Raw genomic sequence first — 56758 nt, 5'->3', positions numbered from 1 at the left:
GTCGGCTTCCCGGCTGGGGTCGCTTTCAGTCTCGGCGTGGGCCGCCTCCATTGTCAGGAAATGGGCGTGCACCATTTCGCGGTCCATGTCGCTGGCGCGCAGTGCGGCGAAATAGGCGGCGGTTCCCTCGACGGCGCCACGGAATTCGAGGTAGTCATATGTGGAACTGGGCTCGTTGGTTTCGAGCATCTCAAGCAAGGGGGTGCTGAAGCCGTCGCCCAGCAGGCCTGAAACATAGGTTCCGCCGCGTCCGCTCTGCAAAAGGCCGCGCTGTTCCAGAAGATCGAGCGCCTCGCGCAAGGAGGGGCGCGAAACATCCAGTTTGTTCGCCAGGTCGCGTTCGGCCAGCAACCGGTCGCCAGGTCTCAGCGAGCCTTCCAAAATCAGCGATTCCAGATGTTCCGCGACGGCTTCGGCCAGTTTCGCCGGCCGGATTCGATCTCTTGCCACAATATCTTCCATCGTGTTGTTTCGCAGTACCTCCCCCATATGGTGGTATGCCCGGTTGAACGAAAGTGGGCTATTCTTCATATTTTACCATAACAAACGGTATGGTAAATGATCTTTACCAAATTAGTTGGGCGGGGACTTCCCTGGAATTCCTACTTCCCAACACCGGAAGTGAGGGGAAGTGCCTCGATCACCGGAGGGCCGCCTTCCCAGATCATCGAGAGCGAGACATAGAGGATGATCACCAAGCCAACATAGGCGATCCAACGGTAACGGTGGATCAGGCGGGCGATGACATTCGCCGCGAAGGCCATCAGGACGACGGAAAAGCCCAGTCCGATGATCAAAACCCACACATTGTCGCGTGCGGCTCCGGCGACGGCGAGGACATTGTCGAGCGACATGGAAAGGTCGGCCAGAAAAATCTGGATGATGGCTTGTCGCAAGGTTTTTGTCGCTTTTCCGACCTTCGGGCCGGTGGAGCCGTCATTCAGTGCCTCCGCCGCTTGGTTTTCGCCCTGTTGCGAGCGGATCTCGCGCCACAGCTTCCATGAAACCCAAAGTAGGAGAAGTCCGCCGGCGGCGGTCATGCCGACGATCTGCATCAGATGCACGGCGATACCGGCGAAAATGATGCGCAACGCCGCCGCCGCGGCGATGCCAAGAAGTATCGCGCGATTACGCAGAGCCTTGGGGAGACCCGCCGCCGCCATTCCGACGACCAAGGCGTTATCTCCGGCGAGGGCCACGTCGATGGCCACCACCGTGAGCAGTGCCGCGATGTCGGGCCAGGAAATCATAAGTTCCAAAAGTGTGCTCTATATTCTACTTGTGTCGGGGGGAATCGTGGGATGCGTCCAATGGAGCCGGTTTTCGGATACCGGTTGGAGCGGGAGAGTTTTCCGTATTTTGATGAAGATCAAAAGGAAAAACTCTCAAAGCCGAGCGAGGCCCAGAGCCTTGAAAAAAGCGTGGGAGCCGTTCTAGCTGCCGAGCAGAACTACTTTTCCGGGGCCTGAGTGATCTTCGCTCTTGTCCGACGTGGCTGTATCGGATTCGGGCTGGCTGGTCAATAAAGCCTGTTGTCCGGCGGAGGAGCGGGCCAATTCCCTTTCCGCGAGGGAGGCGGCGATGGAACTGGTCGTTTCGGAGGGAAGGCGATTGAACCGGCCTTCCACATAGGCGCCCACTTCGACCGACAGGCTGTCGTGAGTGATATCGCCCAGGATGCGGGCCGTTCGGGCCAGCGCGACGGTTTGCGCGGTGATCTGGCCGGTAACCGTTCCCAACACGTTGACGGCCTCGGCACTGATTTCACCGGTCACCGAGCCTTGTTCTCCGATGACCAGATTGCGGCAGCGGACGTCGCCTTCCAGGCGTCCGTCTATCTGCACTTCCCCTTCGCTTAAGATGTCACCCGTAAAGGTGCAATCTCCCCCGATGATCGAAGGGGTGGAACGCCGCGAGGCGGTCTTATTGCCCTTTGAGAACATTTTGCCCTGCCATAATGAATTTCATTGGATTGGTCGCCTGATCGCCCATGCGCACTTCATAATGCAAATGAGGCCCGGTGGTCCGACCGGTCTCGCCGACGAGGCCCAAGGGCGCTCCGCGCGATACGTGCTGGCCGACATTGACCAGAACTTTCGACAAATGGGCGTAACGGGTACGCAGGCCAGCTCCATGTTCGATCTCCACCAGGAGACCATAGCGGTCGCGCCAGGAAGCCCAAACCACCTGCCCATCGCCCGTCGCCATGACGGGGGTTCCCGTCACCGCGCCAAGGTCGACGCCTTCATGAATGCCGGTCATCGCGTTGATCGGATCGTTGCGAGCGCCAAAAGGGCTGGTGACCTCGTAGTCGGCGAGGGGTTCACCCAATGGCAGCGTCTTGATCGCGGCTGTCAGATTGTCCAGGCGATCTGCGTGAGTATTGAACAGGGCTACCGGATTGAAGCCATCGGAGGGGATGCCCGCGCCGCGCTTCGCCGCGATGAACGGCCCGCCGCGTCCGAAGATGCTGTTTTTCTCATCCTCGATCTTGCGGCCGCGGCGATTTGCGTCTCCATTCAGGACTTTGGCGTCGACTCCCACGGAGGACAGCGCCTTTTCCAATTCCCCGATCCGCACCGCGGCGACGCCTGCCGTTTGTTCGAGGAAGGCGCCATGGCTGGCTTTCAATTTGGCCAGTTCCTCTTCGAGATGGGCGGCGCGCCGACGCAGGGCTTCCTGATCGATGGGGGCGCCGTCCTTAGCGGTGGCGTCCTTGCCCGGCAAGGCGCCATCCTTTCCGGCGCCTTCCTTTAAGGATCCAATGATGCGTTTGGTATCCTTCAAGGAACCGCCGTCGGATGTCGCGGCCTTCGGATCGGTGTCGGCGGCGACGACCCGGCATCCGCTGGCGTCGGGGTCCAGGCGGGGCATGGCGGCCACGGCCTGCCCGCGCTTGGCGGAGCTTACGCTTCGCTCGGCGATGCGCAGCAAGCTGTCTTGGATATCCGAAATTTCGCAGGTGATGCCCGAAAAGATGCCTTGGAATTCGTCGAGCCGTCCGAACGCGGCTTGATAGTTGGCCTTGACCCCGTCCAGTTCGGCCGTCCGGTGGGCGATTTCGTCTTCTTTCGAGGCCAATGTGGCGACACCGTCCAGATAGGCCGCGGTGGCCAGCAGGGCCCATAACACACATCCCGCAATGACCCCGGTGATCAGCATTTGGTGCAAGGTACCCAGGCTGAAGCAACGGATGCGCCCATGATCCCGCACAAGGATTTGGCGTTCGGGAAAGGTGTGGCGAAGGAAGCGCCACATTCCTTCCTGGGGTCTCATGAGTGATCGCCGATCCGCCAAGCGTCTTTCCCCCGTGACCAACACCGGATACAGAGACGGGATCGCCTTGTGAACCGGCGTCCATCCCGCGGGGGGGATACAGATGTGGAACCGAAAGTTGCCTCGATGCGCAAATTGACCTTACGATCCGCAGCCATCGCCGACAAAATTTCCGATCCAATTTCCCCGAGCCAGCGACGGTCAGCACCGCGTGGCGTATTTGCTCGACAACCCGGTCGGTGATGTCTCCGCCCCCTGGACGGATGTTCTAACCGGAGTGCCCCCGCGCGATCAAGGTAGCCCGTTCGGGGGGGGATTTTGAAGCCTAAATTTACCGATTCTTCAGAATCAGAGCCTTTGCGCCTGTTCGTGGGGGGGCTTGTTCCGGAAATTCTATCGGGGGTAATGGGGCGGGTGATCGCCATTCGACATGAAACCGTAACTATTCCCTTTTGGGCTTCGAGGAGCGAAGTTTTTCTCGCGGGCGGATCATGGGCTGAACCGGTTGCGAACCGTAGGGAGCTTTTCTTAATTTTTGTCCCAGGCCGTTTATACAAAAAGGCGCGCTATCCGACCTGCGTGGCATGTTCACCCAAAACGTCATCGACTATCGGAGACGGTTGTGGTTCGATCCTTGCCGATCGGGCCCCGACCTGCCACGGGAGAGAGCCCTTGGAGCCGTTTATTAAGAATCACCAGGCCATGCGATCGCTTTTTTCCTCTATCGACCCCTTTGCCCTGCCGACTCATGGCGGAGACTTGGCCGCGGCCGATGCTCGTTTCGGCCGGCCTGCCGCGGGATGGCTCGACCTGTCTACCGGTATCAGCCCGTTTCCCTATCCCTTGCCGGCCCTGGATCTGAGTTACTGCCAGCGGTTGCCCGATGCGACCATGGAAGGGGCCCTGCGCGAGGCCGCCGCCGCCGCCTACGGCGTTGCCGCCGCCGAACAGATCGTGGTGGCCGCCGGAAGTCAGGCCGTCATTCAGACGCTGCCGCGGTTGCGCCCGTTTTCCCGGGTCGCGGTGATCGGGCCGACCTATGCCGAACACACGGCGGCCTGGACGAACTCCGGACATCAGATCCTGCCTTGCGAAACCATCGAACGGATCGGGGACGTCGATGTCGTGGTGGTGGTCAATCCGAACAATCCCGATGGGCGCCGGCACGATCCGAAGCGGTTGCTCGAAGTCGCCGCCACTCTTGCCAAGAAAGGCGGGTTGCTCGTGGTTGACGAGGCATTCGGCGATATCGATCCCGACCAGTCCCTGGCACCGCATGTTCATCCCGGGCTTGTGGTTTTGCGTAGTTTTGGAAAGTTCTTCGGTCTGGCTGGATTGCGCCTGGGTTTCGTCATTTGCGATCCCGCCATGGCGCGGCTTTTGCGCACCACATTGGGGCCATGGCCGGTCAGTGGTCCGGCGTTGCATATCGGGCGGATCGCCCTGGCTGACCAGGAGTGGATGGAAAAGGCCCGTGTCCGGCTGGTTCGCGAAGCCGGATTGCTCGATACGCTGCTCGCCAAGGCCGAACTGTCCATTGCCGGCGGTACGGCATTGTTTCGGCTGATCAACGCACCCAGAGCCTGGGCGCTTTACGAGCATCTCGGGCAGCGGGGAATCCTGGTCCGGCCGTTTGCCGCATCCCCGCGCTGGCTGAGGGTCGGTTTGCCGCCGGGCGAAGAGGGCCGGCGGCGTCTGGAAATGGCATTGACGGATTGGCGAAACTAATACCAAGTTGTCTTATCGAGACTTAGTCTGGCCCATTGAGGGCCCGCGCCATCGTTGGCGCGAAGCCTAGGGTTTCAGAGAAACCCGCCCGGCGATTGAGGGCTCGGTGATCGGTTTCGATTGCCGAGACTTGGCATAAGGCCCCAGGCCGCATCCCCGATCAGCGCAGCGGCATCATGTCCTCGAAATAAAAATAGGCGTCCAGGTCGTTCAACAGAACGCCATCGACGCCGATGTCGATCAGCCCTTGCATATATTGGCCGATGACGCTCTTCCAGCCCTCATCCCAATAGCGGACCATCGTCTGTCCGGGCTGATCGGGGGCGGGCGCGACCAGCCAATCGGGGGAGCCGACCGTCCAGTCCTTTTTCCAATAGAATTTGGTGTCCATCGCCCGGCCCAGCGACAGTTCGGCCAGCACAAGGCGCCGGCTGCCAAGTTGCTTCATCTGCAGCGCCTTGATGTCGATGGCCGTCAGCGGTTCCACGCCCCGCCAGAAGGGGTCGAGCAGCAGCATGTCGTAATTCGTCCGCGCCAGTGCCGAAACCCAGTCGTCCTTGCTGCCGAACGCTGTCGAATGCAACAAGGGCAGGAAATTGCGGACATGGTCGAGGTCGGTGACATGCTCGGCGTTTTCAGAAGGCGGTCTGCCTGCGGGGATCTGTCCGAATTGTCGCGCGTCGTCCTGGGTGACATAGTCCAGGACCTTGACCTGCGCGGCCTTCTTCGTCGCCGCCGCGACTTGCGTCTTGTCCTTGGCATATTCGAGGGAAAATACCCGGCGTCCTTCCTTCTGCAAGGTGGAGACGGCGCTCAGCGCCACCTTGGCGGAGGTCGGATCGGTCGGTTGGTCGAAGCCGTCCATGCCGCAGAAAAGACCATCGAACAGGATGCCGTCGATCGCTTTCAGATAGGGCCGCACGACGCTGCCCACGGGCGTGTATTTGCCGGCTGCGGCGCCGTCGACGTCCCGCCCGCTTTCCCAGTCCCACTCCCGCTGGTCCTTGACGAGCAATTCCGGCGCATCGCGCCCCAGCATGATGAAGTTCGATTTGCGCCCCTTGGCGTAGGACGAAAGCGCGATCACGATGTCGCGCATGTACTGGCGATGGTTGGGGATCTGTTCGAAAGGCGTGTAGGGAATATCGCGCAGCTTGCGATCCTTGTCGGGGAAGAGGCGGCCGTTGATCCGCAATGCCGCGGCGGCGTCTCGCGGCCATCCCAGTCCCAGGCCCGCCAGTCCCATGGCGCCCAGCCCCAATCCGAAAGTCCGTCTGCCGATCATTGCAACAACTCCGCGACATGCGCGCCAATGGCCAGCGATGCCGTCAATCCGGGCGATTCCATGCCGTAAAGATTGACCAGGCCATCGACGCCATGATCGGCCGGCCCCTGGATCAGAAAATCGCTTGCCGTCTGCCCCTGTGGTTTCAGTTTGGTCCGAATGCCGGCGAAGCCCGGACGCAGAGCGTCATCCTTGAGATCCGGCCAATATCGGCGGATCGCCGCGTAGAAGCCGTCGCCGCGGCGGGCATCGACCTCGTAATGGGCCTCGTCGACCCATTCGACGTCCGGACCGAAACGGCCCTGTCCCGCCAGATCGAGCGTGAAATGCACGCCGAGGCCGGCGCTTTGCGGGGTCGGATAAACCAACCGTGAGAACGGGACCCGTCCACCGAGCAGAAAATAGTTGCCCTTGCACAAATAAAGCGGCGGCACGGTTTCCGGGGAAAGGCCGGCGAAAGAGGCGCCGATCGCCTGGGCTCCCAACCCGCCGGCATTGACGACGCGGCCGCAGAGAACCTGGCTGGGCTCGTCGCCTCCCACCGAAAGCAGGATGCCCTTGTCGGAGATTTCGCCCCTCAGGACCGGGCTTTTCAAGGCGACGATGCCTCCTGCCGCCTCGATATCGCCCTGCAGCACCAGCATGTAGCCATGGGTGTCGATAATGCCGGTCAGGGGGGAATGCAAGGCCGCCGTGCATCTTACGGCCGGTTCCAGCGCGTGAGCCTGCGCCGCGCTGAGGCGGTTCAGCCGTTCGACCCCGTTGGTCTGGCCTTTGGCCAAAATGGCGTCGAGTTGGGCCTCTTCCTCGGTGTCGGTGGCGACGATCAATTTGCCCAGCATCTTATGATCGACCCGACGTTCGGCGAGATAGCCCCGCAGCATGGCGTTGCCCTTCACGCAGAGGCGCGCCTTGAGACTTCCGGCCGGATAGTACATGCCGGCGTGCAGGACTTCGCTGTTTCGGGAACTGGTGCCGGTGCCGATGGCGTCTTCGGCCTCCAGCACGATTACCTCGTGGCCGGCCAAGGCCAAGGCACGGGCGATGGCCAGGCCAATCACTCCGGCTCCGATGACGGCGCAATCCAAACGTTCGGTCATGATGAAGTGGAATCCCCGAAATACAAGATGTGACCGCCGGAGCATAGCATTAGACAAGGAAACACGAAAGCCGGTGGCAGATGGAGAAGAATTGGCGCCCCCCTTGCGCCCCCTCCCATCAAACGACGACGAGAAGATTCGCGTAGATCGACAGGCGGAAAGCGCAATGGCGACTTGACCCGTGGTCGACATCTCCCCTAATTGTCCTCAAATCCAGGCGACAAAAAGGGGCCTTGAATTCATGGTGAACCCAACTCCCGAAAGCCGGTATCGCAGCAATCTGCAGGGAGAGGTCGACAGCAGCGCCCTTTATCGTGCCCTCGCCGAGGTGGAAGGCGATTCGCGGCTTGCCAAGATTTTCGCCAGACTGGCCGCCATAGAGGATGCCCATGTCGCGTTCTGGCAGGCCAAGCTCGCCAAGGCGGGGTTGCCCGTCTCGATTCCGAAGCCCAGTCCGCGTACCCGTTTGTTGACGTGGCTGGCTCGCCGGATGGGCGTTTCCTTCGTTTTACCGACGGTCAACGCGCTGGAGCAGGCCGACATCGGCAGCTACGACAATCAGCCGGAGGCCGTCGCCGGCCGTTTGCCGGCCGCCGAACGGTCCCATGCCCGCATCGTGCAGGCCATCGCCCAGCAATCATCGGGGAGCGCCGGGTTGTCCGGCAGCGCGCTCGCCAATCTCGAAGGCCGGCACCGCGCCATGGGGGGAAATGCCCTGCGCGCCGCCGTGCTGGGGGCCAACGATGGATTGGTTTCCAATCTCAGCTTGGTGATGGCCATCGCCGGAGCGATGGCGGATCGCCACGTCATCCTCCTGACCGGCGCCGCCGGATTGGTGGCGGGTGCCTGCTCGATGGCGATGGGCGAATGGCTCTCGGTCAATAGCTCGCGCGAACTCTACCAACGTCAGATCGCCACCGAAGCCGAGGAGTTGAGCCAATCTCCCGATGAGGAACGCGAGGAGTTGATCCTGATCTACCAGGCCAAGGGGCTGGGGGAGGCGGAGGCGCGCGAACTGGCCGGGCGGATGATGGCCAACACGCAGACCGCTCTCGATACCCTGGTGCGCGAGGAACTGGGTATCGATCCGGAATCGCTGGGCGGTTCGGCCTGGTCGGCGGCGATTACGTCTTTCGGTCTGTTCGGCCTGGGGGCGATCTTTCCCATCCTGCCATACTGCTTCCTTGATGGCGTTCCCGCCCTGCTCGGCAGCCTGGGCGCGAGCGGCGCGGCCTTGTGTGGAATTGGAGCTGGAACCGCCTTGTTCACCGGGCGAAGCTTTCTGTTTTCGGCCACCCGCCAATTGCTCATCGGCTTCGCCGCGGCGGGATTGACGTTTGGAATTGGTCGTCTGGTCGGGGTGAGTTTGGGCGGGTGAGATAGCCGGGGCGCGCGGGCGTTTTTGCCAGGGGCGAACGGTGGAACGCGACCGCCCTTCGTGGGCATGGGGGAGATTGAAAAGCATGAGCGGCTCGTCGCAGTTCATTGTCATCGGCGCCAGCGCCGGTGACGGGGGAACGGAGGTAAAACGTATGAGCGGTCCGGCTCATGTCATCGTCATCGGCAACGAGAAGGGGGGAACCGGCAAGTCGACGGTGGCCATGCATCTGGCGGTATCGCTGCTCGCTTTGGGCGCCTCGGTCGGAACCATCGATCTCGATGCGCGGCAGGCGACGTTGAGCCGCTATGTGGAAAACCGTCGGCGCAAGGCCGCCAGCGGCCGTGCGTTGACCATGCCCGATCACGAGGCGGTGCCGCCGACTTCCGACGTTTCGTCCGACGAGGCGCGGTTTCTGGCGGCGTTGGAACGGATGCGGGCGGCTCACGATGTGGTGGTGGTCGATACTCCGGGCAGCGATCATCCGCTGTCCCGCCTCGGCCATTCCTATGCCGATACCCTGGTCACGCCACTGAACGACAGCTTCATCGACCTCGACGTGCTGGCCAAGGTCGATCCCGAAAATATGAAAATCAGCCGGCCCAGCCATTACAGCGAGATGGTATGGGAAACCAAGAAGCTTCGCGCCTTGCGTGGGGAAAAGGCCGTGGTCGACTGGTTCGTCCTGCGCAACCGGTTGTCGACGCTCGACGCCCGCAACAAACGCGAGATGGAGCGTCTGTTGGGCGAACTGGCGAAACGGATCGGTTTTCGGTTGATCGGCGGCCTCGGCGAACGGGTGATCTACCGTGAGCTTTTCCTGGAAGGGCTGACGCTCTTCGATCTGGGTGAGGGGTCGGGGATCGAAATGAGCCTGTCGCACGTCGCCGCCCGCCAGGAATTGCGTCGATTGGTCGATGCGCTGGGATTATCCCGTTTCGCTCCGGGCGGGCGATCCTGACGCGGGTGGCGGGTGAGACTATTGAGGGTTCGGTGACCGGTTCCGGTGCGTTCCGGCTTTTGATGAACCACCAAGGCACCAAGACACCAAGGCGTTTCCCGATATATCCGGCCGCGTGGCGGATCCAAGAAGAATGCGCGCCGCAGGCATTACTTTCCCATCCCACGGATATCGATCCGATGAACGGGTGAATGCCTGCGGCGCACTCCATCACCTTGGTGTCTTGGTGCCTTGGTGGTTCAAAATATCCGGGGTTGCCTTTCAAGCCGTTGAGTAACCGGAGACAACGGGAGATGCCCAAAGGCCTCCCCCATCAAAGGGGAGCATGGCCGTCTTGATTGTTCGCCGTGTCCCCGCCCAAAGCCTGAAACAGCGTCACCTGGGTCACCAGCCGGTTCAGTCGGTTTTCCAGCAAGGTTTCCTCCAGTGCGCGCCGCTTGTTCTGGGCGTCCAGCCATACCTGCAGGGTCGATCCTCCGGCCCGGTAACGAATCTCGTAGAGTCGTTCGGCGCCTCGCGCCGCCTCGACCGCGGCAGTCAGTTTGACGGCCTGGTCGGTGTAACGCCGGCGGGCCGAAAGGGCGTTTTCGACGTCGCGCAAGGCCGCGTAAAGCGTTTGGCGGAAATTGACCACGGCCTTCTCATAGTCGGCCTGCGAGGACTTCACCGTGAGCTGCATCTCGTTCCATTGCAGGAAGGGCAGGGTCAGTCCGGCTCCCAGGGTGCCGACGGGATTTTGCAGGACTTGCGTCAGGGCGGTGCTGGAACTGCCCATGCTGCCGGTCAGGCTCAGCGTCGGCAGGTAACTGGCCCGCGTCGCGTCGACGGTGGCGAGGCTTTCGCGCAGCCGCAGTTCGGCGGCGCGCAGATCGGGGCGTCTGGCCAGCAGTTTCACCGGCAACCCTGCCTCCACGGCCGGTAACTCGCCGGTAGGCAATCCGGGCCGTTCGATCGCGATCGAGCGCGGCGGGCCGTCGAACAGAATGGCCAGCGCGTTGTTGTTCTCGGTCTGGCTCCGCAGATAGTCATCGAGATCGGCCTCCTGGCTTCGCAGGTTTTCTTCGGCCTCCAGGACCTCGAGGGCGGAGGCCGCTCCCGATTTTTTCTGGACGCGGACGAGATCGAGGGTTTTCCCGGCATAGGCGATATCCTGCCGGCTCATCTCGATCCGCTGTTTCAGATAAAGCGCCTTCCAATAAAGCGTGGCGGTGGTTCCGACCAACGAGAGGGCTGTGTCCTCCCGGTCTTCCCGGGTCGCTTCCGCCTCCCAGCGGGCGGCGTCGAGGGTGCGGGACAACCGGCCCCACAGGTCGACTTCGTAGCTGAGCGATCCGCTCAACGCGGCGGTGCTCGTCGTCGAAGAGGTCAGTGCCTGTGGGCGGTCGGACCAATCCTTGCTGCCCGCGACACTGGCATCGGCGCTGAGCGCGGGAACGAGTTTGTCGGCGGCCAGTCCGGCCTGCAACCGGGCCTTGCGGACTTTGATGGTGGCTGCCGCCAGATCGTTGTTGCGCGCCAAAGCCTCTTCGATCAACAAGTCGAGGTCGGCGTCGTCGAAGCGCCGCCACCAGGGCGACGGCGGGGTCGGTGGGATCGCGTCGGCCTCGCTCCATTGGGCGGGCACCGCGATTTCGGGCGGCGCGTAAGGCGTTTCGATCAGAGGACCGCACGCGACGGGAAACAGGACCAGGAGTCCGCCAAACAAACGCCGGCTTATCGTCATGAAAGAGGTCATTCCCGGGCCAAGGCCTCCACCGGATCAAGCCGCGCGGCGTTGCGGGCCGGCAGATATCCGAAAACCACGCCGATCAGAGTCGAACAGGCGAAGGCCGCGACGATCGAGAGCGGCGAAAACACCATGCGGACCGTCCCGCCGAATTCGCTGAAGATGAAATGGATGGCCATCGCCAGGCTGACCCCCAGGATGCCGCCGAACAGGCAGACCAGGATCGCTTCGATGAGGAATTGTCGCAGGATGTCGTTGCGCCGTGCGCCCACCGCGACCCGCACGCCGATTTCGCGGGTCCGTTCGGTGACCGACACCAGCATGATGTTCATCACGCCGATACCGCCGACGATGAGGGAAATCAACGCGATCAGAGAAATCAGCAGCGTCATCGTCTGAGTGGTCTTTTCGATGGTTTTCCGGATGGTGTCGGTGTTCTGCACATAAAAATCTTCCGCGCCATGGCGTTTGGTCAGAAGCCTGGTGATGCCGTTTTCCGCCATGTCGGGGGGGAAGGCGTCGCTGACCCGGATGGTGATGCTGCGTAGGTAGGACTGCCCCAGCATGCGGCTCATGGCGGTGGTGTAGGGAATCCATACATTGAGATTTTCGGAGTTACCGAAAGGCGAGGCCTTGGGCTTGGTGACGCCGATGACGCGGCACGGAACCGCCCCCAGAAAGATCACTTCGCCGAGGGCCGGGCGGTTGGCGCCGAAGAGCTTCTTTCGCGTGTTGTCGTCGATTACCACCTCTTGGGCGTGGCGTTGGACGCCGATGACGTTGAAGGCCATCCCTTCGGCGATCTCGTAGCCGCGGACGCGAAAATATTGCTCGCTGACGCCGGTGATCTGGCCGCTGACCGAGACGTTCCGGTAGCGCAGGCTGGCATTGGTCGAGACGCTTGGCGTGACGCTATCGACATATGCCTGTTGGGCGAGCGCCTCGACGTCGCTGGGCACCAGCGTCCGGATGGCGCCCGAACGTTCGTCGCCGAAGCCGCGGCCGGAAAAGATGTCGATGGTATTGGTGCCGATGGAATTGATGTCTTCGAGGATCCGCTGCCGGGACCCCTCGCCCAGGGCGACGACGGAAACCACCGAGGCGATGCCGATGATGATGCCCAGCATGGTAAGGAACGTCCTCAGCCGATGCGAGGCCATGGCCAACAAGGCCATGCGGAAGGCCTCGAGATAGCGTTCGGCATCGTTGAGCCATGTTGGCTTCCCGAAACCGTCGATGGCCGACCCATCGGAGGCCGCATGCCGGTCCGGAGCCTTCCCGCGGGGGGAGGTCCGGCGGTCCGAGACGATTTCGCCGTCGCTGATTTCGATGACGCGGTCGGCATGGGCGGCAATGTCGGGGCTGTGCGTCACGATGATGATGGTGTGACCTTCGGCGTGCAGCTCTTCGAGCAGGGCCATCATCTCTTCGCCGCTGCGACGATCGAGCGCTCCGGTGGGTTCGTCGGCCAGGATCACCTGGCCGCCGTTCATCAGGGCGCGCGCGATGCTGACGCGCTGCTGCTGGCCGCCGGACAACTGTTCCGGCCGGTGATGCCGGCGATCCGCCAGGCCGAGGCGTGAAAGCAGCCGGGTCGCCCCGGCTCGGCGCTGCGACCTGTTCCGTCCGGCATAGACGGCGGGGATTTCCACGTTGCCCTGGGCCGTCAGGTTGCCGAGGAGATGATAGCGCTGGAAAATAAACCCGAAATGTTCACGCCGCAGTTCGGCCAGATCGTCGGCGCCGAGCCGGCTGACGTCGCGTCCGGCGATATGGTAAGTGCCGGCCGTGGGGCGATCGAGGCATCCCAGGATGTTCATCAGGGTCGATTTTCCGGACCCCGAGGCGCCGATGATGGCGACCATTTCGCCGGACTCGATGACGAGATCGACGTCCTTCAAGGCGGTGATGGTCTGGTCCCCCGACGGATATTCCCGGCGCAGGCCTTTCAGTTCAAGCAAGGCCGGCATGGGTCAGAATCCCATCGGCGGCGGAGGAGGTCGCATGGTGTTCGACTGGCTGGAGGCCGGTTTGCTCATGTCTCCGGCCACCACCCGCTCGCCGGCGGAAAGACCGGCGAGAACCTCGGCGTTGACATTGTTGTCGATGCCGATCCGGACCCGGCGGGGCGCGATCCGGCCCGGCCCTCCGGCCACCATAAGCATATAGCTGCCGTCGGGATTGGGGTGGCCCAGAACCGTCGAGGGAACCGTCAGCGCCCCCTTCACGCTTTTCAAGACGATGGTGACCTTGGCGGTCATCGAAATGCGCAGTTTTCCTTCTGGATTGGCCACGTCGAACAGGCCGTCGTAATAGATGGCCGAACTGGAACTGCTCGAACTGGAACTGCTGGAGCTTCCGCTCGATCCGCTGGAACTGCTCGATGTCGTCGAATCCTCGTCGGCGATGCTGTCGGGGGCCGGTTTGACGGCGCGCAAGACCGCCTCGTAGCGCCGGTCCGGCTCGCCGAGGACGGTGAAATAGACCTGCTGACCCGGCTTCACCCGGATGACGTCGGCTTCCGACAGTTCGGCCTTCACCGTCATCTTGTCCAACTGGGCGATCTTGATCAGGGTTGGGGTGGTTTGGCTGGCGTTGACGGTTTGGCCCTCCTTCACCACCACGCCGACCACGGTGCCGTCGATGGGAGCCGTGATGCGGGTGTAGCCGAGATTGACCCTGGCCGTGTCCACCGCGATGACCGCCTGTTGTATCTGGGCGTCGAGGGCGGCGATGTCCGCCTTCGTTTCATTCGCCGTCGCCTCGGCGCTTTCGTAGCTTTCCCGCGTGCTGGCGTCCTCGGCCAGCATCTGCTGTTGACGTTTGAACGCGAGTTCCGCCTGTTTGAGCACGGCTTCCTTGGCGCGGCGCTGGGCGCGGCTGGTTTCAAGGGAGGCTTGAGCGGTTTGCAGCGCATTCTGTTGGGTCAGGGAATCGATCTCGGCGACCAGTTGCCCTTTCTTCACCATGTCGCCCAGGCCCACCTTCAGGCTTTTGATCTGGCCGGATGCCTGGGCGCCCACGCTGACCATCTTCAGGGCTTCGATCTTGCCGGTCGCCAGGACGGTATCTTCGATATCGGCGAGGGTGACCGGCACCGTCGGCGGAGGTGGCGGTGCCGAGGGGGCGAAAATGAACCAGAGGGCGCCGCCGCAGAGAGCGAACGCCAGAAAAAATATGACGACTGAGCGGCGGACGCGACTTTTCGTCGTCGCATGTGGCTGGTGTGGCAAGGAAGGATCGTCTCTTGGAAATTGATGTGGCGAAAAAGAGGGGAGAAACGAGCATTCTCCACCGCAGGAAGGAAGATAATGGATAATTAAACGGAATTGCTGGAAAATTTGTAACGCAATGGTTTCAGATTATTTCAATTCATCATGCTTTCCGGCTGGCCATTTGAGTTGACGAAAATCCAAGGCGACGTGATGATCGATTGATATTTTATATTCATGCGTTAAGGATTGTTTTGTTTTTTGTTTTCGAATCGTCTCCGGCGTATAGCATGGGGTCCCTCATTCGGGGGTTTCGTTCGGGACCATTTTGCCCTATCTGCTGATGACCATGAGCAAGAATGATCGTTCCCTTGAGCGGCCCTCGTCGGCTTCCGACGTCGACGCCTTCCTGAACCGGCTTTCGCGGATGCCGGTCCCTGCCGGACAAGGGCGCGGGCGTCTGATGTTCGCCATGGACGCCACGGCCAGCCGGGAACCCACCTGGCGGGAGGCCGCCCATATTCAGGAACAGATGTTCCGCGAGGCGTCGGCGCTGGGCGGGCTGGACGTGCAACTCGTCTATTACCGGGGGCTCGACGAATGCCGGGCCAGCCGCTGGTTGTCGGAGCCGGCGGCATTGTCCGCCGCCATGGGCCGGGTCGATTGCGCCGCCGGACGGACGCAGATCGGCCGGATCCTGCGCCATGCCATCGCCCAGACGGCGAAGATGCGCCTCAATGCCCTGGTGTTCGTCGGCGACTGCATGGAGGAGTCCCTCGACGATCTGTTGTCCGGCGCCGGGGAACTGGGACTGCTCGGCGTGCCCGCGTTTCTGTTTCACGAGGGAGGAGACGGAGGGGCGGCCGATGCCTTCGCGGCGATCGCCAGACTGACCAAGGGGGCATGCTGCCGTTTCGACGCCGCCAGCCCGTCCCAATTGCGGGCCCTTCTGGGGGCCGTCGCCGTCTACGCGGCCGGTGGACGCAAGGCGCTTGCCGACTATGCCGAGCGGCAAGGGGGCGAGGTGCTGCTGTTGACCCGGCAGTTGAGCGGTCACTGACCATGATGGTTCTGTTCGCCGGCCTGTTGGTGCTTCTGGCGGTCATGGCGGCCAGCCGGTGGTTCGCCGCCACGCCGCCGGCCATGGTCCTGAAGACCGCGCGTTGGACGGGCGCGCTGCTTTTGGGCGGCGCCATCCTGGTGCTGGCCGTCACCGGCCGGCTCGGTTGGGCCCTGGCCGGACTGGCGGCGCTGATCCCCTGGTTGATGCGGCTGATCCAGGCACGCCACGCCTATCGCGCCTTTCGCGCCTGGAGCGGCCGCGGGGGCGGCGTCAAAACCGCTTCCAGCAACCAATCGCGGGTCGAGACCCGGTTCCTGCGGATGAGCTTGGATCACGACAGCGGCGTTCTCTCGGGCGAGGTGCGGGACGGCCCTTTTGCCGGACGGCCGCTTTCGCAACTGTCGTTCGCGGAAGCTTTCGATCTCTATCGGTTTTGCGGGGCCGATCCGCAGTCGGTTCAGTTACTGGAGTCCTGGTTGGACCGGACCTGGCCGGATTGGCGAGCCGCTTCCGGAGCCGGGGAGGCCGACGACGGCAGAATGACTCGCGAGGAGGCCTGCCGGATCCTTGGCCTATCCCCGGATGCCGACCGGGACGCGATCAAGGAGGCTCATCACCGGCTGATGGTCAAGCTGCATCCGGATCACGGCGGCTCGACCTATCTGGCGGCGAAGATCAATCAGGCGAAGGATTTTTTGCTGAAGTAGGAGGGCTCACCCGCCCCATTCACGCAGCAGTACGGCCGCCAGGCTTCGCCAGCTCCGCGCCAGCAAGCTTTGCCGTTCGCCCTCGATGAAGGCTTCACCCCGCCGGCTGACCGGTACCGCCAGGGGAGGGAAGACGGTCAGACGCACCCGATAGACGGCTTCGTCGGGAATCAGCGTCTGTTTGGCCACGCGCGTTCCGAGGCGTCCGCCGAATGTCGAGGCCAGCGCCGGATCGGCGAGTGTCGGCACCGCCGTGCGGTCGATGGCGGTGACGGTGGCGGCGATGCTCGTAAATGCGCCTTCGGGCAGGAAGCGCGCCCCGGCGCCGACGGCGATCCGGGGCAGATCCTCCTCGGCCACATAGGCCTCCACCAGGGCGCCTTTTTCCGAGCGGATGGCCAGCAGCGGCTCCTTGACGCCGATCCACTGGCCCGGCGCCATTTCGTGCGACAGATCGACCACCACCCCGGCAAAGGGGGCCGTCAGCCGCCGGCGATCGCGGTCGGCGGTGAAAGCCGTGCGCCGGGCGGTCGCCGTTTCGAGCCGTCTGGCGATGACGGGGCTATGGTCGCGGAACTGCTGATCGAAATCGACCGAGGCCAACTGGTAGCGGCCGATGGCGATGTCCCGTTCGGACTGGGCCAGCTGATAATCGAGATCGGGAGTGTCGAACTGGGCCAGTGTCTGCCCGGCCTCGACATGCTGGCCGTCGGTGACGGCGATGGATGCCACCCGGGCCGGGGCCGGGGCGTAGATGGCCGCGTGTTCCGAGGCCTTCAGCATGGCGGGAGCCTGCACCCGGTTGTTCCAGGGAATGATCGCGGCCAGGAACAGCCCGGCCAGTATGCCGGAGCTGATCAGGCCGCGCCGCCGAGCCACCAGCCGCAGGCCCAGACGGCGCCATTCGCGCAGTTCGAGGACGATCGGTCGCAGCACGAACCAGCCGACTTCCACGCCGAAAAGCAGGATCCCGACGGCCTTGATGAAAAAATGATAGACCAGCACCGCGATGCCCAGGAACACCACCAGTCGATAGATCCAGACGACGAAAGAGAAGGCGATCAGGAAGGCTTGCCGGCCCGATGAGTGCCGTTCGGGGGGCGGCTCTCCCAGATCGAACAGCCGTTCCCTCAGCCACCAGCGGGCCAGGGCGAAGGCGCGGCCGTGCAGGTTGGGCAGATCGAGGGTGTCCATCAGCAGGAAATATCCGTCGAACCGCATGAAGGGCGACAGATTGATGGTCAGCGAACTGATCCAGGTGGTGGCCGCCAGGGTGAAGGCGATCGCCCGGGGGGAGCCTTCGGGCAGAAGTCCCCAGGCCAGGGTGGCCCAGGCGGCGAGCGTCAGCTCGGCCAGGATGCCGGCGCCGCCGACCAGAAGCCGGCGGCGGCGATCGGGCAGGGTCCAGGCGTCGTTGACGTCCGTGTAGAAGAAGGGCCACATCACCAGGAAGGCCACCCCCATGGTGGGCACCCGGCATCCGAAATTCCTGGCGGTGAAGGCGTGCCCCAGCTCATGAATGACCTTCGCCACCGTCAGCGTGAGGCCGAAGGCCGCTAGTCCGGGAAGGCTTAAGCGGTCGACGAAGGTGGTGGCGAAGGCGTCCCATTGGCGGCCGGCCAGGAACAGGCCGATGGCCAGGGCGGCCAGGGTGGACAGCCGGAAACTCCATCCGCCCAGCCAGGCGACCCGGGGCAGGTATCTGGAGAGCAGGCGGTCGGGGTGGACGAGCGGAATGCGGAAGAACAGATAGTGGTGCATCAGCCAGGACCACCAGGGCAGATGATGGGCCCGATTGATCGCCAGCAGACGGCCCGTCTGGGCCGGCCCGTGGTCCTTGAGCAGTTGGCTTCTGGCCAGGAAGGTGGCCATCTCGGCAATGTCCTCGGGCGTGACCTCCAGCGTCGTCTCGGAGGAAACCGCCCGGGCGATGGTGGAAGCGTCGGCCAGATGCCAGCGGCTCAGCATCTCGAACGCCGGCCAGGTCAGGCGGAAGAACTGGTTGCGCAGGGGATCGTGCATGGTCCAACTGGGAGCCCCGTCGGCGCCCACCGGTCCCGGATGCAGGGCCAGATCCTCGCGCAGCGGCGGCAGGGTCGGCTCGGCGCGGAGCATCAGATCCCCAGCATCTGGCGGACGGCGGTCACCGGACGGCGGAACAGCCACCAGGCCAGCGCCACCCGATCGCCGTCGATGCGCGCCGTGCCCTTGAGACCCAGGCGGGGTTTATGCCCGGCATCCGACAGTCCGGCTCTGACCCGATAGGCCAGCGTGCCGTCCGGCCGCGTCGTCGTCTCGTAGGCCACCGTTCGCACGGCGGCGCGCACCGGCGACAAAGGGGCGGTGTTGAGGAACAGGGTCAGCTTGGCGCCGGGCGTGGCCTGGCCGGCGTCCGAAACCGGCAGCCAGGCCTCGACCTCGGTGTCGGTCTCGTCGGCGACCAGCATCACCCGCTCTCCCACCGCGACCGGGCGTCCCGGCCAGTCGGAAGGATCGTCGAGCACCACCACGCCGTCGCGCGGCGAGCGCACGCGGATGCGGTCGAGCTGGCCTTGCAGCCAATCGACCTCGGCCTGTTTTTCCTCATTGCGTCCGAGCAGGATGGCCACTTGGCTCTTCGCCTTGGGGTCGAAGACCTGGGCTTGCGCGGCCTGTCGGTATTCGGCCTGAGCGGTGGCCAGCTCCCGCCTGGCAACCTCAAGCTTGCCGGAGAGCGTCGTCGGATCCAGCGAGAACAACGGTTGCCCTTCCGCGACATGCTGATTGGGGCTGACCTCGATCTTGTCGACCACGCCCTCCAAAGGCGCCCTTACCACTGCCGGCTGGGCCGGGACCATCTCGGCCGGGGCGAGCACCGAATCGGTCACCGGGACGGCCCCGGCGATGATCGCCGCGGCGGCGGCGGTCACCAGGGCGCGCTGGCCGGACCAGCCCCGCCGGCGCAGCCGGGCCCAGGGCGACGGGCGATCGAAATTCCGCCAGGCGACGGCCACGGCCCGGACCAGACGCGCCGTCAGTTGCCGTTCGGGCTCGGACCATGAGTCCTCGCGGGCCAGCAGCAGGACGGCGCCCGGCCAGGGCAGGACCAATCCTTGCGACGGCAGCCATTCGGACCATTGCCCGGCGAGCTCCGCCGGCAGGTCCGCGGCGGTCACCGCCGACGGTTCGGCATGGGCTCCGGCCAGTATCGGGAAGACCCGCTCCAGCCATTGCACGAAGGGTGCGTTGGGATCGGCCTGGGCCAGCCCGGACACGGCCTCGACCCCCTTGCCGGCACTCCACAGGATCGCCAGACGATAAGGCGAGAGCGCGTGCGTCTCATTGACCGTGATGAAGGCCAGTTCGGTCCGGGAGGCGGCATTGAGAACACGGGTCTCGACATCGATCAGCGAAACCAGCCGGACCGCGCTCAAGGTGGCGTCGGCACTCATTTCGGCTCCGTCAATGGGCAAGTCCGGGCGGAGGGGTGATCAAGATCCGTCCGCTCATTCCGGCCAGAAGGTCGGCATGCGGTCCGCTGATCACACCGACCACCTTGACCGTCTGCGTCACCGGGTCGATGCGCGCTCCGATTCGGCTCAAATTGGCGGCGTAGGTGCGTCCGGTCTCGTCGATCGCCGCCTGGAAGGCGTAGCCCGGCTTCAACCAGGCCAGCCAACGCGATGGGACGACGAATTCCAGCTCGAGCACCGAATCGTCCAGGATGTCCATCAGAGGCTGGCCCAACTGGACGAATTGCTGGGGATGCACCTTCTGCTCGGCGACGCGGCCGTCGAAGGGGGCGAAGATGGTGCATTTGGCCAGTACCGCCATTCCTTCGGCCACCTTGGCGCGGGCTTTTTCCTCTTCCGCCGCGGCGAGGTCCTTCTCCAGGCCGCCGATGCTCTTGAGTTCGAACAGCCGGCGGTCGACCGCCACCGTCCGCTCGGCCGCCGTCAGCGCGGCGCGGGCCTCGGTGACCTGGGATTTCTGTACCGAACAGTCGAAGGCGGCGAGGATCTGTCCCTTGCGGAACCGCTCGCCTTCCCGGGCGCCCAGGCGTTCCACCTTGGCGCCGATCTCGGCGGCCAGCGTCGTCGATTCGCGCGGAGTCAACTGGGCGCGGATTTCCTGGGGGGCATCCTGGGCCGAGGCCGGTTCGGCGAGCGGAAGGAACAGGACCGCGAGCGCGGCGCCGAAACCTGTGAGGCGGGCCATCTGTCAGGCTGCTCCCCGCGATGTGTCGGAAACGGCGCTGAACAGCGGACGCAGATAGGCCCGGTAGAGATGTTCCAGATAGTCGACCGAACGATCGCCGACGCCGCGCCCATCCTCCTTGCCCGCGTCCTGGTCCGTCTGGGGGCCGGCGGCGGCCGGATCGGGTTTGTGGCCGTCCCCGTTTTCCAGTCTGCTCGAGATGGCCTGGCTCAGGCTCGAAAGATCGCCATTGGTGGTCTCGGGCGGGATCACGTCCTCGCCCAGGGTGGACAGGATTTTCGCGTAGGCGTCCTGGACCTGGGCATAGGTCTGGAACAGCCTCAGATGGGAGGTGATGGCGGAGGTGTCGTTCCAGACCCGTTCCAGAACGCCTTGCGCGTCGTTGGACGCCCTGTCCTTCGAGAGCTTGGCCAGCTTGGAGTCGACGACCCACAGGTCGCCGGCCTGGTGGTATTGGCTTTCGGCGTTGTGGAACTGCCGCTCGGCCAGATGGACCTGGGCGAGGACCGCCATGCGTAGCGCCAGCCGGCGGGCCTGGGCGACCTCCTCGTTGGTTTCGGCGAAATCGATCTGGGCCGGGGCCGAGACCAAGTTGATCAGGTTCCACGACATCATGGCACCGGTTTCGTACCAGCGCTTGTCGACGAGGTAGGAGTTGCTGTCGTAACGCCCGGAGGCGGACAGGGAAATGCCCGGCAGGATGCGTAGGATGGCCTTGCGAGTGTCATCCACCGCGATCCGGGCCAGATAGGCCTGTTCATGCAGGTCGGGATTGTTGAGGAAGGCGACCTCCTCCATTTTCTCTATCGGCATGGTCACTTGAGGCGTCGGCATCTGGTCGGGCACCGCCAGGGTGATCTCGCTGCCCGGCGGCAGGTTGATCAGGGCGGCCAACTGGATCTGCGCGGTGGACAGTTCCTCCTCGATGCTTGTCAACTGGCGCAGGGTTTCCAACAGCGTCTTCTGATAGCGCAATGCCTCGGCCGGGGCCTTGAGGTTCTCCTGCTCCACCGTGCGCGAGGTTTCGAGAGCCTCCCTGGCCTCGGTCACCGCCCTCTCGACGGACGGTTTGAGAACCTGATAGGCGGCGGCGCGCCAGAAGGCGTAACGGACCTCCTGAACCAGGATGTTGACCGTCTTGCGCCGCCGTTCACCGGCGATCAGCGCCCGGTCGGCATCCTGATGGGCGGTGTAATAGGAGACGCCGAAGTCGAGAATGTTCCAGGAGATGCTCAGATCGCCGACCCGGCGGTCGCGATCCTGCGAGACGGTGGGATTGGCGTTGGACGGCAGGCCGGTGACCACGTCGGTCGAACGGGCGATGTAGGGGACGTTGCGCCCCGCGTAGCCGGCTTGCGCGGCCACATGCGGTAGCAACTCGAACTTATCGAGGTCGGTCTGGCCCAGCGCCAGGGCTTCTTCCATCATCTTCGCCCGCTTGTCGAGATTGTATTTGAGCGCGCGGGCGATGGCGTCGGCCATGGTGAGCGGCGCCGCCGGGGCCGGTTCGGTGGCGAACATCGCCTGACGGTCTTCCGCGGCCTGCCGGGCCAGATCGGCTGGCTGGAGCGGTTCGGGCTTCACCGCGCAGGCCGAAAGCAACGCCACCAAGGACACAGACATCGCCAGACGGCGACGATCCCCACCGAATCCCCACATCCTCAAGTCCCCCATATCTTGTCTGTCCTATGTGCTATGTCTCGATTTCTCTCAGGCCGCCCGGCCGCCGATCAGCGCGAGGATTTTCGCCATGCGTCCATCCCGCCCCATCGTCCGCAACTGATCCGACAGGCCGGCCCGGCCGGTCGCGGCGGCCTGTCTGACGGCCTTCCCCGTCTCTCCGGCGTCGGCGTTATTGGCCGTAACATTGAGCCGGAAGATCTGCACCGCCTGGTGCCCCTGGCCATCCCTGGCCGTCACCCTGATCTCCACCGAGCGGGCACCCGGCGGCGCGGTCCCTTCGAACTTGCCGGTGGCCGGATTGAAGCTCAGCCAGGAGGGGAGCGGGCGACCGTCGGCTTGGACCGCGGTCAACGTCACCGACATACTGGCCTGGGTTACCGCGAAGGCGTCGGTGGGTACGGTGAAGTCGACCCGGCCGCCGGTCGCCGTCACCTGGCCGATCGGCCTGGCGACCACCACTTCCGAAAGACCGAGATGCTGCGGATCGCTGATCACCATCACCGAAAGTCCGCCCGAGACCGGCGACGATGTCGCGACGAGCGGCGTCAAGGTGACGGGGGGCGTGGATTGGACCGTCACGCCCGTACCGGAGGAGACGACCGTCTGCATGCCGGACGGGCGGGCGCCCAGACTGCTCGTCGTGACGACGGTTTCCAGCCCGGCGGAAAAGGTGTCTTGAGCAATCGTCACCAGCGGAGCGGATGTCTGGACGGCCTGGGCCGTGCTGGTGGTGGTCGTGACGCTGCTCATGATCGTCTCGACCGGCGTCGGCGGAGTGATCGTCGGCGCCACGACGGTGACGGCGATGCTGCCGCTGGCCGTTTGGGCGGGACCGCCGCTGTTCCCCTGGTCGTTGACCGTCACCGTCAGCGTATCCGACCCTTGGGCGGTGCTGAGCGCCTGGTAGGTGAGGCCCGTCAGCGCGCCGTTGAGGGCGGAGAGCGATCCCGACAGGGTGATCGCCGAACTTCCGTTTCCGCTGACCGTGAGCCCCGCGCCGGTGGCGCCTATGCGCAGGATGCCGCCTTGAGCGGCGGTGATGGTGATGGTTTCGGTTCCGCCTCGCGCATCGGCGTCGCTGATCTGGATGGCCGTCGGCAGCGCGTGCGCCTGGGTATCGCTGACCGAGAGGCTGCCCGGCAGGCTGATGGCCGGGGCATCGTTGACGGCGGTGACGGTGACGCTGCTGGTGGCCGTCTGGCTGGTGATGGTGGCGTCACTGGCCGTCCAACTGATGGTCCGGGTGGCGCTGACGAGCGTCGGATCGCTGCTGGTCGAACTGAAGCTGACCGAGGAGAGCGCCGCCTGGTAACTGGCGGCGCTGGCCGAGCCGGAGAGGGTGAGCACGCCGGTGGCGGCGTTGTAGCTTCCGGTGATGCCGTTCTGGCTGGTGAAGTTGAGCTGGTCACCGGCCGTTAGGCCGCCGGTAATAGCCACCGTCGCCCCGGTTACCGTGGTGCCGGGATCGCTGACGGTCAAGCCGCCATCAAGGATGGCCGCGGTGCCCCGTTCGGCATAAAGGGCGGTATTGCCCGCGCCGCCCAAGGTCGGTCCGTTGGACAGCGTGACGCTGGTGGTGACCGCCGACGATGGAAGTGTGCCGTCGGTGACCTGCCAGGAAACCGTGCGGGTGGTGGTGCTGGCCGACGTGGTCTGGAAGGTGAGCGAGTCCAGAACCTGCTGGTAATGGGCCAGCGTATCGCCGCCGCTGAGCGTCATGATCCCGGTGGCGGCGTTGTAGCTGGCGCTGATGCCGGTCCCGGAGGTCGTCGCCGCCAGGACGTCGCCGCTGGCGAACCCGCCGGAAATGCCGACCGTGGCGCCGGAAAGGGTCTGGTTGTCGGCGTCGCTGGCGGTGATGGCCTGATCGAGGCTCACCGCGCCGCCGCCCGCCGCATAGGCGGCCGTGCTGCCGGCGCCGCTTAAGCTGGGCGCGTTGTCGACGGCGGTGATCGAGACGCTGCTGGTGACGGCTGTGCTGTTGAGACTGCCGTCGTTCACCGTCCAGCTGATGGTACGCGCGGTGTCGGCGCCATAGTTGGTGGGGTTCTGGCTGGAGGAGCTGAAGGTGACGGATTCCAGCGCCGTCTGATAATTGGCCAGGCTGGCCGAGCCGGAAAGGGTGAGCACGCCGGTGGAGGCGTTGTAGCTTCCGGTGATGCCGTTCTGGCTGGTGAAGTTGAGCGTGTCTCCGGCCAGGAAGCCGCTGGAGATCGAAACCGTGGCGCTGCCCAGCGTTTGGTTGTCGACGTCGCTTACGGTAATGGCCGACGAGAGCGTGGCGGCGGCGCCGGCCTCCGTATAGCTGGACGTGTTGCCGGCGCCGCTTAAGCTGGGAGCGCCGTCGACGGCGGTGATCGAGACGGTGCTGGTGACGGCGGTGCTGTTGAGGCTGCCGTCGTTCACCGTCCAGCTGATGGTGCGCGAGGTATTGGCGCCGTAGTTGGTGGGGTTCTGGCTGGAGGAACCGAAGGTGATGGATTCCAGCGCCGCCTGATAGTTGGCGAGGCTGGCCGAGCCGGAAAGGGTGAGCACGCCGGTGGAGGCGTTGTAGCTGCCGGAGATGCCGTTCTGGCCGGTGAAACCGAGCGTGTCGCCGGTGAAGAAACCGCTGGAGATCGAAACCGTAGCGCCGCTGAGCGTCTGGTTGTCGAGGTCGCTGGCGGTGATGGCCGACGACAGCGTGGCGGCGGCGCCGGCTTCCGTATAGCTGGCCGTGTTGCCGGCGTTGGCGAGGGCGGGCGCGTCGTCGGTCGCATTGATGCTGACCGTGGTGGTACCGGATCCGATGTTGTCGCTCGACTGTCCGTCGTCGACCTGCCAGGTGATGGTGCGCGCGGTGTTGGCGCCATAGTTGGTGGGATTGTGGCTGGCGGTGCCGAAGGTGACGGACTCCAGCGCCGCCTGATAGTTGGCGATGCTGGCCGTGCCGGAGAGAGTGAGCACGCCGGTCGCGGCGTTATAGCTGCCGGTGATGCCGTTCTGGCTGGTGAAGCCGAGCGTGTCGCCGGTCAGGAAGCCGCTGGAAATGGTCACCGTGGCGCTGGCGATGGTTTGGGCCGTGTTGGCGCTGTTGGTGTCGCTCAGGGTCAGGGCGGAATCGATGACGGCGGCGGCTCCGCCCTCGCTGAAGCTGCTGGAATGGCCGGCGGTGACGAGCGGGCCGAAGCCCACCACGAAGGTGGCTTCCGTGGCGTTGGCCGCCACGGCGTTTCCGGCCAGATCCTTCACCTGGCCGGCGATCATGGCGATGGTGTAGGTGCCGACATCCGAGGTCTGCCAACTGCTGGAGGGCGGCGATACCGTATAGGTGGCGGTGTTGGTGCCGGCGTTCCAGGTGACCGAGGTGACGGTCAGGGTGCCCCCGCCCGGCTTGGTGACCGTGACGTTCGTCAGGTCGATGGTGCCGCTGTCGATGCCGGTGCCGGTGCCGCTATAGACCACGTCGAAGCTGTAGGAGGTGCCGCCGGTCGAGGTGACGGCCGGCGCGCTGACCGACGAGACGACGGGCGCGGTGGTGTCGATGGTAACCGAAAGGCCAGAGGAGGCGACGGAGACGTTGCCGGCGGTATCTGTGGCCTTGGCGGTGATGGCGTGGCTGCCCGAGGACAAAGTGCTGCTGGTGATCGACCAGTTGCCCGATCCGTTCGCCGTGGCCGTCCCGACGGCCGTCGCGCCGTCGTAGAGGGTGACGGTGGCGTTGGCCTCGGCGGTTCCGGTGAAGACCGGCGTGGAGACGCTGGTGGCGTTATCCGTGGACGAACTGCCGCTATCGCTGGCGGTGGCCAGATCGGGCATCGAGGGTGCCGACGGAGCGGCTGTGTCGATGGTGACGGAAAGGCCCGAAGAGGCGGCGGAGACGTTGCCGGCGGTATCGGTGGCCTTGGCGGTGATGGTGTGACCGCCCGAGGACAAAGCGCTGCTGGTGATCGACCAGTTGCCCGACCCGTCCGCCGTGCCGGTTCCGATGAGTGTCGCGCCGTCGTAGAGGGTGACGGTGGCATTGGCCTCGGCGGTTCCGGTGAAGGTCGGCGTGGTGACGTTGGTGATGTTGTCGGTGGACGAACTGCCGCTGTCGCTGGCGGTGGCCAGATCGGGGGTCGAGGGCGCCGACGGAGCGGCGGTATCGATGGTAACGGAAAGGCCCGAAGAGGCGGCGGAGACGTTGCCGGCGGCATCGGTGGCCTTGGCGGTGATGGTGTGACCGCCCGAGGACAAAGTGCTGCTGGTGATCGACCAGTTGCCCGACCCGTCCGCCGTGCCGGTTCCGATGACCGTCGCGCCGTCGTAGAGGGTGACGGTGGCATTGGCCTCGGCGGTTCCGGTGAAGGTCGGCGTGGTGGCGCTGGTAATGTTGTCCGTGGACGAACTGCCGCTGTCGCTGGCGGTGGCCAGATCGGGCGTCGTGGGCGCCGACGGCGCCGCGGTGTCGATGGTATAGGTCTGCCCGCTGGCGTAGCCGCCGGAAATGGCATTGCCGGCTGTGTCCGTGATGCCGGTGCCCGAGCTGTTGAGATCGAGGCGAAGCGTGCCGGTTCCGCTGAGGCCGGTGACGGTCACCGTGTAGACCGTCCCGCTGACCAGTGCCACGCTGATACCGGTCGAGGCGACGGTTCCGGTGGTCGTCACGGTGAAGTCGGTTGCGTCCACCCCGGTGACGCTTTCCGAAAAAGTTACCGTGAACTGTTCGCTGCTTCCGTTGGTCGGCGTGCTGCCAATCCGGACGTCCGATGCGACGGAGGGCGCCGTGGTGTCGATGGTGACGGACAGACCCGACGAGGCAACTGAGGTGTTGCCGGCGGTATCTGTGGCCTTGGCGGTGATGGCGTGGCTGCCCGAGGACAAAGTGCTGCTGGTGATCGACCAGTTGCCCGATCCGTCCGCCGCGGCCGTTCCGACGGCCGTCGCGCCGTCGTAGAGGGTGACGGTGGCGTTGGCCTCGGCGGTTCCGGTGAAGACCGGCGTGGCGATGTCGGTGAGGTTGTCGGTGGACGAACTGCCGCTGTCGCTGGCGGTGGCCAGATCGGGGGTGGACGGCGCGGAGGGAGCGGTGGTGTCGATGGTGATGGAAAGGCCCGACGAGACGCTGGAGACATTGCCGGCGGCGTCGGCGGCCTTGGCGGTGATGGTGTGGCCGCCCGTCGAGAGGGTGCTGGAGGTGATCGACCAGTTGCCCGATCCATCGGCCGTCCCCGTGCCGATGACCGTTGAACCATCGTAGAGGGTAACGGTGGCATTGGCTTCGGTGGTGCCGGTGAAGACCGGCGTGGTGGCGTTGGTAATGTTGTCGGTGGAGGAACTTCCGTTATCGCTGGCGGTGGCCAGATCGGGTGTCGACGGGGTCGACGGTGCCGTCGTGTCGATGACGATGGCCTTGTTCGCGCCAAGGGATCCCGCCGCGCCGGGCGTGGGAAGCGTCAGCGCCGCCGCCGCGCTGTTGTAGCTGTCGGTGATGGTCCCGCCGTTCAGGATCAGCGCGCCGCTGCTGCTGTAATCGAGATCGCTGCTGCTGTCGCCCGCCTGAACCACATAGGTGAAGGTCAGCGTGTTCGTGCCCGATCCGCTGGCATAGGTCGCGTATTCGCTGGTGCTTCCCGTCGCCAGCCGCAGTTCCGGCGCGCCGGTGACCGTCACGATATGGTCGTAGGTGACCTGGATGCTGACGGTGGAGCCCGCTTTGTAGGCGCCGTCGGTGGTCGACGACGTCACGCTGGTCACGGCCGTTGGACCGATCGCCCTGACATTGGTGATGTCGAAGTTGTTGTAAAGACTATAGCCGTCGGTTTGGATGATGACTTCCGTCACATCGCTGAGCGTGGAGCCGAGGCTGGAAATGGTTCCGGTCGAATAGGTGCCGCCGGTAATCAGCGACGATTCAGTGATGGTGTGCGTACCCGTCGACAGGCTCGTATAGGTGATGGTGAAGGTGGTGTTGGAATTGTCCAAAAGATAGGCGAGGGAATTGAGCTGGAATTCATATCCCGCCGGGGCGTCGAGCTTGAGGACGACGTTCGATCCGTTCCCATTCGTGCCGTCCAGGGAATAGATGCCGGTAAAGACCTGGCTGGCGACGGTTTCGAAATCCATGTATTGATTGCCGGACGCCGTCGTCGAAAACGTGAAATTTCCCGCCGACGTATAGCCGGGAACCGTATCGAGCACCGTATAGGGGCCGGAGCCGTTTACACTTTCGCCACCGGTGAAGGTAACCGTTCCCAGCAGTTCGTTGTAATGCGAGCTGTCCGCCGTCAGTACCGTGGCGACGTCGATCACGCCGGTTTTCGATTCCAGCGTCCAGTTGCCCCCCAGATCGGACGCCCCGGTATTGTCCGTCGATGCCGCCACATTGGCCCCGGTGTCCGCCGCCAGATCGGTGATCAGCTTCTGCCCGTCGGTTCCCGCCGCCAAGTCGCAGCCATAGATCAGCAGATCGCCGCCGGCGTTCAGCGCATGGCCGATCTCGGCCAGTTCGGCCTGGATGGTGGCGTTGGACAGGCCGGCGTCGGTGAGGATGTTGGTCCCCAGCTCGATCACGCCCTCGGACCCATGGGACAGGACATGGATGGCGTCATAGCCGCTGTTGCTTTCCGCCCAGACGGCCATCTGGGCCAGCCCGTCCTTGCCGCCGTCGATCAGCTCGATGGCCATTCCCGGCTTTGACGCCTGGATATCGGCCACCAGTTGCCGCCAGTTGTCCAGCGAGGTGTCGACGAAGGTGACTTCCTTTTTGCCGCCGTCCTTGGAGGCGTCGGCGGCCTGTACCTCGACGGGGGCGGCCACTGCGGGGATCAAGGCCTTGGCCGCCGCGTCGGCGGCCGCGTGGGCGGCGGTGGTGGCGGCCGCGCCGTCGTACATCAGCCGGGGTTCCAGGGTCATCACGCCGAAAGGCAGCCGATGACGCCGAAGTCCGCTTGAAGGTGACGACGGAAAGCCGCCGTCCACCGCAAAATCATTAAAATCCGATTTCATCCCCACCACTCCACCGGAAACCTAAAGTTTTATCGCACATACATTTGGCTTATGCATTCGTCCGGCAAGCCAAGAGCCGGAAAATAAAAATTAAAGCAAATGTTTGATTGTCCTTATACGGCCAAACGATTGAATTCTGTCGATAACTTTATCACTCTTCATTGATAAATTCACGATCAGCGGTTGTGTCGTCAGGATCCATTCGATCTGTCTATGCGCTGGGTGATTATGGATGAATAGCATATTTAAATATACAACGATGAGTGTGATAGTGTTCAAAAAAACAACTTTTGAGGGCTTCGGCAGACAAAAAGTAGGGAGGTCTTGTCATGGACGTCTATCTTGGAACCGTCATGCTCTGGGCGGTGCCCTGGGTCCCCAGGGGCTGGCATTTGTGTGACGGCACGTTGCTTCCAATCAACGCCAACCAGGCTTTGTTCGCACTGCTTGGAACCACCTATGGTGGTGACGGGCAGGCGAATTTCGCTCTGCCGGACCTGCGCAATCGTGTTCCGCTGGGCAGCACGACGAGCGTCGGTCCTTTCATCTCCAACGCCCCCGTCGCTGGCAGCCCCGGTCATCTCGTCGCCCAAGGGGCGTTGACGGTGATCAACCTGCCCCAGCATACTCATAGCGCCACCTTCACCGGTACCGGTGGCGGCGGCAACGGTCCGTTGCAGGCCAGCGGCACGGTCTCCCTGCCGTTCAGCGCTCCGACCACCGTCAATTCGGCGGGAACGGCGAAAATCGCCGCTTCGACGCTGGCCGCCGGTTCCAGCAGCGCCACGGCCAACGCGGTCCTGGCCACGACCGCCGGTCCGCCGGCCAAGATCTACGCGACCGGCACGCCAGACACGGTTCTGGGCACCAGCACGTCGGTGTCGGTTTCCGGCAGCGTTACCGTGACCGGCAATGCCAGTGGGACCGTGACCCTGCCGGTCACCGGGGCCACCGGCATCACCGGCGGCCAAGTCTCCATCGGCCAAACCGGCATGGGGGCGGCGTTCGGGGTCGCGGTCCCCTCGCAATCGATCAATTTCATCATCGCCATCGAGGGATTTTATCCGCCCCGTAGTTGACCCCGGCGTCCCACTTATCCTGAAAGGAATGATCATGGCGGAACCCTATATCGGACAGGTCCTTCTCTGGGCCGGCGAGCGCATCCCGAACGGCTGGCATGTGTGCGACGGGACATTGTTGTCCGTCCAGAACTTTACCGCGCTTTTTTCCATCATCGGCACGCGCTACGGCGGCAACGGAACCAGCAATTTCGCCATTCCGGATTTGCGCAGTTGCGTACCTTTCGGCGCCGACAGCAGGGGCGCCCCGATTGAAGGCGCCAACAACGCCCCATGGCCCGTGGCTGTTGAACCCTATCTCCAAATGCAATTGGAGCTCACGGCGAATAACATCCCGCAACACATTCATGGCGCCACGTTCGCCGGCACCGGTGGCGGCGGCAGCGGTCCGTTGCAGGCCAGCGGCACGGTCTCCCTGCCGTTCAGCGCTCCGACCACCGTCAATTCGACGGGAACGGCGAAAATCGCCGCTTCGACGCTGGCCGCCGGTTCCAGCAGCGCCACGGCCAACGCGGTCCTGGCCACGACCGCCGGTCCGCCGGCCAAGATCTACGCGACCGGCACGCCAGACACGGTTCTGGGTACCAGCACGTCGGTGTCGGTTTCCGGCAGCGCGACCGTGACCGGCAATGCCAGCGGGACCGTGACCCTGCCGGTCACCGGGGCCACTGGCATCACCGGCGGTTCGGTGACGGTCCAGCCGTTCGGTCTTGGCTATCCGGTCACCCTGACCTTGCCCACCCGTCCGATGAATTACATCATCGCGGTGGAAGGGCTTTATCCGTCCTACAATTGAGGGAGGGTCGCGGGAAATGATTGCCGTCGCCGTCCGGTTCGAGCGGGAACTGGCGGCGGCGGTCCCCTCCCTGGCCAGCCGGCCCGCCGACGCGGCGGCGCGGGCGCTGATCGACGCCATGGTGGCCGAGGATTTCATCGACCGCTGTCCCGGCCTGCCGGACGGGATGGCGGCCGACATGGCCATGCTGCAGGTCCGTGCCCGCCGCGATGGATACCGCCGGCAGTATTCCCATGCCGGGCCCGCCGACGGCGAGGCATTGCTGACGCTCGACCGGGAACCCGTCGGCCATTGGTGGGTTTTATGGCAGGCCGACCTTATCCATCTGGTCGATCTGGCCTTGTGTCGGTCCATGCGGGGGCGCGGGCTGGGCACGGCCCTGCTCGCGGCGGTCTGCGCCGCCGCCGATGGGGAGGGACTGCCGGTGACCCTGTCGGTCAGTCCGGCCAATCCGGCGCAAAGGCTCTATCGCCGGCTGGGATTCGCGGTGGAGGAGGGCGGGGAACAGCCGGCCTTTCTCGCTATGCGCCGGCCGCCTCGCGCGTTCGGTAGAAATCCAGCAGGCTAGGGCAAAGGCCTTCCAGCCGGACCTCCACCTCGGGTTCGCGGGGCTTGGCGCGTCGACCGGGCCGGAGCCCGCGGGGATCGCAGTTGCCGAAGGACAATTCGAAATCGCGAAACAGGCCGGGGACATGCCGCCACAGGGCCGCCACCATGTCGGTCTGGGTACGTTCGAATCGGTAAAAATCGTCCGAAACCGGCCAGCCGAGGCGGTTCACCGTCTCGATCACCACCGGCTTGCGGTCGACGAAGTCCTCGTAAGCGATCACCGCGTCGAAGCTGCCGCGCCCGAGGAACAGCCGTTCGATCAGGGCGAACTTTTCATCCATCAGGCCGGAATGGTTCCGGTAGGGCTTGGCGCGCAGGCTGACGTAATTGTCCCTGGGATCGCGCAGCAGCAGGATCGTCCGGTCGGGCCGGAAGCGTTCGGCATGCAGGGCGAAGGGGAAGGCGGTGGTGACGGTGCATTTGGCCACCTGGTCGAGGGACGTGTCGAGGTAAGGGGCGGCATAGAAATTGAGGATGTCGACCAGCGCCAGGCAATCGGGCCGCTCGGCCAGGAAATAGGTGAAGGTGCTGGCCCCGCTCGACTGCAGGCCGTGAATCAGGAGACGCATGGGGTTAGCCAATCCTCGCCGATCTCGGCGGTGATGAAGACATAGCGCCGCGTCGCCGGGGTGACCGCCCGCGGGCTGACGCCGTGCAGGGCGGCGAGGCTTTGCGGAAACAGCACCAGGCGATTGGCGCGGTAGGGGATGGTGGCCACCGGTTCGACCAGATCGTCGGGAAAGGCGAAGGCGTCGATCCGCGAGGGGATCGCCCCACGCCAGCGATAGAGTACCAGATCGCCCCCTGCGGAGCGGTCGGCGGGATCGCGCACATAGAACAGGCCGGTGAACAGGCGGTTCCGGGTATCGAGATGGGGGCCGCGCGGCGTGCCGGGTGTCATGCTGACCGGCGTGTTGATCTCAAGCCGCGCGTCCTGGAGGACGCGTCCCGGTTCGGCCCGGTCGCGCCCGTAAAGGCCGTATTCATGGCCGCGGACGTGTCCGTCGAGGCAGCGCAGCATGGCCGGGTCCCAATGGGGGGCGAGGAGCGCGTCGACCTCGGCGAGGGTGGCCGGGGAACTGTGAAGTTCAAGGAAATCCCGCCACACCGCCGGCACGCGCTCGTTGCCGAAGGCAAGATGGGCCGACAGCGGATAGCGCTTGTTGTTGGGAGGCGGACCGTCCCAGGCGATGACGGAAAAGGGTGGGAAGTCGTCGCTGAGTTCCCTGTAGAGATCGGCCGGCAACACGTCGTCGGCCACGAGATGAGGGAAAGGATCGGTTCGCAGGTTGTCGACGGAAAGTCGCGAAAAAACGGATCGCATGGGAGGAGTGTCCCCCGTGGGGCTTGGCGAGGTCGAAAAATAACTTATTGGTTGTAGTTAATATAATTTATTCAATCAAACAGAATCTCCAGAACCTCGTCGATCGCGCGGAGATCGCCTGCGGCCGAGACTCCTGGAGCCGGATATGTCCTATGCGCCCGTTGCGTCCGGGGCCGGAGCGTGGCACAAACAGAAGCTGTCTATCGCCGGCCCAACGCCGGGTGGAAAATCTTGTTCTAAGATAAGGAAATTCTTGAATGTCGCGTCGGGTTCGCAAGTGCGTCTTTCCAGTGGGCGGTATGGGAACGCGGTTCCTGCCCGCCACCAAGGCCATGCCGAAGGAAATGCTGCCGGTTGTCGACAAGCCGCTGATTCAATATGCCGTCGAGGAGGCGATCGCCGCCGGCATCGAACATTTCATCTTCGTCACGGGCCGCGGCAAGACCGCCCTTGAAGATCATTTCGATCACGCTCCCGATCTGGAGCGGACGCTTCGCGAACGGGGCAAGACCCTTGAAATCGCGGCAGTGACCTCGTGGATGCCGAAATCGGGTCAGGTCTCCTACACCCGCCAGCAGGAGCCCCTGGGGCTCGGCCATGCCGTCTGGTGCGCCCGCGATCTGGTGGATAACGAGCCTTTCGCCGTAATCCTGCCCGACGATCTCATTCTCGCCAAGACGGCCTGCATGAAGCAATTGGTCGATGCCCATACGGAAGTGGGGGGGCATGTGGTCGCCGTCGCCGATGTGCCGCGCGAGCATACCAAGCGTTATGGCATTCTGGACGTCCTGACCGACGATGGCCGTCTGGCCCGGGCCAAGGGGTTGGTGGAAAAGCCCGAACCCGACAAGGCCCCCTCGACGCTATCGATCATCGGTCGTTATATCCTGCATCCCAGGGTGTTCGATTTTCTCGACAAGCAGGTCAAGGGCGCCGGGAACGAGATCCAATTGACGGATGCCATCGCCAAGACCATCGACAGCGTGCCGTTCCACGGCCTGCGTTTCACGGGGCGCCGGTTCGATTGCGGCGACAAGGTGGGCTGGTTGCACGCCAATCTGTCTTTCGCCCTCGATCGGCCCGACATGCACGATCAGGTGGCCGAAGTTCTGAAAGAGTTCAAATAGCCGTCTGCTTGCCGTAAGGAACCTCCATGCGTATTGCGATGATCGGAACGGGCTACGTCGGTTTGGTGTCCGGCGCCTGTTTTTCCGAGTTCGGCGTCGATGTCGTCTGTGTCGACAAGGACGCCGCCAAGATCGAAGGGCTTCACGCCAACCGGATGCCCATCTATGAGCCGGGGCTCGACGCCCTCGTCGCCGACAATGTCAAGGGCGGCCGGCTCTCCTTCACCACCGATTTGAAGTCGGCGGTGAGCGGGGCCGACGCCGTTTTCATCGCCGTCGGCACGCCCAGCCGGCGCGGTGACGGCCACGCCGACCTGTCCTATGTCTATGATGCCGCCCGCGAAATCGCCCAGTCCCTGACTGGCTACACGGTGGTCGTCACCAAGTCGACGGTGCCCGTGGGAACCGGCCGCGAGGTCGAGCGGATTATCCGCGAAACCCGTCCCGACGCCGATTTCGACGTGGTCTCCAATCCGGAATTCCTGCGGGAAGGCTCCGCGATCAACGATTTCATGCGTCCCGACCGCGTCGTCATCGGTGCCGAGACCGACCGGGCCAGGGCGGTGATGAAGCAGCTCTACCGGGTGCTTTATCTGATCGAGACGCCGATCGTCTTCACTTCGCTCGAAACCTCCGAATTGATCAAATACGCGGCGAACACCTTCCTTGCCGCCAAGATCACCTTCATCAACGAGATCGCCGATCTCTGCGAGGCGGTGGGCGCCGACGTGCATGACGTGGCCCGCGGCATCGGTCTCGACGGCCGAATCGGTAAGAAGTTCCTGCACCCGGGTCCCGGCTACGGCGGATCCTGCTTCCCGAAGGATACGCTGGCTCTGGTGCGCACGGCCCGCGACAAGGGGGCGCCGCTGCGGATCATCGAGACCGTGGTCGCCATCAATGACGAGCGCAAACGCAAGATGGCCGACAAGGTCGTCGCCGCTTGCGCCGGTTCGGTCGAGGGCAAGAGCATCGCGGTGCTGGGCCTGACCTTCAAGCCGAACACCGACGACATGCGGGATTCGCCAAGCCTGGAGATCATTCCCGCCTTGCAGAAGGCGGGCGCCTCCATCCGCGCGTTCGACCCGGAAGGCATGGAAGAGGCACGCCACATGTTCTCCGGCGTAACCTTCTGCGAAAACGCGTATGAGACCTTGCAGTCGGCCGATGCGATGGTGGTTCTGACGGAGTGGAACGAATTCCGCGCGCTTGACTTCGAGAGGGTCAAGTCGCTTCTGCGGGCCCCCATTCTGGTCGACCTGCGCAACATCTACAATCCGGCCGACATGGTCGCCGCCGGCTTCCAATACGTTTCCATCGGGCGTCCGACGCCAAAGGCCTGAGCCAGCCGTTTTCCAAAACCGGAGCCGAAGATGTCCGTCATCACTCGCAAGACCTTGCCCTTTTCCGGTCAGAAGCCCGGAACGTCGGGGCTTCGCAAGAAGGTCACGGTGTTCCAGCAGGCGAATTATCTGGAGAATTTCGTTCAGTCGATCTTCGATTCTCTGGAAGGCTTCGCTGGCAAAACCCTGGTCCTGGGCGGTGATGGACGCTTCTTCAACCGCGAAGCCATCCAGGTCATCCTGCGCATGGCTTCGGCGAACGGTTTCGGCAGGGTGCTGGTGGGGCAGGGCGGGATCCTGTCGACGCCGGCGGTGTCTTGCATCATCCGCAAGCACAAGGCGTTCGGGGGCATCATCTTGTCGGCCAGCCATAATCCCGGCGGGCCGAAGGACGATTTCGGCATCAAATATAATATTTCGGCCGGTGGTCCTGCTCCCGAAAAAGTGACCGAGGCGATCTACGCCAAAAGCCAGGTCATCTCCGAATACCGGACCCTGGATGACGAACGGCCGGTCGATATCGATCGCTTGGGAACGATCGATCTGGGGGGGATGACCGTCGAGGTGATCGATCCTGTCGCCGATTATGCGGAATTGATGGGCAAGCTGTTTGATTTCGCCGCCATTCGCGATCTGTTCTCGTCCGGTTTCCGTATCCGGTTCGATGCCATGCATGCGGTGACGGGGCCTTATGCCAAGACCATTCTGGAAGGACTTCTGGGGGCGGTGCCGGGCAGCGTCGTGCATGGAATTCCCTTGCCGGATTTCGGCGGCGGCCACCCCGATCCCAATCTCGTGCACGCCCATGATCTGGTCGCCGCCCTGGCCGCGCCGGACGCGCCCGACATGGGGGCCGCGTCGGATGGAGACGGCGACCGGAACATGATCATCGGACGCGGTTTTTACGTCACGCCATCGGACAGTCTTGCCGTGCTCGCCGCCAACGCCACTCTGGCGCCCGGTTATGCGAAGGGATTGGCCGGTATCGCCCGCTCGATGCCGACCAGCCAGGCGGCCGACCGTGTGGCGGAGGCCCTGGGCGTTCCCGCCTACGAAACGCCGACCGGCTGGAAATTCTTCGGAAACCTGCTCGATGCCGGGCGGGCCACCTTGTGCGGCGAGGAAAGCTTCGGGACCGGTTCCAATCATGTGCGCGAGAAGGATGGCCTGTGGGCGGTCCTGCTGTGGCTCAATATCCTGGCGAAACGGCGCCAGTCGGTCGAGGCCATCGTGCGCGAGCATTGGACGCGTTTCGGCCGTAACTTCTATTCCCGTCACGACTACGAAGGGTTGGATAGCAAGGCTGCCGAAGGGGTGATGGCTCATCTGCGCCAGCGCCTGCCGACGTTGGCGGGCAGCCAATTGGGCGGCCATCAGGTCGCCACCGCCGACGATTTTGCTTATACCGATCCCGTGGACGGGTCCGTCAGCACGCAGCAGGGGATCAGGATTCTGTTCTCCGACGGGTCCCGTATCGTTTATCGGCTATCGGGCACGGGCACCGAGGGGGCGACCTTGCGGGTTTATATCGAGCGCTTCGAAGCCGATCCGGCCGGGCATGCCCGGGATACCCAGGAGACGTTGGGCGATCTGATTTCCATTGCCCGGGACGTCGCGGAGATCGTGCCCAGGACCGGACGCGATGCACCAACGGTGATTACCTGACGGGGCAGCCGCCTTCCTAACGCTTCGCGAAGGAGGAATGGAGTCACGCCGGGAGGATATATCCGCGCGCGAAAAGCGACAGCGTATCATCGACATGTTTGTCGATGACAGGGGACTCCGGTTTTTCACCATGGGCGAAAACGGCGGAGTTCAAATGATCCCAGATCAGCATATTGTGATAGATGCCGGCCGCTCGTTCCGGCGTCAGATCGCGCAAGCGATTTTGATGCGGGGTTAAAAAAAGCGCGATGATGCGGCGGGTTTCTTCCGGGCCATGCGTCATCCAAGGGCCGCCGATGCCGGGAATGCGTCCCGACTGACCGATGATCAGGCGGTAGAGGCCCAGATGCCGCTCGTCCAGAACGGCCATCATGAGGGTGCGGCCGAGTTGCCGCAGCCCATCTTCCAGGCTCGCATCGGCGAGGTCGAGCGCTTTCAGCGTCGCGTTGACCTGATCGCACAAGCGCTCGACGGTGGCGATGAATAGCCCTTCCTTGCCGCCGAAATGACTGTAGATGTTGGTTTTCGAGCCGCCAGCCTGGGCGATGATGTCGTCCAGACTGACTCGGTCGTATCCATGGGCGAGGAACAGTTCGCTGGCGACGGCGCGCACGCGTTCGCATCGTTCTTCGCCACGGCGCGTGCGGCGGCAGAGGGGGCGATCGTTATTGTTCGACTCGCCGTCCATTGCCGGTCAACGGTCCTTGGCCGATTGCAGCAGGCTGATTTCCTTCAGCAAATCGTCTACGCCCGCCAATGCGAAGGCCAGGGAGGGGGCATCGGTCAGACGCCCTTCCTTGATCTTCTCATGGCTGCTGCCGATGACCACTTGAGGCCGTAGGACGACGCGCACCATGCAGGCCTCCAGGGTTTCCTGGATTTGGCTCTGCGCGCGGACGCCTCCGGTGAAAGCCGGGGAGACCGTGATGATGATGGCGGGTTTGCCGATCAGCGAAGATTGACCATAGGGTCTGGAAGCCCAGTCCAGGGCGTTTTTCAAAACGCCGGGAATGCCATAGTTGAACTCGGGCGAGGAGACGATCAGCCCGTCGCTATCGGCGATCGCCCGGCGCAGGGCCAGGACCGCGGCCGGCCCCTTTCCGTCGTCATCGTCCTGATTGTAAAGCGGCAGATCGTTCAGGGGAAACAGCGTCATCGAGACGCCTTCGCCAAGATTTTCGGCGACGGTATTCAAAACCGCCGTGTTGTGCGATTCACGGCGAAGACTGCCGGACAGTCCGAGAAGGCGGATGGGACGAATATTATCTTGGGGCATGGCTGATCTTTCATCGGCAGGCATGGCGGGAATAGTACGAGGGAGTTGTTCGAACGGCAAGGCATCCGGCTCTGGGAAGGGACATCGGCGATGGCCTCGCATCCCGATGTCCCTTCTGCTGTGTTGTTCCTGTCCGGGGCCGGATCATTGAGATTTACCGGGCCCCGCCAATGGCGGAGGCGTTGAGATTCGTTTCATACCGGTTACCGCTGGTGGTGGCCGAGGTACAAGCGGCCAGAGAGGCGGCGAGGGCCACGACGGCAACGAGGGATTTCAAGGAAATGGTCTTCATGATGGTCTCCTGTCTTCTGCGATTGCGCCGAGACCTGCATGGGATCTTCGGCTGCTTTGTCCGTTCCTGCCGGAACGCCTTACTTGTTCCATTGCAGGGCGGTCGGCGACACCTGGCGGTCGGCGCCGACCGTGGCCGATGTGCAGGCGGCTAAAGAGGCGGCGAGGGCCACGACGGCGACGAGGGATTTAAGGGAAACGCTTTTCATGATGTGCTCCTGTCTTTCAGATAGTGATCTCCGGGATCAGCGGTGGATCGCCGGCTGCTTGGTATGCGGTACATTTGATACCATACGGTATCGTATTCAATAGACGAGTTATGCGGTTATGTATTGGCAGATATGCCCGTCGGTTCCAGTGAGGAGGAAACCGCGTTAAGCTGCGTCATTCGCTTTATTGGAGGTGACGCCTTGAATACGTTTTCGCTTTCCGATCTGCCGCTTGCCTTAGGGGCGTTCGATCTCAAAGGGCGTTCGGTGGGGTTGGTGATCGTCGACGAGATCAATGGATTCGCCACCCCCGGATGCGGCCCGCTGGCACCCGCAGGGCCGGATGGCTGCGTCGAGCGGATGATTTCGCAAACCGATCGTTTGGCACGACTTTTTGAAAAAGAGGGGCGCCCCATTCTGCTGTTCCTGGACAGCCATGAGCCTGGAAAGCTTGAGCCGCCTTATCCGCCTCACTGCGAAAGGGGCAGTGGCCATGAGATGTTGGTTCCGGCGCTGGCCTGGCTGGAAAAGAGCGATCGGGCGCGCTTGGTGCAAAAGGACTGCATCAACGGTTTCATCGGCGCCATCGATGCCGAAACCGGACGCAACGCCGTTATCGAATGGATCAACGATTGTCGCTTGGCTGCTGTCTTGGTGGTGGGGATTTGCACCGATATCTGTGTCATGGACTTTGTCCTGACACTGTTGTCGGCCCGCAATCACGGTTTGATACCCAGCCTGGCGGATGTGGTGGTCTACGAGCCTGGATGCGCCACCTACGATTTACCGCGACCGACGGTGGATGCGTTGGGGCTGCCGGCGACGGCCACCCATCCCAGGGAGTTGACCCACCATATGGGGCTCTATCTGATGGCGTCGCGGGGAGCGATTCTCGCTTCGACGGTGCTGCAATTCTGAGGACCGCCCTGAACCCCGAAATGTCTATCCGGCGTTGATGACCGCGCAGGAAATGCCATTTTTCCCAAGCCGGCGGCATGCTTCCCGCGCGGTGTCCTTGGAAAGACCGATCAGTCTCGCACGGAAGGGGGCATGATTGCCTTTGTTGCGGGCGATGCTGACTTCACCGTCCGCGACCAATTTACCCAATTTATGACGTGCGGTGGTGACCGCCTCCTTCGCCTTGGCCTGCTGGGCGTAGGCCCCGACTTGAATGCCCCAATTGTCTTCGTCGGCATCGCCCGAAGAGTCTTCGTCATCATCAGCGGATGCTTTGGCGCGGCCCGTCTTGCCTGATTTGGCTGCGGTGGAAATGCGTCCGGCCTGTCCCGCCGCCATCGCCTTCATCACCGCGTGATAATCGGATTGATGGGCGGATGCCGTTTTGACCTTGGCTTTGGCCTTGCCCTTTGGCGGAGCGGCGGCGACCGGTTCGTCCTCACCCTGTTGTTCGGGCATTTCGGCCATTTCGACACCGCTGGATCCCGGAGTTCTGGCGAAGGCGGCGTCCAGAAGTTGCGCCATGTGACGGTCGCGGGCGGCAGCGCTCTGGCCACCGAAGACGACACCGATCAGGCGGCGGCCGTCGCGCTTGACCGAGGCGACGAGGTTGAAACCCGACGCGCCGATATAACCGGTCTTGATGCCGTCGACACCATCATACCATTCCATCAGATGGTTGTGGTTGCGCATCGTTTCGCCGTTGTAGGTGAATTGCCCCGTGGAAAAATAGTGGTATTGGCGGGGGTGGTTGTGCAGCAGCGCGCGGGCCAGGGTCGCCATGTCGCGGGCCGAACTGAATTGCGACAGATTGGGAAGGCCTGAGGCGTTGCGGAAAACGGTCTGGCGCATGCCAAGCTCGCGTGCCTTGCGCGTCATGATGTCGGCAAAAGCGGTTTCCGTACCGCCCAGGAATTCGCCGACCGCGACGGCGGCGTCGTTGGCGGACTTGGTGCAAAGGCCCAGGATGGCGTCTTCGACCATGATGGTTTGGCCGGCGCGTAGCCCCAGTTTGGACGGGGACTGGGCGGATGCATGTGCGGAAACGGGAATCCTGTCCGTCAGTTTGACTTGGCCGCGATCAAGGGCGTCGAACAAGAGATAGAGGGTCATCATCTTGGTCAGGGACGCGGGATAGTTCCTGTTGTCGGCATTGACCGCGTGGAGGACTTCACCCGTATCGGCGTCGACAACCATGGAAGCGTATTTCGCTTCGGCCGGCGCTACCATTGCTATAACGAAAAAGCTGACTGATAAGATCAGAATCGCGAGGACGCGGCACGCCGACACGCCAGCATTGAACAAGGATAGAAACTTATGGGCGTTCGACTTCACGTCCTATTGCCTTGAGCTGAAACTGAACAAAACCGACAGTTTTCACAATAGAAAATCCATGCGAGTCTGTCCACAGTTTGGATGCCGGATGTCGTTATTTTTTGTGATGGCCGCAAGTTATTCCCATCCACGCTCGCCTCGAGCGGACATCCAGCCGGAAACGGCGGGTGGACGGAAGCCTCATAATGAGGAAACAATAGAGGGTGTCGCCTTAGGAAGTGGTTAATGATGCTGGAAAAACGCGCTTTTCGGATAGCCGGGCTTTTGGTGTTCATGGCTGTGGCCCTGGCCGGGTGCCGGTATGCCGGTGAAGGATTGGACAATCCGCTCGAACGACGCTTCTTTTGGTTTTCCTTCGTCGCGGGTGACGATATCCGCGAGGCGTGCCGGGCCGGAACGTCAGATCGCTACAGATTCGTCTATAACGGTTTTTGGCGAGAGCAAGTGCGCATCTACGAATTCGAGCCGGCTGGCGATAAGCCGCTCCTTCGGCAGCGTGTGATTTTGTCGGCCACACTCTCCGCCCTTTCGAGCGACGATCTCCTGGCACCCTGGCGGGGGGCGACGGCGCAGACGACGCTTTCTTCCGGGCAACGCGATCATTTGCTGTCTTCTCTCCAGCCCCTGTTCTCTCCGCCACCGACCGGGCTGCGTCTTCCGTCGGACGGCTTTTACTGGGTTGTCGCGGCCTGTGTGAAGGGGCGTTTCGTGGGCAATGCCTGGCTGTTTCCCTCGGATGATTTCGCAGCGTTGACTTTTCCGAAGGAACTGCGGGCTCTTGACCGAACCGACGTGCCTTTCAAGGAAGCCGATCCTTTCGCTTACGTCGGGAGTTACGACCAGCCCCATCTGGCGGCGGAGCGCTGGTATCTGACCGTGGGGCGGGACGGGATTTCGAGTGGGGGATTCTGACGGCGGTGTGACAGAATGCTGCGCTGCACAACTTCCCGTTGACACACTTCATCGTTTGCCGTCAAATTCCGTGATCCCGCACTGCAACATCGAAAGGGGGCGCCCTTTCGCACGGTTTTCGATCGGTCCAACTCCGAGGCGGGACGCCGGATTTCGTACCCAGCATGGAGGAAACTGTTGAAATGACAACCAAGCCCGTGAAAAGCATCGCCGTACCCGTCGTCGAAACCGTCGACGCGGCCGAAGAAACGCCGGCCGTTCAGCAGAACCTTATCGAGCCGGCCGGCAAGGGCGGTTCCGAGATTTTCAAGGGGTATGAGGATCTTCTGCAATTCAACCAGCAAAATCTGGAAGCCTTGTTCCGTTCCGCCGATATCGTCGCCCGTGGAGTGCAGGACCTTTCCCAATCGGTTGTCGCCTTGGCCCAGGGCTCTTTTGAGGATTCTCTCTCGGCCGGCAAGGCTCTCGCCGGAGCCAAAACTTTGAAGGAGGTCATTGATCTCTCGTCTTCGCTGGCTAAATCGAATTTCGACAAGCTGGTGGTCGAAAGCCAGAAACTCGGCGAACTGTCCAGCAAGCTGGCCGAAGAGGCCATCGCTCCGATCAACAAGCGGGTGGATGCCGCGGTCCAGTCGTTGACAAAAATCGCAGCCTGAAGGCGCGGTTGCGAAAAGAGGATCTATACGCGGCGGATTTGCCAGGTAGGATGGTATCGGGCCCGGTGGAGGCACCTCCGCCGGGCTTTTTCGTCTGAAGCGATCATCGAGCGCGAGATGATCGTTTCTCGATTTCGGTGTGCCGGCCGTCCGGCTGAAGAAAAAGGGGCGATGTCCGCATGGCGGTCGAACCCCGCTCGGGACGGCTTAAAACGGCGCTTGTGCTTGTCGCCGCAACCTCCTTCAGGAGGCCCGGCTTATGGGTGAGGTAGAGGGGTGATGGCTCTTTGGCGAAAAGGGGACTTTTCCCCGGCCGTGCCGAACCAATATTATAGGGGTGTCTCGACGACGACATCGGTGAACCGAACCATCCGAATGAGTGAAAACGAGAACGATAGGCCAAACGACGACGGACCGCAGACCGGAGTGGTCATCAAGACCCGACCGAAGACCAAACGTCCGTCGATGTACAAGGTCCTTATGCTGAATGACGATTACACCCCTATGGAATTCGTCGTTCACGTTCTCGAACGCTTTTTCGGCAAGAACCGCGAAGAGGCGACACGCATCATGATGCATGTCCATCAGCGGGGAGTCGGTGTCTGCGGAGTGTACACATATGAAGTGGCGGAGACCAAGGTGACGCAGGTCATGGATTTGGCCAGGCAAAACCAGCATCCGCTGCAGTGTACTATTGAGAAGGAATAATGCCGATGCTGTCGCGGAATCTCGAGCAAAGTCTTCACCGAGCTCTCGCATTGGCGTCTGAACGACGCCATGAATACGCGACACTCGAACATTTGCTATTGGCGCTGACCGAAGATCAGGACTCCATCGCCGTGCTTCGCGCCTGCAATGTCGATCTCGAGCGACTGCGGCGCGATCTGACGGACTTCGTCGATACCGCCCTGGCCGATCTGGTGACGGAGCGGGCCGGCGATCCAAAGCCCACGGCCGGCTTCCAGCGGGTGGTGCAGCGGGCGGCCATTCATGTCCAGTCTTCGGGGAGGGAAGAGGTCACCGGCGCCAATGTGGTGGTCGCCCTGTTTTCCGAACGGGAAAGTCACGCGGTCTATTTCCTGCAGTTGCAGGATATGACCCGCCTGGATGCCGTGAACTATATTTCCCATGGCATAGCCAAGGCGCCGGGCCGCAATCAGGCCCGCCCGGTACATGGAGTGGATGAGGACACAAAACCCGAGGCGGTCGTGAAAAAAGGCCAAGAAGCGCTGAGCGCCTACTGCGTCAACCTGAATCGGAAAGCGGCGCAGGGAAAGATCGACCCGTTGATCGGCCGCGAGATGGAGATCGAGCGGACCATTCAAATCCTTTGCCGCAGGTCCAAGAACAACCCGCTTTATGTGGGCGACCCCGGCGTCGGCAAGACAGCCATCGCGGAAGGTCTCGCCCGGCGCATCGTCAAGAACGAAGTCCCGGAGGTTCTGCTTAACGCCACCATCTTCTCCCTGGATATGGGCGCGTTGCTCGCCGGCACCCGTTATCGCGGCGACTTCGAAGAACGGCTGAAGGCTGTCGTCTCGGAACTGGAGGCTCTGGAGGGGGCCATCCTGTTCATCGATGAAATCCATACGGTCATCGGCGCCGGAGCCACATCGGGCGGATCGATGGATGCTTCGAATCTCCTCAAGCCGGCATTGGCTTCGGGTAGTCTTCGGTGCATCGGTTCGACGACCTACAAGGAATTCCGCAACCATTTCGAAAAGGATCGGGCGCTCGTCCGTCGCTTCCAGAAGATCGACGTCAATGAGCCGTCGGTAGAGGATGCCGTCAAGATTCTGAACGGCATCAAGCCCTATTACGAGGCTCATCACCGGGTCCGTTATACCAACGATGCCATCCGTGCGGCCGTCGAACTGGCGGTGCGTTATATCAGCGACCGCAAATTGCCCGACAAGGCCATCGACGTCATCGATGAGGTGGGGGCGGCCCGCATGCTGCTGCCCGAATCGAAGCGCCGCAAGACGGTGACCGTGCGCGACATCGAGGAAATCGTCGCCAAGATCGCCCGGGTCCCTCCGAAGAGCGTGTCTTCCAACGACATGGAGGTGCTTCGGTCGCTGGAGCGCGATTTGAAGACCTTGGTATTTGGTCAGGACAATGCCATCGAAGCGCTTGCCTCGGCGATCAAATTGGCTCGCGCCGGTTTGCGCGAGCCCGAAAAGCCGATCGGTTGTTATTTGTTCTCCGGCCCGACCGGCGTCGGCAAAACCGAAGTGGCGCGGCAGTTGTCCAAGATCATGGGCATCGAACTGATCCGCTTCGATATGTCCGAATATATGGAGCGTCATTCCATCTCCCGTCTGATCGGTGCGCCTCCAGGCTATGTCGGTTTCGATCAGGGTGGGTTGCTCACCGATTCGATCGATCAACATCCGCATTCCGTCCTGTTGCTCGACGAGATCGAAAAAGCCCATCCCGATCTGTTCAATATTCTCTTGCAGGTGATGGACCACGGTAAATTGACCGACCACAATGGCAAGACGGTGGATTTCCGCAACGTCATCCTGATCATGACCACGAATGCGGGAGCCAGCGATCTGGCCAAGCCGGCCATCGGTTTCACGCGCGAATCGAGGGAGGGCGACGATCAGGAGGCTATCCAGCGCCTGTTCACTCCCGAATTCCGCAATCGCCTGGACGCGAACATCACCTTCGCCCCTCTCAGCCCCGAGGTGGTTTCGCGCGTGGTCGACAAGTTCGTCATTCAACTGGAAACCCAGTTGGGCGATCGCGATGTCACCATCGTTCTGTCCGACGCCGCCCGTGTCTGGCTGGCGGAAAAAGGTTACGACAAGAACTACGGCGCCCGGCCGCTGTCGCGCGTCATTCAGGAGCACATCAAAAAACCCCTGGCCGAAGAGTTGTTGTTCGGACGCCTGGCGAAGGGGGGGGTGGTCAAGGTCGCCGTCGCGGACGACAAGCTCACCTTCGACTTCCTGGAAGGTCATGCCAAAGCCCCCAAGGAGCCGGAAATGGTGGAATGAGCCGAGGGGCTCGCCGGTATTAAATCCAATGAAATGCGAAAGGCCGGAGAGATCCGGCCTTTTAGCTGGAGCATCGAGCGTCAAATCTGACGCACGATGCTCCAGAAGCGGCCATTGAGGCCGCGGCCAAGCACGCGGATGCGTGCGCCCGGCGAGGGCTTGAAAAACAAGCCGAGCGTGATGCAGATTTAAGGCATCACGCTCTATCGTGGAAGGATGGTTTCTTCAGGCGGTCCCGCTGGTGGCCATATCGCCGTCGGTATCAGCCGGCGGGATGTCTGCTTCGCCTTCCGTTGAGGATGCCGTGTCGGACGCGGCCTCGGCGGCTTCGAGCGTGGCGCCGACTCCCTGCGGTTCGCGGGTAGCCTTCTGTTCACGACGAACGAAGCGCAGTCTCTGGTCCAAGACCGTCACGTCGCGGCGCAAGCCCTCCAAAACCGTGCCGATTTCGGTCCTGTCGCTCGCCAGGGCCGTTTCGCAGGCGGATAAACGCTTGCTGAAACCGTCGAGCATTTCAGAAATCTTGCGCTGATTGTCTGTCTGCAGGGCCACCTTGATCTTGTCGACTTCCTCGACCAGCTCGTGTTTCACCTTGCGGATCTTTTTTTCGACGTCCCCCTCAAGACGGCGAAAAGCTTCCTCGACATCGCCTTTGATTTCGATCTTCAACTGGTAGGCGCTTTTGACCAGCGAACCCATGTAGATGACAAGGGCGCCGCCAATGGTCAATACCAATCCAGCAGATAAGCTGACGAAGGTGACGCTCCAGAAATCCATGGTCCTTGTCTGTGCCCAGCCGTTTCGAAATGCGCAGATCCAAAATGAATAAGGCATCGTACTGTCGGCCATATGCCAGTATCATGCAAATGAAAATACCGAGAATCGAATCATTGCTGGCGGAGAGCGGGCAAATATCGCTCTCCGGTGGATTACTGACGGGGGGCTCTTCTTTCAAGCCGGGAAAGCGTGCGCCGTTCCGGGCATTATTCGTCGTAAGTCGTTTCCGGCGGATGGAGGGCAAACCGTTCCGGACTGTCCGCCAACATTTGCAATGCAACCGTGCCATTGGTTGAGCGGATGATCAATTCGCAGAACCACTCACCTTCATCGAGCCGCATCGGGGTTCCGACATCAATTCCGATGACGGCCTCGATATCCATGCTGATACTGCGATTATCGAGAAAGCAGACCGAAGCAACAGGTTTTGCCTTTTCCATCGCAATACTCCCTTTTAATTTACCTGCCACGCTGGCTGAAGCGAGCGGCGGCGTCAAGAGGTTGAATATTTATCGGGGCGGATCCCGCTGTCCATTTCGCAGTTGTTTGCCGATTGGGTACCGTCAAAAAGCTTTCAGCGGGTCCTGACGGATCTGGAAATCCAGACTGGCGTGTTTTGGCGCCTTTAGGTTACTTTGCCGCCTCCAATCGTGCCGCTGGGAGTGTTTCCATGGCCATCCTGTCGCTTCATTCCGCCTTGCAAGACAGTGGAGCCGCTCTCTTCGACGATTATTCCTTGCTGGCGGCGGTTCAGGAAGAGCGTCTGACGCGACGAAAAGGGGGCGGCGGTCTTCCCCGGCGGGCCATCACTGAAATTTTGGAGGCGACGGCCATCGCTTCCGACAGGGTCGAGGCGGTGGTGCTTGGCCGAGGGCAATATCCGCTGTCTTTTTTCCGGATGCCGGAGCCGACCTCCGGACTGGTGGAAGGCGAGCCCTTCGGAGATCTGAACGCGGCATTGGTCCGGGCGGAAACGGATCCGGCCACGCGGATTCTCGACATCGAGGCCTTGCTGCGCGATCTCGGACTGCCTGCCGGCGTGCCGGTTCATTTCTTTAATCATCATCGCGCTCACGCCTTGTCGGCCCTGTTTCATACCGATTGGGAGGAGGCTCTTGTCTATACGGCCGATGGCGGCGGTGACAATGTGCATTACAGCCATTATCTGCTGCGGGGTGGGCGTCTGGATTGCCTGTTCGGGGACGATCGCTGGCTGCGCCGCGAAAAGCGTGTCGACAGTCTGGGGCAAGCTTATGGAATCATTACCGACGCTTTGGGATTTCGCGCCAACCGCCATGAAGGAAAACTGACCGGCTTGGCGGCATATGGCAAGGCCCGCGTCGCCGATGACATTGCCGGGCATTTTCTTGTCGATGGAGAAGGGCGTATCAACAGCGATTTCCGCTCGACCGAGGCCATGCGCGAATGCCTGCGCGGCCTGGTGGCGGAACTTCTGCCGGAGGATGCCGCGGCGTCCATGCAGGAGGCCCTTGAGCGCGTCATGCTGGCCTCGATCAGCAGGCTGTTGAGCCGTTACCGGATGAGCAGGCTGGCATTGGCCGGTGGCGTGTTCGCCAATGTTCGTCTGAACCGTTTTCTGGGCGAGGCGACGGCTCTCGACGAGATCTTCATCTTTCCGGGAATGGGCGACGAAGGTTTGCCGATCGGAGGCTGTCTCGATTTCCTCCTGACCCGCGATGGTTTGCCGAGATGGCTGGGCGAGAGGCGGCGTCTCGATGACGTGTTCTGGGGGCGAAGTTTCGACGATACTATCGACGCGGTGCTGGGAAACGCTCCGGAGGTGATCCGCCTTCCCGGCGAACCAGCGGCTGTGGCCGCCGAATGTCTCGCCCGGGGACTGGCTGGAGCGCTTTATGAAGGGCGGATGGAATTCGGTCCGCGCGCCTTGGGCAACAGGTCCATTTTAGCCTCGCCCGCCGATGCAGCGATCAATCAACGGCTGAATGACCGCTTGCAACGCAGCGAGTTCATGCCATTCGCTCCCTATGTTCTGGCCGAGGATGCCGCGGAGGTTTTCGACATTACCCCCGCCAATGCCTACGCATGCCGGTTCATGACGGTTACGGTGTCGGTTAAGGATGCGTGGCGCAAGCGGATTCCGGCGGTGGTTCATGTCGACGGTACGGCGCGGCCCCAGGTCGTTCAGGCGGCGCATCAACCGCTCTATGCCGACATTCTTGGGCGTTTCAAGGCCAGAACGGGGTTGCCGGTCCTGATCAATACGAGTTTCAACGCTCACGAGGAGCCGATCATCAATAGGCCCGAGGAATGTCTGCGTGCGCTTGTGGATGACCGCATCGACTTCGTGGTGACCAGAAATGCGGTTTTTCGTCGAAAGAGATAGAGGTATTATAATACCGTTCATATAAGATATTGATTTTGTTTAGTTTATTTCGCATTGACCCAATCGAGAAATGTGGCATACTCCGCGCCTTCGTTGGGAGCCCCCGGGCTGCCATGTTTAACCTGGTTTCGCAGCAGTGGGTGTCATGAAGACCTATTCCGCAAGACCGTCCGACATTCAAAAGAAGTGGGTGGTGATCGACGCGGACGGCGTCGTTCTCGGCCGTCTCGCCAGCATCATCTCGATGCGGTTGCGCGGCAAGCACCTGCCCACCTATACGCCGCATCAAGATTGCGGTGACAACATTATCGTCATCAACGCCGAGAAGGTGAAGCTGACGGGGCGCAAGCTGGACGACAAGGTGTTCTATTGGCACACCGGCTTTCCGGGTGGCATCAAGGGCCGGACTGTCGGCCAGTTGCTGGATGGCAACCATCCCGAACGCGTTATCGTCAAAGCCGTCGAACGGATGATCACTCGCGGTCCGCTGGGACGCGCGCAGATGAAGAATCTGCGTGTCTATGCCGGCGCCGACCATCCTCACACCGCGCAGCAGCCGGAAGTGTTGGATGTCGCCGCGTTGAATCCGAAGAACAAAAGGAGCGCCTAACCCATGGCCGAAGATTTCAGCGCCTTGGCTGACCTCAAGGCGGCCGCCCCGGTGGCGGCTCCGGTTCGCGAGCCGAAGATCGACGCCCAGGGTCGCTCCTATGCGACCGGTAAGCGCAAGAACGCCATCGCCCGCGTCTGGGTCAAGCCCGGTTCGGGCCGCATCACGGTCAACGGTCGCACGTTGGAAGTGTATTTCGCCCGCCCGGTGTTGCGGATGATGATCAATCAGCCCTTCCAGGTGGCCAACCGCAGCGGTCAGTTCGACGTGGTCGTGACGGTTGTCGGCGGCGGTCTCTCGGGACAGGCCGGTGCGGTGCGTCATGGCATTTCCCGCGCGTTGACCTTCTACGAGCCTGCCCTGCGCGGCCCGCTGAAGGCCGGCGGCTTCCTGACCCGCGATTCGCGCGTGGTTGAACGTAAGAAGTACGGTAAGGCGAAGGCCCGCCGCAGCTTCCAGTTCTCCAAGCGCTAAGCCGGCAGGACGATCTGCAAAAGAAGAAGGCCCGGAGAGATCCGGGCCTTTTTTTGCGGGCTTTCCCGAGAGTGTTTGGTTTTACCCCGCGCGGGACGGAATGGCTTGCGCCGACGGGGCGAAGGGGAAACGCGCCGTTCGGCTGGTCCACATGGTGGAGCGGTCGGCTCCGGCCAGCAATTGGTCGGGCAGTTCTGCGGCCATGGTCGCGAAGGCGCGATTGTCGGCAAAGGCGCGGGACAGGATCAGCGCGCCTTGGATGCGTTCGACGCCGTCATGGGCCCGGCGTTGGGCGATGTCACGCGCCAGTCCGGAATCGGTCAGCGTCTGTGACAGGCAGGCCACCCAGCGGGCGAAGAACTCGGCGATCGTCTCGCCGAACAAAGCACGTTCCTCGGTCAGGGCGAACAACCCGGGAAGGCAGGCCGCCTGCCCGGATTCGTAATGCCGGCTCAACGTTTCCAGCATCGAGACAATGCGTTGACGCGGCGGATGGACTGATTCCAGGGGGGAGAAAATATTCGTGTCGAACCATTGCCGCAGGTCTTCAATGACGGCCATCGCCATCTGCTCTTTACCATTCGGGAAGTAGTGATAAAGGCTGGCTTTGCCAAGGCCGGTGGCGGCGGCGATACGGGTCAGGCTGGCGCCTTCGTATCCGTATCGGCGGAAGGTCTCTTGTAATCTCAGGAGGAGCTCACCGCGGGATAACAAAGGCGTCGGCATGGTTATTTCCCTTAGATTGTCCGTCGCGATACGGTGCCGGACGGATCATTGATGGCAGAGAGATCAGGACTGCGGTCTCAAAAATTTGACCACAACACTATTTAACCGAACGATCGTTTTACAGTATCGCGAATAAGTTATAGGGTCAAGTGACTCCAATAAAATATTACTGTTTTAATAATGACTTGTGCCGATTTGTTGAGATTGGGGTCTTAAGAAATCTCTTAACTATTGATATGACGAGTATCCTCCGATTGTCTCGCCGTGACCGGAATTCGGAGCGTTTCAGAAGGAGTTCCCGTCGTCCGTCCGGCGAATCGAAGCGGAAAATCAGGTAAAGGGGGAAAGCAGGGACGACGGTGGCTGTGGCGAGAAAATACTCGCCTCCGAACTGTCGGGGGCAGGGGGGGCGTTATCTGACAGTTTGTCGGATGAGAAGTCCGCAAATTGAGGGGCTTGCGCCATCAGGGAGCGCAGAAGCCGATCCGCGCGGTCCGCATCTTTCAGGGCCATCTCGTCCAGGAGGGCGACGTATCGGGGGCGCAGAAGCTCGCTGCGGGCATTCTGAACGACCCGGATGGTTTCCACGAAGACCTCCCGCGATCCATAGGGCAGGCCTTCACCATGGTGCAGGCGATCTTCCCAGATACCAAGCAGGTGTAGATTGGTGCGAATGAGGGCATTCAGCATCGGGACCTGCAATCTCCGGAAATACTCCTCAAGTTCGCGATGCTCGTTCCATTGGTCCGCGGCCGCCCGTTCGAATTGCGCCAAGGAATCCTCGGTCAATCGGCTGAGGATCTGAAATTCCTCGCAAAGCTCGCTGAAGTCCAAAAACAGCTTTTTGAATTGCGTATATTCTTCGGTGTTGAAAACGTCATAGTGCCTGGCGAGATCGGCCATGCTCTCCAGTTCTTGGAGGCGGATCGCCAGGGCATCGACAAAACGCCTGGCATTCTGCCGAATCTCTTCGGCTTTCGATTGTTGATCCCTGCTTGTCTGTGGTGATCTGGTGGATTGCATTTTAATCAAATATTGAAATTGTCATGCTTCAAAAGTATAGCAGTACATCTTTCAAAGTTGGCGGTTTTTTTCTTATTTTATGCCAGGTTGAAAGAGGTTTTGTTTATTGTTTCTTTCTTTTTGGTGGTGGAGCGAGTTTTAAACAAAAACGGCCGGTTCCCTGGGGAGGGAACCGGCCGCATTGCTTGCCATATCGCCGAGCGGTTATTTCTTCGCCGCCAGGCGGTCAAATCCCTTGGCCAGATCTTCAATCAGGTCGGATGGATCTTCCAGGCCCGTATGGATCCGCAATGTCGGTCCGTCGCCCCGCCAGGGCTTCGCGGTGCGTTTGATCCCGTCGGAGGTGGGGATGATCAGGCTTTCGTATCCGCCCCAGCTATAGCCCAGCCCGAAATGTTCGAGACCGTCGATGAACGCGTTGACCGCCGCCTCCGGACAAGGCGCCAATTCGAAGCCGAAAAGTCCACAGGCGCCGCTGAAGTCGCGCTTCCATAAGGCGTGGCCGGGGTCACCCGGCAGGGCGGGGTGCATGACGCGCAGGACCTCGGGGCGCGCGGCCAGCCAGGATGCCAGCGCCAGGCCGGATTCCTGGTGCTGGCGTAAGCGCACCGACAGGGTGCGCAGGCCGCGCAGGCCAAGATAAACCTCCTCGCTGCCGGCGCAGACGCCGAAGTGGGCGATCGAGCTCTTGACGACGTGCCACAGTTCTTCTGTGGCACAGGTAATCAGTCCCAGCATGGCATCGGAATGGCCGACGATGAACTTGGTCGCGGCCTGCAGGGAGATATCGACGCCTTTTTCAAAAGGTTTGAAGAACAATGGCGTCGCCCAGGTATTGTCCATCACGACGATGGCGCCACCTGCGTGGGCCACGGTGGCGATGGCGGGAATATCCTGCATCTCGAAGGTCAGCGATCCGGGCGCCTCCACGAAGACGACCCGGGTTTCGGGGCGCATCAGCGCCGAAATGCCAGCCCCGATCGAGGGATCGTAAAAGGTCGTTTCGATGCCGCAGCGCTTCAAATGTTCGGTGCAGAAACGGCGGGTCGGAAAATAAACCGTGTCGACCATCAGTACGTGATCGCCTGATTTCAGCAGCGCGGTCAAGGTTCCGGTGATGGCGGCGAGGCCGGACGCCGTGGAAATGGTGCGATAGCCGCCTTCCAGGATCGCGATGGCCTCCTCCAGGGCGAAGCTCGTGGGCGTGCCGTATCGGCCGTAACGCATGCCGTCATAAGGCTTGCGTTCAGCCTCGGTCATCGCCGCTACACTGGGATAGGTGACGGTGGAAACGTGATAGACGGGCGGATTGACGGCGCCGTGATACTGCTCGGGATGACGCCCGGCATGGACGATCTTTGTGTCCTTTTTCATCATGCTCCCATGGGAAACGGGGTAAGAAAAGGGCCGCTCTTCAGGGCTTGCCGCGAAATAGTCGCGCCAAGCCCTCGAGTTTCAAGCGGCAGACGCTTTAAGGGCATGGCGCGAAATAATCGCACCACTCCCTTAAGTTTGATGTGACGCCTCCGCTCCGCTGTCGGCGGGCGAGAGGCGCCGCTCGGGCTCCAAGGGCCTGGTTCGGTAATTCCGTCCCAGGCCCTAAGCGGAGGTGACCGGGGTATCGTCGGCCAGGCCCCATTCTGCCCAGGATCCGTCATAGACGGCAACGTCCGGCTTGCCCAGGAGATAGAGCGCCAACGCCAGGACGCAGGCGGTGACACCTGAACCGCAACTGGCGACGATCGGCTTGTCAAGATCCACCCCGGCCGCCAGGAAACGCGCCTTCAGTGCGTCAACCGGCAGAAAAGTCTTGCTGGTTTCGTCGATAAGTTGGGTCCAGGGAACGTTGAAAGCGCCGGGTATGTGGCCGACCTTCTTATGTGGCCATGGTTCCTTTTCGAGTCCGGCGAAACGCGAGGCCGAGCGGGCGTCGACGACTTGCTCCTCTGCGCTTTCGAGATTGGCGAGGATCTGCTCCTTGTTGCGCACCAGAAGCTGATTGACGTGGGGCGTGAAATGGCGCTCCCGCGGCGTTGGGGGCAGATCGTGGGTGGGACGTCCCTCGCGCTGCCATTTGACGATGCCGCCATCGAGAACGGAAACATCGTCGTGACCGAAAACACGAAACATCCACCAGGCTCGTGCCGCCGCCGCGCCGCCGCTCGCACGATCATAGACGACCACGCGGTTGCCGTCGCCGAGGCCGAGACGTCTGACCCTGCTTGCGAACTTGGCCGCGTCGGGCAGCATGTGGGGCAGCGGCGAGGAACTGTCGGCGATATCGTTGACGTCGAAATAAACCGCGCCGGAGATATGTTCGCGGGTGTATTCGACCCGCCCGTCGCGGCCGGTCGCCGGCATGAACCAGCTGGCGTCGACCACGCGGACGTCGGGGGCTTCCAGATGACTGGCCAACCATGAGGTGCTGACGAGAGCGTGCGAACTGGCGTAGGTCATATTTTCACCATTGGGCAGGAGGCGGACATCGCGGAAATTTCAAACCAGCCAGTCGGGAATTGGCAGCGACCGCTCCTTGAGAAATACCGGGTTGAACAGCTTGCTCTGATAACGGGTCCCGAAATCGCAGAGGATGGTGACCACGGTATGGCCCGGGCCCAGGTCACGGGCCAGCTTGACCGCCCCCATGACATTGATGCCGCTCGATCCTCCGACGCAGAGACCTTCCTCCTTCAGCAGATCGAAGATCATCGGCAGGGCTTCTTCGTCGGTGACGCGGAATTGATTGTCGATGGGCGCCCCGTCAAGATTGCCGGTGATGCGTCCCTGGCCGATGCCTTCGGTGATCGAATTCCCCTCGGACTTCAGCTCGCCGCCGGCATAAAAATTATAAAGCGCCGAGCCCATCGGGTCCGAAAGGGCCACGACGATGTCGCGATTGCGCTCCTTCAGCGCCATACCGATGCCGGCCAGGGTGCCACCGGTGCCCACGGCGCAGGTGAAGCCGTCGATCCTGCCCCCGGTCTGATCCCAAATCTCGGGCCCGGTGGTCCGATAATGGCCGGTGCGGTTGGCCTGGTTGTCGAACTGGTTGGCCCACAGAACCCCGTTCGGTTCGGTGGCGGCCATCTCCTTGGCCAGCGCTTCGGAATAACGGACGTAATTGCCCGGATTGGCGTAGGGCAGGGCGGGAACGAGGCGCAGATCGGCGCCGCACAGCCGTAGCATGTCCTTCTTTTCCTGGCTCTGCGTTTCGGGCATGACGATGACGGTCCGGTAGCCGAGCGCATTGCCGACCAGGGCGAGGCCGATGCCGGTATTGCCGGCCGTACCTTCTACGATGACGCCGCCCGGCTTCAAAAGTCCGCGCTCTTCGGCGTCCTGAACGATGGCCAATGCGGCGCGGTCCTTGACGGATCCGCCGGGATTTAGAAATTCGGCTTTGGCGAGAATTTCGCATCCGGTCAGTTCGGATGCCTTTTTCAGGCGAATCAGCGGCGTATTGCCGATGGTGTCGATGAAGCCGCTGCGGATATTGGGCATGCCTGCTCCGAAAAAATGATTGCGGGGGAACACATTAGCCGGCGGGCTGATATGGATCAAGTCGTCCAAAGGGAGATCAGGCGTTGCCGGTTGAGGGCGAGCCATTGCAAGGCGATGATGGCGCAGGAATTGATGACCCGTCCCGATTCCACCCAGCCGATCGCTTCCTCGGCCGCCACCGAGAACACCCGGATGTCCTCGCCTTCCTCCTCCAGGCCATGAAATCCTCCCAGCGACCGGCTGTCGATGCGGGCGCAGTAGAGTGCCATGCTCTCGGTGCTGCCACCCGGCGTGACCAGATATTTGCAGATGGGCACCAGGTCCTTGATGATCGCTCCGGCTTCTTCCTCGGCTTCGCGAATGGCCACCTCTTCCGAGGTGGCGCCATCGTCGATGATGCCGGCCACAATCTCGATCATCCATGGTTGCCAGCCGGCGGCCATGGCGCCCGGACGAAATTGTTCGATCAGGCCCACCTCGTCGCGGACCGGGTCGTAGAGCAGAACGCCGGAGGCGTGACCGCGCTCGAAGATCTCCCTCGTCATCGGCGCCGTCCAACCTCCATCGTGCCGCTGGTGGCGGAGCGTGTAGCGGTCGACGCGGAAATATCCCTGGAATGGCGTTGTTTTTTCGATGACTTCAAATTTATCCGCCATTGGCAAGGGCTCCTCTTTCCACGAAAACAGACGATGACAGTTCGATGTCACCACGGCTGCGCCATATTCAGATCCGGCAAATTGTGTTACGCCTGACGGGCGCTTTCCACAAGGATGACTGGCCGGATCGGGTGATGCGTTTCGAAGGGCTGAGAGTCTTACTGGTCGACGTCGACGACGGTTCGCGCCGCCATGTGACGGCCATACTCCATCAAGTGGGCATCGAATCTTGCGGTGAAGCCGATGATGGATTGGCCGGATTGGAACGATTGCGGGTTGAACACCCTGATCTTCTGATGGTCGGCCGGGTGCCGGATTGCGGCGATGGAATCGCTTTCGTGCGTCAGGTGCGCGAAGAGGTGAGCGACAGCTTGCCAATCATCCTGATCGCCGAATATTCGGACTTGTGGAGGCTCGGTGAAGCCAGACAGGCAGGAGCCACCGAATTCCTCGTCCGGCCTTTCACTGCGCGGGCGTTGGTTCAACGTATTCAGCGTGCTGTGGCATTCAGCCGCAAGGCTGTTCTTCGCGTGGTGTGAACGGCGGCGCCGATCATTCGGCGGCCTGCCGTCGGGTCAATGTCAGAATCGCGCCGATTTCCTCAGCCAATTCCTGGATTTCCGTCGCCGCGGCGCTTTTCGGGTGGGTTTCCACCACGCCTTTTCCTTCCATCATGCTGGCGGCGAATGCGCTGCGGTTGCCCAGAACGGTGCGCGCCAGCGGCAGCCCTTCCTCGCTGATTCTGGCGCGGACATGG

The 56758-nt window shown here is 62.4% G+C and carries 50 protein-coding genes (2 of these 50 cut by a window edge); 20 read left to right on the top strand and 30 right to left on the bottom strand.

The genetic code is table 11. The annotated features are described in order from the left end of the window. The 4 genes from CWS72_RS04930 to CWS72_RS28580 all read right to left on the bottom strand — a co-directional run. Positions 1-450: the 5' portion of an FCD domain-containing protein gene (locus tag CWS72_RS04930; protein ID WP_338056157.1), read on the bottom strand. 384 nt of this gene lie to the left of the window's left edge; the window shows 450 of its 834 coding nt (coding positions 1-450); the start codon lies at positions 448-450; its stop codon lies beyond the left edge, outside the window. Positions 451-602: 152 nt separating this feature from the next. Beyond that, positions 603-1250 (bottom strand): YjbE family putative metal transport protein, encoded by a 648-nt coding sequence (locus CWS72_RS04925; RefSeq protein WP_101249441.1) that lies wholly within the window; start codon positions 1248-1250, stop codon positions 603-605. Between the two features lie 183 nt (positions 1251-1433). Beyond that, positions 1434-1943, bottom strand: coding sequence for a bactofilin family protein (locus CWS72_RS04920; protein WP_101249440.1), 510 nt, complete (start codon positions 1941-1943; stop codon positions 1434-1436). Next, complete coding sequence (locus tag CWS72_RS28580; protein ID WP_274540582.1) at positions 1924-3258, bottom strand: M23 family metallopeptidase; 1335 nt, start codon at positions 3256-3258, stop codon at positions 1924-1926. The genes CWS72_RS04920 and CWS72_RS28580 overlap by 20 nt, the downstream gene beginning before the upstream one ends. Positions 3259-3978: 720 nt before the next feature. Here CWS72_RS28580 and cobD point away from each other — a divergent pair. After that, positions 3979-5004 carry a threonine-phosphate decarboxylase CobD gene (gene cobD, locus CWS72_RS04910; RefSeq protein ID WP_101249439.1) on the top strand — a complete coding sequence of 342 codons (1026 nt, stop codon included), beginning with the start codon at positions 3979-3981 and terminating at the stop codon, positions 5002-5004. Positions 5005-5164: 160 nt separating this feature from the next. Here the strand turns inward: cobD and CWS72_RS04905 are convergent, their stop codons facing one another. Both CWS72_RS04905 and CWS72_RS04900 read right to left on the bottom strand, forming a co-directional pair. Beyond that, entirely contained in the window at positions 5165-6289 is a 1125-nt protein-coding gene (locus CWS72_RS04905) for a hypothetical protein (RefSeq protein WP_101249438.1), read from the bottom strand. Beyond that, positions 6286-7389: an NAD(P)/FAD-dependent oxidoreductase gene (locus tag CWS72_RS04900; protein WP_101249437.1), complete on the bottom strand. Its 1104-nt coding sequence runs from the start codon at positions 7387-7389 to the stop codon at positions 6286-6288. The genes CWS72_RS04905 and CWS72_RS04900 overlap by 4 nt, the downstream gene beginning before the upstream one ends. 241 nt (positions 7390-7630) lie before the next feature. Here CWS72_RS04900 and CWS72_RS04895 point away from each other — a divergent pair, with 241 nt between their 5' ends. Both CWS72_RS04895 and CWS72_RS04890 read left to right on the top strand, forming a co-directional pair. Next, on the top strand, positions 7631-8767 hold the full coding sequence (locus CWS72_RS04895) for a VIT1/CCC1 transporter family protein (protein ID WP_101249436.1): 1137 nt from the start codon (positions 7631-7633) through the stop codon (positions 8765-8767). Positions 8768-8921: 154 nt separating this feature from the next. Further along, positions 8922-9728, top strand: coding sequence for a division plane positioning ATPase MipZ (locus CWS72_RS04890; RefSeq protein WP_101249495.1), 807 nt, complete (start codon positions 8922-8924; stop codon positions 9726-9728). Between the two features lie 313 nt (positions 9729-10041). Here the strand turns inward: CWS72_RS04890 and CWS72_RS04885 are convergent, their stop codons facing one another. The 3 genes from CWS72_RS04885 to CWS72_RS04875 are packed head-to-tail and all read right to left on the bottom strand — an operon-like array spanning position 10042 to position 14687. Further along, positions 10042-11451 (bottom strand): efflux transporter outer membrane subunit, encoded by a 1410-nt coding sequence (locus CWS72_RS04885; protein ID WP_241911581.1) that lies wholly within the window; start codon positions 11449-11451, stop codon positions 10042-10044. 8 nt (positions 11452-11459) lie between these two features. Beyond that, positions 11460-13424 carry a MacB family efflux pump subunit gene (locus CWS72_RS04880; protein ID WP_101249434.1) on the bottom strand — a complete coding sequence of 655 codons (1965 nt, stop codon included), beginning with the start codon at positions 13422-13424 and terminating at the stop codon, positions 11460-11462. Between the two features lie 3 nt (positions 13425-13427). Continuing rightward, complete coding sequence (locus CWS72_RS04875; protein WP_241911580.1) at positions 13428-14687, bottom strand: efflux RND transporter periplasmic adaptor subunit; 1260 nt, start codon at positions 14685-14687, stop codon at positions 13428-13430. Positions 14688-15015: 328 nt separating this feature from the next. On the opposite strand from CWS72_RS04875, the gene CWS72_RS04870 reads away from it, so the two are divergent. Then, the gene (locus CWS72_RS04870; RefSeq protein WP_199175543.1) at positions 15016-15726 is read left to right on the top strand and encodes a VWA domain-containing protein; all 711 of its coding nucleotides are present in this window, start codon (positions 15016-15018) and stop codon (positions 15724-15726) included. 2 nt (positions 15727-15728) lie between these two features. Further along, a complete protein-coding gene (locus CWS72_RS04865) occupies positions 15729-16436 on the top strand; it encodes a DnaJ domain-containing protein (protein WP_101249433.1) in 708 nt (235 codons plus the stop codon). A gap of 6 nt (positions 16437-16442) precedes the next feature. On the opposite strand, the gene CWS72_RS04860 is transcribed toward CWS72_RS04865, so the two are convergent. The 5 genes from CWS72_RS04860 to CWS72_RS28575 are packed head-to-tail and all read right to left on the bottom strand — an operon-like array spanning position 16443 to position 29285. Next, positions 16443-18551, bottom strand: coding sequence for a site-2 protease family protein (locus CWS72_RS04860; protein WP_101249432.1), 2109 nt, complete (start codon positions 18549-18551; stop codon positions 16443-16445). Beyond that, positions 18551-19867: an efflux RND transporter periplasmic adaptor subunit gene (locus tag CWS72_RS04855; RefSeq protein WP_241911579.1), complete on the bottom strand. Its 1317-nt coding sequence runs from the start codon at positions 19865-19867 to the stop codon at positions 18551-18553. The genes CWS72_RS04860 and CWS72_RS04855 overlap by 1 nt, the downstream gene beginning before the upstream one ends. A gap of 10 nt (positions 19868-19877) precedes the next feature. After that, positions 19878-20633, bottom strand: a complete 756-nt coding sequence (locus tag CWS72_RS04850; RefSeq protein ID WP_101249431.1) for an efflux RND transporter periplasmic adaptor subunit — start codon at positions 20631-20633, stop codon at positions 19878-19880. A 3-nt stretch (positions 20634-20636) separates the two neighbouring features. Continuing rightward, positions 20637-22292, bottom strand: a complete 1656-nt coding sequence (locus tag CWS72_RS04845) for a TolC family protein (protein WP_101249430.1) — start codon at positions 22290-22292, stop codon at positions 20637-20639. 51 nt (positions 22293-22343) lie between these two features. Then, entirely contained in the window at positions 22344-29285 is a 6942-nt protein-coding gene (locus tag CWS72_RS28575) for an Ig-like domain-containing protein (RefSeq protein WP_101249429.1), read from the bottom strand. Between the two features lie 329 nt (positions 29286-29614). Here CWS72_RS28575 and CWS72_RS04835 point away from each other — a divergent pair, with 329 nt between their 5' ends. Genes CWS72_RS04835 through CWS72_RS04825 form a run of 3 tightly spaced genes read left to right on the top strand, consistent with a single transcriptional unit; the run spans position 29615 to position 31728 of the window. Further along, positions 29615-30364 carry a phage tail protein gene (locus tag CWS72_RS04835; RefSeq protein WP_101249428.1) on the top strand — a complete coding sequence of 250 codons (750 nt, stop codon included), beginning with the start codon at positions 29615-29617 and terminating at the stop codon, positions 30362-30364. 34 nt (positions 30365-30398) lie between these two features. After that, positions 30399-31160 (top strand): phage tail protein, encoded by a 762-nt coding sequence (locus CWS72_RS04830; protein WP_158240511.1) that lies wholly within the window; start codon positions 30399-30401, stop codon positions 31158-31160. A gap of 16 nt (positions 31161-31176) precedes the next feature. After that, positions 31177-31728: a GNAT family N-acetyltransferase gene (locus tag CWS72_RS04825; protein WP_101249426.1), complete on the top strand. Its 552-nt coding sequence runs from the start codon at positions 31177-31179 to the stop codon at positions 31726-31728. Here the strand turns inward: CWS72_RS04825 and CWS72_RS04820 are convergent. After that, positions 31682-32338 carry a hypothetical protein gene (locus CWS72_RS04820; RefSeq protein ID WP_101249425.1) on the bottom strand — a complete coding sequence of 219 codons (657 nt, stop codon included), beginning with the start codon at positions 32336-32338 and terminating at the stop codon, positions 31682-31684. The two genes, CWS72_RS04825 and CWS72_RS04820, sit on opposite strands and share 47 nt — an antisense overlap. After that, positions 32326-33093 (bottom strand): 2OG-Fe(II) oxygenase, encoded by a 768-nt coding sequence (locus CWS72_RS04815; protein ID WP_101249424.1) that lies wholly within the window; start codon positions 33091-33093, stop codon positions 32326-32328. The genes CWS72_RS04820 and CWS72_RS04815 overlap by 13 nt, the downstream gene beginning before the upstream one ends. A 257-nt stretch (positions 33094-33350) precedes the next feature. On the opposite strand from CWS72_RS04815, the gene galU reads away from it, so the two are divergent. Genes galU through CWS72_RS04800 form a run of 3 tightly spaced genes read left to right on the top strand, consistent with a single transcriptional unit; the run spans position 33351 to position 37228 of the window. After that, a complete protein-coding gene (gene galU, locus CWS72_RS04810; RefSeq protein WP_101249423.1) occupies positions 33351-34220 on the top strand; it encodes a UTP--glucose-1-phosphate uridylyltransferase GalU in 870 nt (289 codons plus the stop codon). Between the two features lie 26 nt (positions 34221-34246). Further along, entirely contained in the window at positions 34247-35563 is a 1317-nt protein-coding gene (locus CWS72_RS04805; RefSeq protein ID WP_101249422.1) for a UDP-glucose dehydrogenase family protein, read from the top strand. Positions 35564-35593: 30 nt separating this feature from the next. After that, a complete protein-coding gene (locus tag CWS72_RS04800; RefSeq protein WP_101249421.1) occupies positions 35594-37228 on the top strand; it encodes an alpha-D-glucose phosphate-specific phosphoglucomutase in 1635 nt (544 codons plus the stop codon). A 43-nt stretch (positions 37229-37271) separates the two neighbouring features. On the opposite strand, the gene CWS72_RS28570 is transcribed toward CWS72_RS04800, so the two are convergent. From CWS72_RS28570 to CWS72_RS28565, 4 genes are all read right to left on the bottom strand, one after another. Then, positions 37272-37916: a TetR/AcrR family transcriptional regulator gene (locus CWS72_RS28570; RefSeq protein ID WP_101249420.1), complete on the bottom strand. Its 645-nt coding sequence runs from the start codon at positions 37914-37916 to the stop codon at positions 37272-37274. A 6-nt stretch (positions 37917-37922) separates the two neighbouring features. Further along, complete coding sequence (locus tag CWS72_RS04790) at positions 37923-38504, bottom strand: NADPH-dependent FMN reductase (RefSeq protein WP_101249419.1); 582 nt, start codon at positions 38502-38504, stop codon at positions 37923-37925. A 154-nt stretch (positions 38505-38658) separates the two neighbouring features. Beyond that, positions 38659-38796: a hypothetical protein gene (locus CWS72_RS27675; RefSeq protein WP_158240510.1), complete on the bottom strand. Its 138-nt coding sequence runs from the start codon at positions 38794-38796 to the stop codon at positions 38659-38661. 79 nt (positions 38797-38875) lie between these two features. After that, positions 38876-39004 (bottom strand): hypothetical protein, encoded by a 129-nt coding sequence (locus CWS72_RS28565; RefSeq protein WP_274540581.1) that lies wholly within the window; start codon positions 39002-39004, stop codon positions 38876-38878. A gap of 201 nt (positions 39005-39205) precedes the next feature. Here CWS72_RS28565 and CWS72_RS04785 point away from each other — a divergent pair, with 201 nt between their 5' ends. After that, positions 39206-39922 (top strand): isochorismatase family protein, encoded by a 717-nt coding sequence (locus tag CWS72_RS04785; RefSeq protein WP_241911578.1) that lies wholly within the window; start codon positions 39206-39208, stop codon positions 39920-39922. A gap of 24 nt (positions 39923-39946) precedes the next feature. On the opposite strand, the gene CWS72_RS04780 is transcribed toward CWS72_RS04785, so the two are convergent. Next, the gene (locus tag CWS72_RS04780; RefSeq protein ID WP_241911577.1) at positions 39947-41158 is read right to left on the bottom strand and encodes a serine hydrolase; all 1212 of its coding nucleotides are present in this window, start codon (positions 41156-41158) and stop codon (positions 39947-39949) included. A 363-nt stretch (positions 41159-41521) separates the two neighbouring features. On the opposite strand from CWS72_RS04780, the gene CWS72_RS04775 reads away from it, so the two are divergent. The 4 genes from CWS72_RS04775 to clpA all read left to right on the top strand — a co-directional run bounded on the left by CWS72_RS04775 (position 41522) and on the right by clpA (position 45869). Next, positions 41522-42208 carry a hypothetical protein gene (locus CWS72_RS04775; protein WP_101249416.1) on the top strand — a complete coding sequence of 229 codons (687 nt, stop codon included), beginning with the start codon at positions 41522-41524 and terminating at the stop codon, positions 42206-42208. 182 nt (positions 42209-42390) lie between these two features. Further along, positions 42391-42864 (top strand): phasin family protein, encoded by a 474-nt coding sequence (locus CWS72_RS04770; protein WP_158240509.1) that lies wholly within the window; start codon positions 42391-42393, stop codon positions 42862-42864. Between the two features lie 375 nt (positions 42865-43239). Further along, positions 43240-43572: an ATP-dependent Clp protease adapter ClpS gene (clpS, locus tag CWS72_RS04765; RefSeq protein ID WP_101249414.1), complete on the top strand. Its 333-nt coding sequence runs from the start codon at positions 43240-43242 to the stop codon at positions 43570-43572. Positions 43573-43577: 5 nt separating this feature from the next. Beyond that, the gene (gene clpA / locus CWS72_RS04760) at positions 43578-45869 is read left to right on the top strand and encodes an ATP-dependent Clp protease ATP-binding subunit ClpA (protein WP_101249491.1); all 2292 of its coding nucleotides are present in this window, start codon (positions 43578-43580) and stop codon (positions 45867-45869) included. Positions 45870-46094: 225 nt separating this feature from the next. Here the strand turns inward: clpA and CWS72_RS04755 are convergent, their stop codons facing one another. Further along, positions 46095-46718: a hypothetical protein gene (locus CWS72_RS04755; protein WP_146002623.1), complete on the bottom strand. Its 624-nt coding sequence runs from the start codon at positions 46716-46718 to the stop codon at positions 46095-46097. Between the two features lie 134 nt (positions 46719-46852). Beyond that, entirely contained in the window at positions 46853-47086 is a 234-nt protein-coding gene (locus CWS72_RS04750) for a hypothetical protein (protein WP_101249412.1), read from the bottom strand. A gap of 230 nt (positions 47087-47316) precedes the next feature. Between CWS72_RS04750 and CWS72_RS04745 the strand changes: the two genes are divergently transcribed. The 3 genes from CWS72_RS04745 to rpsI all read left to right on the top strand — a co-directional run bounded on the left by CWS72_RS04745 (position 47317) and on the right by rpsI (position 50095). Continuing rightward, positions 47317-49011 (top strand): carbamoyltransferase C-terminal domain-containing protein, encoded by a 1695-nt coding sequence (locus tag CWS72_RS04745; protein WP_101249411.1) that lies wholly within the window; start codon positions 47317-47319, stop codon positions 49009-49011. Between the two features lie 145 nt (positions 49012-49156). Further along, positions 49157-49621 (top strand): 50S ribosomal protein L13, encoded by a 465-nt coding sequence (gene rplM / locus CWS72_RS04740; protein ID WP_101249410.1) that lies wholly within the window; start codon positions 49157-49159, stop codon positions 49619-49621. A 3-nt stretch (positions 49622-49624) separates the two neighbouring features. Continuing rightward, on the top strand, positions 49625-50095 hold the full coding sequence (gene rpsI / locus CWS72_RS04735; RefSeq protein ID WP_101249409.1) for a 30S ribosomal protein S9: 471 nt from the start codon (positions 49625-49627) through the stop codon (positions 50093-50095). Positions 50096-50176: 81 nt separating this feature from the next. Here rpsI and CWS72_RS04730 read toward each other — a convergent pair whose 3' ends face one another. From CWS72_RS04730 to CWS72_RS04705, 6 genes are all read right to left on the bottom strand, one after another. Then, positions 50177-50821 carry a TetR/AcrR family transcriptional regulator gene (locus CWS72_RS04730; protein WP_101249408.1) on the bottom strand — a complete coding sequence of 215 codons (645 nt, stop codon included), beginning with the start codon at positions 50819-50821 and terminating at the stop codon, positions 50177-50179. A gap of 330 nt (positions 50822-51151) precedes the next feature. Further along, positions 51152-51724, bottom strand: coding sequence for a hypothetical protein (locus tag CWS72_RS04725; RefSeq protein WP_146002622.1), 573 nt, complete (start codon positions 51722-51724; stop codon positions 51152-51154). Positions 51725-52048: 324 nt separating this feature from the next. After that, positions 52049-53218, bottom strand: coding sequence for a cystathionine beta-lyase (metC, locus tag CWS72_RS04720; RefSeq protein ID WP_101249490.1), 1170 nt, complete (start codon positions 53216-53218; stop codon positions 52049-52051). Between the two features lie 225 nt (positions 53219-53443). Beyond that, positions 53444-54301, bottom strand: a complete 858-nt coding sequence (gene sseA / locus CWS72_RS04715; RefSeq protein WP_101249406.1) for a 3-mercaptopyruvate sulfurtransferase — start codon at positions 54299-54301, stop codon at positions 53444-53446. A gap of 39 nt (positions 54302-54340) precedes the next feature. Continuing rightward, on the bottom strand, positions 54341-55345 hold the full coding sequence (locus CWS72_RS04710; RefSeq protein ID WP_101249405.1) for a cysteine synthase A: 1005 nt from the start codon (positions 55343-55345) through the stop codon (positions 54341-54343). A gap of 56 nt (positions 55346-55401) precedes the next feature. After that, positions 55402-56001, bottom strand: coding sequence for an NUDIX domain-containing protein (locus tag CWS72_RS04705; protein ID WP_101249404.1), 600 nt, complete (start codon positions 55999-56001; stop codon positions 55402-55404). Positions 56002-56045: 44 nt separating this feature from the next. On the opposite strand from CWS72_RS04705, the gene CWS72_RS04700 reads away from it, so the two are divergent. After that, complete coding sequence (locus CWS72_RS04700) at positions 56046-56540, top strand: response regulator (protein ID WP_101249403.1); 495 nt, start codon at positions 56046-56048, stop codon at positions 56538-56540. Between the two features lie 13 nt (positions 56541-56553). Here the strand turns inward: CWS72_RS04700 and parA are convergent, their stop codons facing one another. Continuing rightward, positions 56554-56758, bottom strand: the final stretch of a protein-coding gene (gene parA, locus CWS72_RS04695) for a ParA family partition ATPase (protein WP_420824047.1). 455 nt of this gene lie beyond the right edge of the window; the window shows 205 of its 660 coding nt (coding positions 456-660); its start codon lies off the right edge, out of view — the gene reads right to left on this strand; the stop codon is at positions 56554-56556.

The sequence above is a fragment of the Telmatospirillum siberiense genome, assembly GCF_002845745.1.
GTDB classification, from domain to species: Bacteria; Pseudomonadota; Alphaproteobacteria; order Rhodospirillales; family Magnetospirillaceae; genus Telmatospirillum; species Telmatospirillum siberiense.
The sequence above is the reverse complement of the archived record's forward strand: the minus strand, read 5'-3'. Positions and strand labels throughout refer to the sequence as shown.

Excerpts from the sequence above, each read along its gene's own strand:
- CWS72_RS04920 (WP_101249440.1), bottom strand. The coding sequence starts at position 1,943 with ATGTTCTCAAAGGGCAATAAGACCGCCTCGCGGCGTTCCACCCCTTCG.
- galU (WP_101249423.1), top strand. The coding sequence starts at position 33,351 with ATGTCGCGTCGGGTTCGCAAGTGCGTCTTTCCAGTGGGCGGTATGGGA.
- CWS72_RS04780 (WP_241911577.1), bottom strand. The coding sequence starts at position 41,158 with ATGGTTGTCGACGCCGATACGGGTGAAGTCCTCCACGCGGTCAATGCC.
- CWS72_RS04710 (WP_101249405.1), bottom strand. The coding sequence starts at position 55,345 with ATGCCCAATATCCGCAGCGGCTTCATCGACACCATCGGCAATACGCCG.
- metC (WP_101249490.1), bottom strand. The coding sequence starts at position 53,218 with ATGAAAAAGGACACAAAGATCGTCCATGCCGGGCGTCATCCCGAGCAG.
- CWS72_RS28570 (WP_101249420.1), bottom strand. The coding sequence starts at position 37,916 with ATGGACGGCGAGTCGAACAATAACGATCGCCCCCTCTGCCGCCGCACG.
- CWS72_RS04725 (WP_146002622.1), bottom strand. The coding sequence starts at position 51,724 with ATGGCCGATCTCGCCAGGCACTATGACGTTTTCAACACCGAAGAATAT.
- cobD (WP_101249439.1), top strand. The coding sequence starts at position 3,979 with ATGCGATCGCTTTTTTCCTCTATCGACCCCTTTGCCCTGCCGACTCAT.
- CWS72_RS04800 (WP_101249421.1), top strand. The coding sequence starts at position 35,594 with ATGTCCGTCATCACTCGCAAGACCTTGCCCTTTTCCGGTCAGAAGCCC.
- CWS72_RS04905 (WP_101249438.1), bottom strand. The coding sequence starts at position 6,289 with ATGATCGGCAGACGGACTTTCGGATTGGGGCTGGGCGCCATGGGACTG.
- CWS72_RS04705 (WP_101249404.1), bottom strand. The coding sequence starts at position 56,001 with ATGGCGGATAAATTTGAAGTCATCGAAAAAACAACGCCATTCCAGGGA.
- CWS72_RS04900 (WP_101249437.1), bottom strand. The coding sequence starts at position 7,389 with ATGACCGAACGTTTGGATTGCGCCGTCATCGGAGCCGGAGTGATTGGC.
- CWS72_RS04835 (WP_101249428.1), top strand. The coding sequence starts at position 29,615 with ATGGACGTCTATCTTGGAACCGTCATGCTCTGGGCGGTGCCCTGGGTC.
- CWS72_RS04825 (WP_101249426.1), top strand. The coding sequence starts at position 31,177 with ATGATTGCCGTCGCCGTCCGGTTCGAGCGGGAACTGGCGGCGGCGGTC.
- clpS (WP_101249414.1), top strand. The coding sequence starts at position 43,240 with ATGAGTGAAAACGAGAACGATAGGCCAAACGACGACGGACCGCAGACC.
- CWS72_RS28565 (WP_274540581.1), bottom strand. The coding sequence starts at position 39,004 with ATGAAAAGCGTTTCCCTTAAATCCCTCGTCGCCGTCGTGGCCCTCGCC.
- CWS72_RS04895 (WP_101249436.1), top strand. The coding sequence starts at position 7,631 with ATGGTGAACCCAACTCCCGAAAGCCGGTATCGCAGCAATCTGCAGGGA.
- CWS72_RS04830 (WP_158240511.1), top strand. The coding sequence starts at position 30,399 with ATGGCGGAACCCTATATCGGACAGGTCCTTCTCTGGGCCGGCGAGCGC.
- CWS72_RS04850 (WP_101249431.1), bottom strand. The coding sequence starts at position 20,633 with ATGGCCCGCCTCACAGGTTTCGGCGCCGCGCTCGCGGTCCTGTTCCTT.
- sseA (WP_101249406.1), bottom strand. The coding sequence starts at position 54,301 with ATGACCTACGCCAGTTCGCACGCTCTCGTCAGCACCTCATGGTTGGCC.
- CWS72_RS04700 (WP_101249403.1), top strand. The coding sequence starts at position 56,046 with ATGTCACCACGGCTGCGCCATATTCAGATCCGGCAAATTGTGTTACGC.
- CWS72_RS28580 (WP_274540582.1), bottom strand. The coding sequence starts at position 3,258 with ATGTGGCGCTTCCTTCGCCACACCTTTCCCGAACGCCAAATCCTTGTG.
- CWS72_RS04925 (WP_101249441.1), bottom strand. The coding sequence starts at position 1,250 with ATGATTTCCTGGCCCGACATCGCGGCACTGCTCACGGTGGTGGCCATC.
- CWS72_RS04790 (WP_101249419.1), bottom strand. The coding sequence starts at position 38,504 with ATGCCCCAAGATAATATTCGTCCCATCCGCCTTCTCGGACTGTCCGGC.
- CWS72_RS27675 (WP_158240510.1), bottom strand. The coding sequence starts at position 38,796 with ATGAAGACCATTTCCTTGAAATCCCTCGTTGCCGTCGTGGCCCTCGCC.
- CWS72_RS04750 (WP_101249412.1), bottom strand. The coding sequence starts at position 47,086 with ATGGAAAAGGCAAAACCTGTTGCTTCGGTCTGCTTTCTCGATAATCGC.
- CWS72_RS04890 (WP_101249495.1), top strand. The coding sequence starts at position 8,922 with ATGAGCGGTCCGGCTCATGTCATCGTCATCGGCAACGAGAAGGGGGGA.
- CWS72_RS04855 (WP_241911579.1), bottom strand. The coding sequence starts at position 19,867 with ATGAGTGCCGACGCCACCTTGAGCGCGGTCCGGCTGGTTTCGCTGATC.
- CWS72_RS04845 (WP_101249430.1), bottom strand. The coding sequence starts at position 22,292 with ATGTGGGGATTCGGTGGGGATCGTCGCCGTCTGGCGATGTCTGTGTCC.
- CWS72_RS04815 (WP_101249424.1), bottom strand. The coding sequence starts at position 33,093 with ATGCGATCCGTTTTTTCGCGACTTTCCGTCGACAACCTGCGAACCGAT.
- CWS72_RS04880 (WP_101249434.1), bottom strand. The coding sequence starts at position 13,424 with ATGCCGGCCTTGCTTGAACTGAAAGGCCTGCGCCGGGAATATCCGTCG.
- CWS72_RS04770 (WP_158240509.1), top strand. The coding sequence starts at position 42,391 with ATGACAACCAAGCCCGTGAAAAGCATCGCCGTACCCGTCGTCGAAACC.
- CWS72_RS04820 (WP_101249425.1), bottom strand. The coding sequence starts at position 32,338 with ATGCGTCTCCTGATTCACGGCCTGCAGTCGAGCGGGGCCAGCACCTTC.
- CWS72_RS04865 (WP_101249433.1), top strand. The coding sequence starts at position 15,729 with ATGATGGTTCTGTTCGCCGGCCTGTTGGTGCTTCTGGCGGTCATGGCG.
- CWS72_RS04745 (WP_101249411.1), top strand. The coding sequence starts at position 47,317 with ATGGCCATCCTGTCGCTTCATTCCGCCTTGCAAGACAGTGGAGCCGCT.
- CWS72_RS04755 (WP_146002623.1), bottom strand. The coding sequence starts at position 46,718 with ATGGCCGACAGTACGATGCCTTATTCATTTTGGATCTGCGCATTTCGA.
- CWS72_RS04885 (WP_241911581.1), bottom strand. The coding sequence starts at position 11,451 with ATGACGATAAGCCGGCGTTTGTTTGGCGGACTCCTGGTCCTGTTTCCC.
- CWS72_RS04860 (WP_101249432.1), bottom strand. The coding sequence starts at position 18,551 with ATGCTCCGCGCCGAGCCGACCCTGCCGCCGCTGCGCGAGGATCTGGCC.
- CWS72_RS04730 (WP_101249408.1), bottom strand. The coding sequence starts at position 50,821 with ATGCCGACGCCTTTGTTATCCCGCGGTGAGCTCCTCCTGAGATTACAA.
- CWS72_RS04775 (WP_101249416.1), top strand. The coding sequence starts at position 41,522 with ATGATGCTGGAAAAACGCGCTTTTCGGATAGCCGGGCTTTTGGTGTTC.
- CWS72_RS04870 (WP_199175543.1), top strand. The coding sequence starts at position 15,016 with ATGAGCAAGAATGATCGTTCCCTTGAGCGGCCCTCGTCGGCTTCCGAC.
- clpA (WP_101249491.1), top strand. The coding sequence starts at position 43,578 with ATGCTGTCGCGGAATCTCGAGCAAAGTCTTCACCGAGCTCTCGCATTG.
- rplM (WP_101249410.1), top strand. The coding sequence starts at position 49,157 with ATGAAGACCTATTCCGCAAGACCGTCCGACATTCAAAAGAAGTGGGTG.
- rpsI (WP_101249409.1), top strand. The coding sequence starts at position 49,625 with ATGGCCGAAGATTTCAGCGCCTTGGCTGACCTCAAGGCGGCCGCCCCG.
- CWS72_RS04805 (WP_101249422.1), top strand. The coding sequence starts at position 34,247 with ATGCGTATTGCGATGATCGGAACGGGCTACGTCGGTTTGGTGTCCGGC.
- CWS72_RS28575 (WP_101249429.1), bottom strand. The coding sequence starts at position 29,285 with ATGAAATCGGATTTTAATGATTTTGCGGTGGACGGCGGCTTTCCGTCG.